The organism is Bradyrhizobium sp. WYCCWR 12699 (assembly GCF_032144035.1).
In the GTDB taxonomy this organism is placed as follows: domain Bacteria; phylum Pseudomonadota; class Alphaproteobacteria; order Rhizobiales; family Xanthobacteraceae; genus Bradyrhizobium.
In genome coordinates this window covers 1,838,563-1,893,493 of sequence record NZ_JAVTJN010000039.1, presented here as the reverse complement: position 1 = coordinate 1,893,493, position 54,931 = coordinate 1,838,563, and the positions used below count along the sequence as shown (strand labels likewise).

Sequence of the window (54,931 nt, the reverse complement as noted above, 5' to 3'; positions counted from 1 at the left end):
GGCGCCAACCGTTCGATTCCCTGCGAGGTCATCGGCTTCTCCGGCAACAATGCTGTCGTGATGCCGTTCGCCGGCCTCGATGGCGTGCGCCGCGGCTGCAAGGCCGTGATCGCCAACGCCGCCAATCTGGTGCGACCCTCGTCCGCCTGGCTCGGCCGCGTCGTCAATGCGCTCGGCGAGCCGATCGACGGCAAGGGCCCGCTGCCGCAAGGCGCGTCCCCGATGCCGTTCCGCAACACGCCGCCGCCGGCGCATTCGCGCAGGCGAGTAGGCAGCCCGCTCGATCTCGGCGTGCGCGCGATGAACACCTTCCTCACCTGTTGCCGCGGCCAGCGCATGGGCATCTTCGCAGGGTCCGGCGTCGGCAAATCGGTGTTGCTGTCGATGCTGGCGCGCAACGTCGATGCCGCGGTCAGCGTCATCGGGCTGATCGGCGAACGCGGCCGCGAGGTGCAGGAATTCCTGCAGGACGACCTCGGCGAGGAGGGTCTCGCACGCTCCGTCGTCGTGGTCGCGACCTCCGACGAGCCGGCGCTGATGCGCCGCCAGGCGGCGTATCTGACGCTCGCGGTCGCCGAATATTTTCGCGACGAGGGCCAGGACGTTCTCTGCCTGATGGATTCGGTGACGCGCTTTGCCATGGCCCAGCGTGAGATCGGCCTGTCCGCCGGCGAGCCGCCGACCGCGAAGGGCTACACGCCGACCGTCTTCACCGAGCTGCCGAAGCTGCTCGAGCGCGCCGGCCCGGGCCTCGGGGAGGGCGCCATCACCGCGATCTTCACGGTGCTGGTCGACGGCGACGACCACAACGAGCCGATCGCGGACGCCGTGCGCGGTATCCTCGACGGCCACATCGTGATGCAGCGCTCGATCGCCGAGCGCGGCCGCTATCCCGCGATCAACATCCTCAAATCCGTCTCCCGGACCATGCCGAAATCGGCCGATCCGGAATTCTGGCCCGTCATCCAGCGGGCGCGCCAGGTGATGGCGACCTATGCCGACATGGAGGAATTGATCCGGCTCGGCGCCTATCGGGCCGGCTCCAGCCCCGAGGTTGACGAGGCGATCCGCCTGCACGAGCCGCTGGAGGCCTTCCTGCGCCAGCGCAAGGACGAAAATGCATCACTGGCGGACGGCTACCGCCAGTTGGCTCACATCCTCGGTAATTTGGAAACGGAACGCTAACTTTGTCCGGTCATCATCCGATCCCACAGAGTAGCAGAACCGGTCTGGGCCCCCATTGGGCCCGTGGGGTGACCGGTATCGTCCCACGTGCAGCGGGGGGACTTCTGGGGAGTATGAGTCGATGAAGTCACGAGATACCCTCATTCGCCTGAAGAAATTTCAGGTCGACGAGAAGCGCCGCCGGGTCACCCAGATCGAGACCATGATTGCCGATTTCCAGCGGATGTCGGTCGATCTCGAGCGCGAGATCCAGACCGAGCAAGAGCGTGCCGGGATCAACGATCCCTCGCACTTCGCCTACCCGACCTACGCCAAGGCGGCGATCCAGCGCCGCGAGAACCTGACCCGCTCGGCCGACGAGCTCAAGGGCCAGCTCGACGAAGCCAAGGCCGCTTTGGCCGAGGCCTTCGAGGAACTGAAGAAGGTCGAGCTGCTCGACGAGCGCGACCAGGCCCGCGAGCGCGCTGAAGAGAACGCCCGCGAGCAGGCCGACCTCGACAGCATCGGCCTGATGCGCGCCCGCATCGGCGCCGTCGCCTAACGGCACCATCCGCCAGATCATCCTGGAATTTGCCAAACCCGGACCCGCAAGGTCCGGGTTTTCGCTTGCGCTGTCCACAGCGTGGCGCCGCGCCCCTTGGTGGTCGGCTTTGTCGCGCGCTATGGTGGTGCGGTGCCCGGGCTTTCGCGGAACGCGACGGGCCGCGTGTCGGGGGGCTGAATGCTGACGCCAGCAGAGCTGGTCGGGTTGATCGAGGCGGTGGCGAAGGGCGATCAGGCCGCGTTCGAGCGCCTTTACGCCGCCACGCGCGCGAAACTCTTTGGCGTCGTGCTCCGTATCTTGCGCCGACAGGATCTCGCAGAGGAGGTCATTCAGGAGACCTACGTCAAGATCTGGAACAGTGCCGGCCGGTTCGATCCGGCGCTGTCGTCGCCGATCACGTGGATGGCCTCGATTGCGCGCAACCGTGCGATCGACATCGTGCGCAAGAAGTCTGAGGTCTCCATCGAGGAAGAGCCTCAGGCGATGGAGGTCGCGGCCGACAGCCCCGACCCGCTGGCGCGCCGGGAGATGACCGAAGAGCTGAAGCGGCTCTTGGAATGCGTCGGCCGGCTCGAGCCGGACCGTCAGCGGCTCGTGCTTCTTGCCTATTACAACGGCTGGAGCCGCGAGCAATTGGCGGAGAAATTCTCAGCCCCGGTCAACACGGTGAAGACGTGGCTGCGGCGCAGCATGTTGGATATTCGCGAATGCCTCGGACTATGAGGGTGTTCATTGTGAGGGTGGTTCTGGACTGCATGTGATGGCCTATTCGGAGGACCATATCGCGCTCGCCGCGGAATATGCGCTCGGCACGCTCGACGCCGACGAGCGCGCGCAGGTCGAGACCATGATGGCGGTGGACGAGGCGTTCGCCGCGATCGTGCAGGCGTGGTCCTATCGGCTCGGCGTCCTCAACCAGATGGTCGGCTCGGTCGAGCCGCGTCCGATCGTATGGGAGAACATCAGGTCCGAGATCGCGCGCACGGCGCCGGCACAGCAGTCGCCGGCGCTTGCGGAGACTTCGCCGCCGCCTCCGCCTGCACTGGAGCTGCCCGCTTCGGAGAGGGCGGAGCCTGCGATCGAGGCCGCTCAGACCCCGGCGGAGCCGCCTGCCGAAGCCGGGCCGCCGGAAATTCCGCGCCCGGAATCCGACGCGCTTGCCGACGTCGCGCCGCAATTCATTCCGCAAGTCCATGCGCCGGATCTCGCATTGGTCCGCGCGCCGCAGGCGCCGGTCGTCGACGATGGCAACGTGATCCGCCTCGAGGGTCGCGTGAAGCGCTGGCGCTCCATCGCATCCGTCGCCGGCGCGCTCGCCGCGGCGTTGCTCGTGACGCTGTCGCTTCAGATCTTCCTGCCCGATGCGCTGCCGGGCGCCCTGCGTCCCGCACCGCGCATCCAGACCGTGGAAGTGAAGACGCCGGGCGCGCCGCTCACAGCGTCGGCGCAATATGTCGCGCTGTTGCAGGGCCAGGCCGGCGGCCCCGCCTTCATTCTCACCGTCGACGGTGCGACCAAGAACTTCACGGTGCGCAAGGTCGGCGCGACGCCGGAGCCCGGCAAGAGCTTCGAGCTCTGGCTGATCTCCGACAAGCTGCCGCGCCCGCGCTCGCTCGGCGTGATCGGCTCCAGCGATTTCACCGCGCGTCCGCTGCTCGCCGCCTATGATGCCGAGGTCGTCAACGGCGCGACCTATGCCGTCACCGTCGAGCAATCAGGCGGCTCGCCCGACGGCCGGCCGACCTCCGCCCCGGTGTTCTCGGGCAAGCTGATCGAGACCGTGCCGCCGTCCCAGCCGCAGGCCCCCGCGAAGAAGTAGGTGCCGTAGCCCGGATGGAGCCTACGGAGCGACAAGCGACCAGGTTCGTCCTGTCGCCACGGTCCATCCCGCCGTCGTATCCCGACAACTCCCCCCGAAACGGTCCCTGATTTGAACCTCACGGCAATTTGCGGCGTCAAATCCCCGGAAATTGCAGTCGGCGCCGCCGATCGTGGAGCCGAAAGAGGGGCTGGAAATCAGATGGATGCAGCGAAAACGCCCGGCATCTTCGTTCACCACTACACCGGTCTGCCGCACGGCCCGGCATTCGAGCATTGGCGCGAGCGGGCCTTCGGCGCCTGCGGCCTCGATATCGGGCCGAGCCAGGGCGACAGCATCGATTGCCGGCTTCAGGTCAGCGTGGTCGACAACATCACGCTCGCCATTCCGGAAGGTGCTTCCGCGCAATATTCCCGCACCCAGAGCCACCTCGCCGACGGCAGCGACGACCTCGTCCTGATCGCCGCCCATGCGGGCCTCGTCCGCGTCGGGCAGAACGGCCACACCGTGGAGCTTGCGCCCGCCCAGATGGTGCTCGTCGACATGAGCATCACCGGTACCGTCGGCCACACCATTGAGGACCGCTTCACCACCATCCGCATGCCGCGCCGTGCGCTGCTCGAGATCAATCCGCGTGCCGAGGACAAGCTCTCGCAGCTGCTCGTCGACGGCGCGGTCGCCGAGACCATCTTTCGCTACCACGCGCTCGCCGCCAATCACGCGCCGCATCTCGACGCGGTGGGCCAGCGTCTCACCGCGCAGCACATGGTCGATCTCGTCGGCCTCCTGCTCGGCACCGATGCCGAGCATGCAAGCCTTGCCCGCGGCCGCGGCCATGCGGCAGCGCGCCTCGACCTCATGCGCGCCGACGTGATGGCCGCGCTCGGCCGCAACGATCTCTGCCTGTCCGAGATCGCGACGCGCTCGGGCCTCAGCCCGCGCCAGGCGCAGCGCCTGTTCGAGCAGGCCGGCACCACCTTCACCGAATTCGTGCTGGAGCAGCGCCTCCTGCAGGCCCGCAAGCTGCTCGGCGATCCCCGGGCCAGGGCGCGCAAGATCAGCGACATCGCGCATTCCTCGGGCTTTTCCGATCTCTCCTATTTCAATCGCGCCTTCCGCAAGCGCTTTGGCGCGACGCCGTCGGAATTGCGCGAGGCGTGAGCTCGCGACTTTGTGCAGCGGCGCGGCGGTGGTGCAGTTGGTCGATGCGGGCTAGTGAGCTATATTCGCCCGCGCGGGCGGACCGCGGGATTGCTTTGGAAAGTGTAGTAGGCGGACATGGCGCGTATCGTCGTGCTCGGCGCCGGCTTTGCAGGCCTGTGGGCAGCCATAGGCGCCGCGCGCAAGCGCGACGAGATCGGCGCGAACGGCGTCATCGAGATCCGTCTCGTCGACCGCAGCCCCTATCACAACATCCGCGTCCGCAACTATGAAGCCGATCTCGATGAGGTCGCGCTGCCGCTGGCGCAACTGCTCGATCCGATCGGTATCAGCCACGGTATCGGCGAGGTCGAGGCTATCGACCCGACCCGGCGAAAAATCTCGCTGGTCACGGCCGGCGGCGAGGAGATGCTGCACTACGACCGCCTCGTGCTGGCGCTCGGCAGTGAGGTGATGCGTCCCGACATTCCCGGTCTTGCCGAGCACGCCTTCGACGTCGACACCTATGCCGCGGCGCTCCGCCTCGACGATCATCTCGTTTCGCTCGGCCGCAGCGCGCCCTCGCCGGGGCGTTCGACGGTGGTGGTGGTCGGCGCCGGCTTCACCGGCATCGAGGTTGCGGCTGAGATGCCCGCGAGGCTCGCGCGTGCCGGCATCAGGGGCAGCCGCCGCATCATCCTGGTCGATCCCAATCCAGCGGTCGGCGCCACCATTGGAGTGCATGCGCAACCCGTCATCGAGACGGCCTTGGCCGCGCTGGAGGTCGAGACGCGGCTCGGGGTGCGCGTGGTGTCGGTCGAGGCCGCGGGCATGCACCTGAGCTCGGGCGAGTTCATTCCGGCGCAAACCGTGATCTGGTGCGCCGGAATGCGTGCGAGCCCCCTGGCGGCGAGCTTCCCGCAGGCGCGCGATCACCTCGGGCGTCTCCTCGTCGATCCGTTCATGCGGGTCGCGGATGTCGGCGGCGTGTTCGCGGCCGGCGATGTCGCCTCGAGCGTGGTCGACGGGTTGCATCCGACCGTGATGTCCTGCCAGTTCGCGCGGCCCATGGGCCGCTTCGCCGGTCACAACGTGGTCGCCGATCTCGCCGGCTTGCCGATGCTGCCGCTGCGGATCGACTGGTACGTCACCGTGCTCGATCTCGGCGGCTGGGGCGCGCTCTATACCGAAGGCTGGGATCGCGAGGTGCGCGCCACCGGCGCGGCCGCGAAGGCGACCAAGCACATCATCAACCGCAAGCGCATCTATCCGCCGCTCACCGGGAGCAAGGAAGAGCTGTTTGCGGCGGCCGCGCCGATCGTGCAGGCACCGCCGCCGAGCTATGGCGCGCGGTAGTCTCGCTGCTCCCCTACCAGCCCTTGCGTTGCCCGACGGGCAAAACACGCGAGCCCCAGGTCAACGCACACCGCAAAAAATATTCCACTTTACCGAAATTCGGAAAGCGCGTATCCATCGCGGCAACCCGGCCCAAGGACAAGGGCGTATCGCGATCGTCACGAACGCGGGCCGGGCGGCGGTGGACGCTGATGATACCGGCGCGACCGGCTTTTGCAGGGCGGGCAACCGTGAGCAGAGCCGTCGCGCACACGACCGGTGCCATCAGCGTACGGCAAAATCGTGTGGTCCTGACGCCCGCAGTCTGGCGTCAAGTCTTGTGGTGATGTGCGGGCCCGACCGGGCCACACATCAGCCATCCGCAAGGCGACGGGGCAATAGTGCAACGCTCCCGAGGAGAGCGCGACATAAGCCGTTCCAACCACTGCGCAGGGAAGGCCGGGATGTCTCCGGTTGCCCTGTTCTCCGCTATGCGCAGCACACGCAGTCTGCTTTTGGCATGGCGGTCCACGGGAGCCAACCGGCTCCCGGCCTTCCCTGCGCCCTTGTTCATTCGAGGGCAAGGCAACGAAGCAAAAGCTCGGGCGAGATGAGCCGCGAGAATGCAAAAGTGTGCCTGCGAGCAATGTGTTTTCAAGCCAAATGCAAGTTGGAAAATGCGCTGCTGCGCCTTGCTCCGTCATTGCGAGGAGCCCTTGTCACGAAGCAATCCAGACTGCCGCTGCGGAGAGATTCTGGATTGCTTCCGCCTTCGCCAAGAGGCTCTAGCGGACAAGTCGCTGCGCTCGCCATGACGATGTCGAACCAGGTGGGCCCACACTCCCCGCTCTCGTGCTCCGGACGCAACGCAGCGTCCCTTCGACGATGCGCTGCAGAGCCGGGGCCCATGTGGCAGCGGAACCGTGCAGCTTCCTAGGCCCGGCTCTGCGCAGCAACGCGAAGGGCGTTGCAGCGCGTCCGGGACACGAGAGTGACGCTCACAATGATGGGGGTTAAGAGGTGCGCAACGGAAACGATCGGCACCCCAGACATGAGAAAGCGCCCGTGGGGGGCGGGCGCTTTCTGTAGTCGACTTGGGGTTGGGGTCGTCTACATATCCACGTGGCGACTTTGGGGGGCTGGTAAAGAGCCGCGTGAATTCAAAAAACTCGTCAGATCTCCTTAGCGAACGAGGGACGCGTTCGAGCTGGTGATAGCGACCGGCTTGCCGGCCTTGATGACGCGGGCTGTCTGGGTCAGACCTTCGTCCGAACTCGTGCGGGCCGTGATGCCGAAGCCTGCCACCGCGATCCCTGCGACGAGGGCCACGACCACGACTTTCAAATGGGTCGAGCGATCTGCGCTGTAAATCGAGTGGTTCATGGAAGGCTCCTGCCGCCATCTACCCGAAGTAGTCGCCTGCGTCGTTGGGCAGGTTCATGCTTCCGGTGCCCAACAACCTAGTATTGGGGGGATTCGTTCCCAAGTGGCCATCACAAGAGCGTGACAGGACGTGAAAGATCGCGATCAGGAAAACCCCTTGATCGTGAATTTCGGCAATTATTTCAGAGCTGTAATGTGCCTTTCGGGCGCCTTGTCTGCGTTTGGTCCACAAGGCGCCTGGAACTCAAAAACCATTTGCCTGTGGCCGAAAAACACACGGCTTCTTAAGGCAAATCAGACGCTTCCGACCGTTTTCAACCTCGCCCTGGGGTGGATCTCAGCCTGCGACAGCACCGTGGTCTGGGCCCGGAACCGTTCCACCAGGGACCGCACGAACGGGCGAATTGCCGCGGAGGTGACCAGCACCGGCGCCTCGCCCTCGCGCGCGGCGCGCTCGAAGGCTTCGCGCACGGCGGTCATGAATTCCGACAGTTTCGAGGGCTGCATCGCAAGGCTGCGCTCCTCGCCCTGGCCGATGATGGATTCGGCGAAGGCCTGCTCCCATTTCGCCGACAGCGCGATCAGCGGCAGGTAGCCGGCATAGGAGGTGTTTTGCGCGCAGATCTGGCGGGCGAGGCGGGCGCGGACGTGCTCGACCATGGTCGCGGGATTGCGCGAGAAGGCCAGCGAGTCGGCGATGCCTTCGAGGATGGTCGAGAGGTCGCGGATCGAGATGCGCTCGGCGAGCAAGAGCTGCAGCACGCGCTGGATGCCGGAGACCGTGACCTGGCCGGGGACGATGTCCTTGACCAGCTCGCTCTGCTCCTTCGGCAGCTCCTTGAGCAGCTTTTGCACCTCGCCATAGGACAACAGGTCCGACATGTTGGCCTTGAGCAGCTCGGTGAGATGGGTCGAGAGCACGGTCGCTGCGTCGACCACGGTGTAGCCCTTGAGCGAGGCCTCCTCCTTGAGGCTGGCATCGACCCAGGTCGCGGGCAGGCCGAAGGTCGGCTCGGTGGTGTGGATGCCGGGCACCTGCACCTGGCTGCCGCCGGGGTCCATGACCATGAATTGGTTCGGCCAGATCTTGCCGGTGCCGGCGTCGACCTCCTTGATCTTGATGATGTAGGTGTTGGCCTCGAGCTGGACGTTGTCGAGGATGCGCACCGCCGGCATCACGAAGCCCATCTCGATCGCCAGCGAGCGGCGCAGCGCCTTGATCTGCTCGGTGAGACGGTCGGTGCCGTCGGGACCGTTGACCAGCGGCAGCAGCGCATAGCCGAGCTCGATCTTGAGGTCGTCGATCTTGAGCGCGGCGGAGATCGGCTCCTCGGTCGCGGCAGCGCCGGGTGCGCCGGGCTGGCCGGCCGCAGGCGCGGCCTTGGCGGCTTCTTCGGCCTTGGCGGTGACGCGGTTGCGGTTGCGGGCGTTCCAGGCCAGCGCGCCGGCGCCGGCGCCGAGCGCCAGGAACGGGAGGGTCGGAATGCCCGGCAGCGCCGCCAGCACCAGCATCACCGCGGAGGACATCGCGAGCGCCTGCGGATAGCCGGAGAACTGCTTCATCAGCGCCTTGTCGGCGGCGCCCGAGACGCCGGCCTTGGAGACGAGCAGGCCGGCCGCGGTCGAGACGATCAGCGCCGGCACCTGGGTGACGAGGCCGTCACCGACCGTGAGCAGCGTGTAGCTGCGCCCCGCGTCGGCGAACGACATGCCCTGCTGCGCTACCCCGATGATCATGCCGCCGACGACGTTGATGAAGACGATCAGAAGGCCGGCGATGGCATCGCCCCGGACGAATTTGGAGGCACCGTCCATGGCGCCGAAGAAGCCGCTTTCGTCCTCCAGCTCCTTGCGGCGGTGCTTGGCGACGTTCTCGTCGATCAGTCCGGCGGACAGGTCGGCGTCGATCGCCATCTGCTTGCCGGGCATGGCGTCGAGGTGGAAGCGGGCGGCGACTTCCGCGATACGGCCCGAACCCTTGGTGATGACGACGAAATTGACGATGATCAGGATGGCGAAGACGATGATGCCGATGACGAAATTGCCGCCCATCACGAAGCTGCCGAAGGCCTCGATGACGTGACCGGCGGCCGCCGTGCCCTCGTGCCCGTGCGACAGGATCAGGCGGGTCGAAGCCATGTTGAGCGACAGCCGCAGCATGGTCGAGATCAGCAGCACGGTTGGGAAGGCCGAGAATTCCAGTGGCGTCTGGATGAACAGCGACGTCATCAGGATCAGGATCGAGAGCGTGATCGAGATCGCCAGGAACAGGTCCAGCACGATCGCGGGCAGCGGCAGGATCAGCACCACCAGGATGGTGAGAATGCCGAGCGCCAGCGCGATATCGCCGCGCCTGAGGATGGTGACGATCTCGTTGAGGGAGGGGATGCCAGGTCTTGCGGTGCCTACGCCCTGTCCCGCGGTGACGTCGACCATGGTAGCTGCCTCCCCGCGCGACTGCCGTCCGCGCGCCCCAAACGTCTGCGCGGCGGCCGATGGGCCGCCGTTTCGAAAGTGAGGCACCGCACTGGCGTCCACGGGGTTCCTCCCGTTCTACGCGGCCGACGACACTCGACTTCACTCGGCAATTCTTGCCGGGTGTATGGTTAGCAAAGGGTTAACGCAGGGGCGGAAGAGGAGCGGACTGGGCCGATTTAGCCCGTCATTGCGGGGCGGCTCGCAGAGCCGAACCCGGAATCCATCGGGCGGCGGAGTTGGTCGATGAATGGATTCCGGGCTCGCGCCAAGCGGCGCGCCCCGGAATGACGATGGAAGCTACTTCGCCCTCTCCATCTTGGTCACCGTATACCCCGATGCCGCCTCCTCGGCCTCGAAGGTCACCTTGTCGCCGACCTTGACCTGCTTGAGCATGGCGGGGTCCTTGACGCGATAGACCATGGTCATGGGGTCATCCATGCCGAGGCTCTTGGCCGGCCCGTGCTTGAGTGTGATCTTGCCGGCGCCCTCGTCGATCTTCTTGACCTCGCCGCTGATCGCAGCAGCCCCGGCTGCCAGGGCCGCGGTGGTAACGCCCAGCGTCAGCGCCAGCGCGGCGGTGATATTGATGATGCGGTTCATGGGAGCTCCTTGTCGTTACTTGACGGTGACGTGGCCGACCATGCCGTTGTCGCGGTGGTCGGGAATGAGGCACGAATATTCGAACGTCCCGGGCTTGCTGAATTTCCAGAGGACCTCGGCCGTCTTGCTCGGGGCGAGGCGCACGCCGTTGGGATCGTCGTGCTCCATGTGCGGATGCTTCTTCATCTCCACCGCATGCGCGAGATTCTCCTTAGGCGTGGCGAGCAGGAATTCGTGGTCCTCCTTGCCGACATTGCGCAGCACGAAGCGGATCTGCTCGCCTCGCTTGACCTCGATCCGGGCGGGTGCGTAGTCCATCTCGTTGAGCAGGATCTCGATCGTGCGCGCGGGCTTGTTGGGATCGCCGGGCTCGCCGGCCGAAAAATTCGCATGAGTGTGCTTGTCGTGCGCAAGGGCCGGCGCAGCGGACAGCGCAAGCAGCGCGAGGCCAAGTTTGATCGTCTTCATCGTCATCTCCAGTTGGTGGTTCATCGAAACGCTCACATCTTGTGTTTCATCGGCGCGCTGCCGGGCCGCTGCCGTGGCGGCTCCGCGGCCGGCGTCGCGACCTCGTAGGCGACGGTGCCTTGCGGGAATTTGTACGAGCCGGGATCGCGGTAATCGTCGCGCGCAAGGTCCTCGCGGATCTTCATCACCGTGAACATGCCGCCCATCTCGATCGGGCCGAACTGGCCGGTGCCCGTCATCATCGGCAGCGTGTTGTCGGGTGCGGGCATCTCCATGTTGCCCATCGCCATGCCGGTCGAGCCCATCGCCATGCCGTCGGGCGCAAGCTTGCCGACGGCCTTGGCGAGATCCTTGCGCGACACGCCGATCAGGTTGCGCACGTCGTGCCCCATCGCGTTCATGGTGTGATGCGACTTGTGGCAGTGGAACGCCCAGTCGCCGGGATTGTCGGCGAGCACATCGAACACCCTGACGGCACCGACCGGCACGTCGGTCGTCGTCTCCGGATATTGCGCGCTCTCCGGCACCCAGCCGCCGTCGGTGCAGGTCACCGCGAAGCTGTGGCCGTGCAGATGGATCGGATGGTTGGTCATGCTGAGATTGCCGATGCGCACGCGCACCTTGTCTCCGAGCCGCACGGCCAGGGGATCGATGCCGGGAAACACCCGTGCGTTCCAGGTCCACATGTTGAAGTCGGTCATCTCGTTGACGTGCGGCAGATAGGTGCCGGGGTCGACGCGATAGGTGCTCATCACGAAGACGAAGTCGCGGTCGACGGGCCGGAAGCTGGGGTCGCGCGGATGCACGACGACCATGCCCATCATGCCCATCGCCATCTGCACCATCTCGTCGGAATGCGGGTGGTACATGAAGGTCCCGCTCTTCCTCATCTCGAACTCGTAGACGAAGGTTTTGCCGGGATCGATGTGCGGCTGGTTCAAGCCGCCGACGCCGTCCATGCCGCTCGGGATGATCATGCCGTGCCAGTGCACGGTGGTGTATTCGGGCAAGCGGTTGGTCACGAAGATGCGGACCTTGTCGCCCTCGACCGCCTCGATCGTCGGGCCCGGCGATTGGCCGTTATAGCCCCACAGATTGACCTTCATTCCCTCGGCGAATTCGCGCACCACGGGCTCGGCGACGAGATGGAATTCCTTCCAGTCGCCGTTCATGCGGAACGGCAGCGACCAGCCGTTCAGCGTGACGACGGGGCGATAGTCGGGCCCGCTGATCGGGTGCAGCGGCGGCTGCATCACCACCTTGTCCATGGTTGGGGCTTCCGGAATCGACGCGGCCTGCACGCGGCCTTGAACCGCGGATGCGCCGACCAGCGCGGCAGTCCCCAAAAATCCTCGGCGGGAAAACATCCTGGTCTCCATCTCAGTGGCCGCCGCCATCGGCAGGTGCTGCCGCGGCGATGGTGGTTGGATTGTCGCCGCCGGCGGCCGGCGCACCGCCGCCGTTGACGGCGGTCTGCAAGTCGGCCTGGGCGAGGAAGAATCGTTGCCTGGCGTCGATCGCACCGCGCAGCGACGCCAGGCGCTGCCGCGCCTCGGTGAGCAGCGCGAAGATGTCGACCTGCATGCTGGAGAAGCGCAGCTGCATCTCCTCGGTGATGATCTTGCGCAAGGGGATGATCTCGCGCTGGTAGTGGCTGGCGATGTCGTAGGTCGAGCGATAGACGCGATAGGCATCGCGCGCCTCGGAGCGCACGTTGACGGCGCGCTCGGTGAGGCGGTTGAAGGCGAGATTGTAGGTCTCCGCCGCCTGCCGCACCCGCACCTCGCCGCCGTCGAAGATCGGGATCTGGAACTGGACGTCGAAGCCGCGCTCGCGGAATGGCGCTCCTTCGGGGTCCTGGGTGCGACGGGAGATGCCGGCGAGATCGAGCAGGGTGACGAAACGCGTTGCCTCGGTGAGGTTCAGCGCTTTCGCCAGCGCGTTCAGCTCGAGCCGCGCGATCTGCAGGTCGACGCGATGGCCGACCGCGTCGGCTTCGATTCCAGGCAAGGCCTGCGGCCGGCGCGGCAGCGGCGGCAATTGGTTGGGCAGACGGAAGTCGAGGCCGCCGTCCCACAGCCCCATCAGGCGCGCCAGCCTTTCGCGTGCGCTCGCCGCCGTCTGTCGCGCGGTGGCGAGGTCGGCGGTGGTCTCGGCGTAGAACACCTGCTCGCGGGCCTGGTCCAGCTTGTTGAGGGAGCCGGTCTCGCCGAGCTTGACGGCGAGCTGTGCGGTCGATTCCGCCGTCGCCTTCGCGTCCGTCAGCAGCGCCACCATCTCGTTGCCTGAGACGGCGCGTACATAGGTGCGGCGGACGTCGGCGGCGAGCCGCAGCGTCGCCAAAGCGGCGCGCAATTGGGCCTGGCGGAAGCGTTCGCGGGCAATGTCGGAGCGGAACGGCAGGGTGGCGAGCGCGAGGATGTCACCGACCACCTGGCGCTCGATCTCGCTGGCGCCATTGCCTGTGATGCGCGAGATCGAAAACACCGGGTTGGGCGGCAGGCTCTGTTCGACCAGATCAGTCTCCGCCAAGGCAAGCTCGTTATAGGCGGCCTGCAGCCCCTTGTTGTTGAGCAGCGCGATCTGCACGGCACTGTCGACGCTCAGCGTGCGCGCCAGCAATTGGTGTACGCGCGCGTCGACCGCGCCGGCGCCCTCCGCCGTTCGCACGAAGGCGACGTCCTTGTTGATGGTCTGGCTCGTCAGCTCAGAGACCGCGTTCATCTCGCTGTCGGGCGAGAAGGCGGCGCAGCCGGAGACGCTGAACGCGGTGAGGACAAGCAGGCCTCGCGCAAGATGGCGTGTCATGGCGCGCTCCTACTTGTCTTGCTTCGGCTGCGGCGCCACCGCGTCGTTGCGGCCGCGCCACGGGGCCGGCGCCGCAGGCCGCAGGCCGGTGTAGGGCGAGATGGTCGACCGATAGCCGACAGGCGCGACCTTCGCCGCGGGATCAGCGGGATCGGCGGCCGCGACCTGCGTGGTCGCCGGCATGCAGCCGGACAGCGCCAGCGCGGTTGCGGCCAGCAGCGGCCAATGGAATCGAAAGTGTCGTCCACGCACAGCAGATGATGCGGCGGACTCCGCCCCGGAAAGCGTAAGCATGATTTATCCCTGATCTGAAAGACCACAGGTCCGCGCGCGCAAACGCGCGCAACGGCCCGAAATCGACGCGTCAGATCAGGCGATGGGAGGGCGGTAGTGCAGGGGCGGCACCGCGCTGTGCAGGCTGGCCACGATCTCGGGCGCGCAGGCGGAGACGGGCAGAAGCGGCTTGGCGACGCTGGGAAGATCGGCCGGCAACGCGCTCACGCACATCATCGCGCAGCAGGGCCCGACGGCTCCCTTGCCGCCGTGATGATGCGAAGCAGGTGCATCCTGCGCGGCGGTCTGCTGCTGGGCGTGTGCATGGTCGTGAATCGCGCCGCCATGCGCGTGAGCCGCCGCCATCTGGTGATGCACCGGCATGGCATCCGCCAGCAAGGATTCATCAAGACACGGCGCCGGGCCGCTGCCCCAGGCAAGGCTTGCCGCCGGCGCGAGCACGCAGAACAGATAGGCGAGGGCGATGATCCGCCCCACCCTGATCCGCATCGATCGTGTCAATCGCAGCAACATTCGGCCGACAAAGTGTTCCGCGCGGCAATGTTGCACACGCTGATTGCAAACTAATGGCAAAAGACGCGCTCGCCAAGAGCTTATTACCGCAGTGCACCGCGCATGCCCAATATCGCGCCACGATGCTTGACCATGCGACATTCTGAGGGTCATGGTCCGCCCCGTGCACGCACCAAATCATTCAGGCCAAACACCTGCGTCCTTCACCCCTGACTCCCGTCAGGCCTGGGTGCGTCTCGTCCTTGCGCTTGTGATCGGCTCGATCGGTGCCGTCGGCATGTGGGCGGTCGTGGTCGTGATTCCCGTGGTGCAGGCCGAATTCGGTGCCACGCGCGGCGCGGTGTCGCTGGCCTTCACGCTGATGATGTTCGGCTTCGGGCTCGGCGGCGTGATCGCCGGCAAGATCACCGATAGGTTCGGCATCGTGCTCGCGATGGCGATCAGCATCGCCTTTCTCGGCATCGCCAATGTGCTCGCAGGCTTGTCGACCCAGCTCTGGCAGTTCGTCGCCGCCTATTTCCTGATCGGCCTCGGCACGTCCGCGACCTTCGCGCCGCTGATGGCGGAAGCCTCGCACTGGTTCGAGCGCTATCGCGGCCTTGCCGTGACCATCGTCGCCAGCGGCAATTATGTCGCCGGGACGATGTGGCCGCCGATCGTGAGCTGGGGGACGGAAACGATCGGCTGGCGCTACACCCATATCGGCATCGGCATCGTCTGCGCCAGCACGATGGCGCTGCTGGTCCTTGTCCTGCGCGCGCAGATGGGCGACGACCATATCCGAGATCACGCCAATGCGCCGCCGCCCCGTGTCGATCTCAAGCTCTCGACCAACACGCTGACCGTTCTGCTCTCGATCGCCAGCATCTCCTGCTGCGTCGCCATGGCGATGCCACAGGTGCATATCGTCGCCTATTGCGGCGATCTCGGCTACGGCGTGGCGCGCGGTGCTGAGATGCTGTCCTTGATGATGGCTTGCGGCATCATCAGCCGGATCGGCTCCGGCTATCTCGCCGACAAGATCGGCGGCATCCGCACGCTGCTGGTCGGATCGCTGGCGCAGGGCTTCGCGCTGGTGTTCTATCTGTTCTTCGACAGCCTCACCTCGCTCTATCTCATCTCCGCGATGTTCGGCCTGTTCCAGGGCGGCATCGTGCCGAGCTATGCCATCATCGTGCGCGAGGCGATGCCGGCGAGCGAGGCGGCGACGCGCGTCGGCATCGTGATCTTCGCCTCCGTGTTCGGCATGTCCTTCGGCGGCTGGGTGTCGGGCGTGATCTTCGATGCCACCGGCTCGTATGCCGCGGCGTTCACCAACGGCGTGGCCTGGAACGCGCTGAACATCGCCATCGTCGTGCTGCTCTTGATCCGCTCACGGATGGGCTCGGTCAGGACCGGTCCGGGTTTCGCGACCTAGACCGCCTGTCCCGCCTTCAGCAGCGAACAGCCGGTGATCTTGTAGCTGCCGTCCGGCTGTTGCTCGAGCGTGTACAGCGCGATCCAGGCTTCGCCATTGGCGTCGATGATATGAACGCGCTGCGCGATCCAGCCGCCCTCGATCTTGCTCTCGCCGAACTCGAAGCTCTTGTGCCGGTAGATCGGCGCGTAGCCGCTTCGCACCATCGACATGAAGACGTCGGGCGCGGAGAAAATCTCCTTGATCGCCGGTGCGGCATGGGAATAGGCCGCGGCCGCATCGTCACGCGCAAGAGCCTGCTCCTGGGCCCGGATGACGCCCTGTGCAGCGGCGACATCGTCGGCGAGGGCTGCGGTGGAGCCGAAGACAAGGCTGATGGCGACGAGCAAGGCGGCAATGCGCATGACAGGCTCCGCGTTGAAATCCCGGCGATGCTGATCCTAGCATGACCTCAGGGAAATACGGCGGCGCTATCGCTTGGGTTTCACTGCGGGTTTGGCGGGCCTGGCGGCGCGCGCCTTGCTGAGCCCTGTCTTGGCCTTGCCCGCCGGCTGCACCCTCAGGCCGTCGACGAACACGTCGAGGAGCCGCAGTGCGGTTGACTGCCAGCCCGGCTGGTCGTGGATGTAGCACATGCCGAAGAACGCGCGCAGCAGGTCCTCGGGACCGATGTCGGCGCGCAACTCGCCGGCCGAAACTGCGCGGTCGAGCAGCGAGCCGGTCGCCTTGGTCAGGCGATCGAACGAGAAGGCGTGCAGTTCGGACCCGCTTTGTACCGCAAGCGCCAGGGCTGCCACCATCCCCTTTTTGGTGGCGACGAATTCGACACCTGAGCGCAGCCAGCGGCGAAGCGCGTCGACCGGGTCCTTGGCGGTTCGCAAATGTTCGGCGAACTCACTGAGCTGTTCGACCTCGCGCCGGTACACCGCCTCGAACAGATCCTCGCGCGTCGGAAAATGCCGATAGAGCGTGCCGATGCCGACGCCGGCGCGTTTGGCGACGGCTTCCAGGCTGGCCTCCGGGCCGCCGGCATTGAACACGTGCTTGGCCGCCTCTAACACGCGCTCGCGATTGCGCACGGCGTCGGCACGGGGCTTTCGAATGGGGTCGGTGTGGTCGTCCATGCGGCCAATGTAGATCACGAATTGGTTAGATTGAACCCTTGTCGGACCCCCGCAGGGCTGCATCGCGTTGTCGGCGCACGGGCTTTTGACGAATTCCAAATATTTTCCGGCGGCCCTTGTTAAGCGGAGGGTGCCTCCGTATCTTCGTCCTGATGTTGGCCGGCTTCCGCCTGGCTGGCGCATATCGACAGCGGCCACGGCGGTGGCGCGCTGCGCGATGACTCATGTCCAAATCTGATCGGAGCCTTGTATGAACCACTCCATCAGCCTCACCGTGAACGGTGCGCGGCGCGACTTCGTCCTCGACGATCCGCGCGTCACGCTGCTCGATCTCCTGCGTGAGCGCCTCCATCTCACCGGAACCAAGAAGGGATGCGACCGCGGCCAGTGCGGCGCCTGCACCATTCTGGTCGACGGCAAGCGCATCAACTCCTGCCTCGCGCTCGCCATCAGCCATGACGGCGCCGACATCCTCACCATCGAAGGCGTCGCACGTGGCGACCAGCTGCACCCGGTGCAGGCCGCCTTCATCGCCCATGACGGCTTTCAATGCGGCTTCTGCACGCCCGGCCAGATCATGAGCGCGATCGGCATGATGCAGGAAGCGCAGGCCGGCAACGACCCCGAGCGCATCCGCGAATGCATGAGCGGCAACCTCTGCCGCTGCGGCGCCTATGCGGGCATCGTCGATGCCGTGCTCGACGCGCAAGGACAAATGGACGAAACCAACCAGAGGCGTTCGGCATGAAACCGTTCGATTATGTCAGGCCCGCCACGGTTGCTGAGGCCGTCGCCGCCGCGTCCCGGCCGGGCGCGGTCTATCTCGCCGCCGGCACCAATCTGCTCGATCTGATGAAGGGCAATATCAGCCGGCCGGATCGCCTCGTCGACGTCACCCATCTCGACGGGCTCGATGCCATCGAGACTCTCGCCGACGGTAGCTTGCGCATCGGCGCGCTGGTGAGCAATGCCGATCTCGCGCATGACCCGGCCTTTGCAAGGACTTATCCCGCCGTCGCCGAGGCGCTGCTCTCCGGTGCGTCCGCGCAATTGCGCAATGCCGCGACGGTCGGCGGCAATCTGCTGCAGCGGACGCGCTGTGCATATTTCTACGACACCGCCAGCCGCTGCAACAAGCGCGAGGCCGGCAGCGGGTGCGACGCCCGCGAGGGCGAGAACCGCGGCCACGCCGTGCTCGGCTGGAGCGAGAGCTGCATCGCCACGCACCCCTCGGATTTCTGCGTGCCGCTGGTCGCGCTCGAGGCCATCGTCGTGATCGAGGGCAAAGGCGGCCGGCGTGAGATCGCGCTCGAGGAGCTGCATCGTTTGCCCGGCGACGCGCCCGCGCGCGAATCCGTGCTCGAGCCCGGCGACCTCATCGTCGCGGTGCGCCTGCCGCCGGCGGCGCGCGGCTTTGCGGCACATGCGCGCTACCTCAAGGTCCGCGAACGCACTTCCTATGCTTTTGCAGTCGTTTCGGCGGCTGCGGCATTGCGGATCGAGAACGGCAAGATCGCGGAGGCGCGGCTTGCGCTCGGCGGGGTTGCCGCAAAGCCCTGGCGCGCCCGCGCCGCGGAAGATGTGCTCAAGGGCGTCGCGCCGACGGCGGATGCCTTTCAGGAAGCTGCCTGGCGCGCGCTCACCGATGCAAAACCGTCCGGCGACAACGCCTTCAAGATCGAGCTCGCGCGCCGCATCGTCGTGCGCGCGCTGCGACTTGCCGCCGCGGGCACGCCCGCGCGCCTGCCGGCGCTGCCGGCCTCTCCCTTTGCCTCGACCTCCGGAGCCATCCATGCCTGAGCTCAATCTCACCAGCGCCCCTGCCCATCTGCGGCACGGCTCGAACGTCGGCCAGCCGCTGACCCGCCGTGACGGCGTCCTCAAGGTCACGGGACAGGCGACCTATGCCGCCGACAATCACCCGCCCGGCATGCTGTACGCGGTGATCGCCGTCTCCAGCATCGCGCGCGGCCGCGTGACCTTCCTCGATGTCGCCGCCGCCAAGCGGCATCCCGGCGTCGTCGATGTCATGACGCCGGACCACAAGCCACAGCTCGCGATCGATCCGGAGATCAAGACCAACCCGTTCGTGTTCCGGATGGAAGCGTTGCACAGCAACGAAGTCCGCTACGCGAACCAGCCCATCGCGGTCGTCATCGCGGAAACGCTGGAAGCGGCGACGGAAGGCGCGGTGCTGCTGGCGCCGCGCTACGAGATGTTGCCGCCGCTGATCGGGCTCGACGCCGGCAAGAGTTTCGTGCCGCCCGTCGTCGGCGTCGGCAACCCCACCGAGAACCACCGCGGCGATGTCGAGGCGGGCCTTGCCTCGGCGGAGAAACAGATCGATGCGACTTACGAGACGCCGCCGCAATATCATAACGCGATGGAGCCGCATGGGATCGTGGTTCAATGGGACGGCGACAGGCTCTCCGTGGACATGCCGACCCAGGGCCTGATGTTGTCGCTCGCCCGTATTGCCGAACTGTTCGGCATCGCGCACGACAAGATCCACATTCGCAGTCCTTTCCTCGGCGGCGGCTTCGGCTCGAAGGGGTTGATGGGCGGTCCGCCGGTGCTCGGCATCATGGCGGCCAAGCTCGTCGGCAGGCCCATCAAGCTGGTGCTGCGCCGCGAGCAGATGTACGGCCCGGTCGGCCATCGCGCGCCGACGCGCCAACGCCTGCGCCTCGGCGCCGATGGCGAGGGGCGCCTGACCGCGCTCGATCACCGTGCGCGCACCGTGTCGAGCACGTTCGACGATTTCTACGAGCCCGCGGCCGATGCCTCGCACACGCTCTATGCGGCGCCGGCCATCCGCACCTCGCATGACGCCGTGCGCGTCAACACGGGAACACCGCTGTTCATGCGCGCGCCCGGCGAGGCGACAGGCTCGATCGCGCTGGAGAGTGCGATCGACGAAATGGCCTGGGCCTGCGGCATGGATCCGCTCGCCTTCCGCCTGAAGAACTACGCCGAGGTCGAGCCGATCAGCGGCAAGCCGTTTTCGTCGAAGGCGTTGCTGGCCTGCTACGAGCAGGGCGCGGCGCGCTTCGGCTGGGCCAAGCGGTCGCTGCAGCCGCGGCAGATGCGCGACGATGCCGGGCTTCTGGTCGGCTGGGGCATGGGCACCGCGACCTTCCCGGCGCTGATGTTCCAGGCCGAAGCCCGCGCGGCGATCCGGCGCGACGGGTCAGGCGTGATGGAGATCGGCGCGCACGACATGGGGCAGGGCGCCTGGACCGCGCTGGCTCAGATCGCAGCCGACGAGCTCGGGCTCGATATCGATCGCGTCGAGTTCAAGGCGGGGACGTCCGATCTGCCCGATGCCGGCATCGCCGGCGGCTCGGCGCACACGGCGACGGCGGGCGCGGCAATCCACAGTGCGGGCGCGGCCGTGATCGCAAAGCTCGCCGATCTCGCCACCGGCGATGAGCGCTCACCGCTGTTCGGGGCCGGCAATGCCGGCGTGATCGCGCGCGACGGCCGGTTGATCCGGCGTGATGACGAGCGTCGCAGCGAGAGCTACGCCGAAATCCTCGCGCGTGCCGGCGTCACCGAAGTCGAGGCGCGCGGCACCGGCGCACCGAACCCGGCGGCGATGGAGGAGTATGCGATGCATGCCCACGGCGCGGTATTCGCGGAGGTGAAGGTCGATCCAGAGCTCGGTCAGGTCCGCGTCAGCCGCATGGTCGGCGCCTTTGCCGCGGGGCGGATCGTCAATCCGAGGATGGTGCAGAGCCAGCTGTTCGGCGGCATGATCTGGGGCCTGTCCTTCGCGCTGCACGAAGAGGCAATTACGGATCGCCGGACCGGCCGCATCATGAACGCCAATCTCGGCGAGTACCACGTCCCCGTGAACGCCGACGTGCCGCCGCTCGACGTCATCACGGTCGAGGAGCACGATCCGCATGTGAATGCGCTCGGCATCAAGGGCGTCGGCGAGATCGGCATCACCGGCAGCGCCGGCGCCGTCGCCAATGCCGTCTGGCATGCGACCGGCGTGCGGGTTCGCAAGTTTCCGATCCGGATCGAGGAATTGCTGACGTCGTCTTGAAGGGCTGAAGTTTGATCGTCGCGACGACGGAGGTGCGCTCCCTCTCCCGCTTGCGGGAGAGGGTTGGGGAGAGGTGTATCCGCATTGGGATCCCCTAGAAAGCCCTCACCCGCGCCTTTGGCGCGACCTCTCCCGTAAGCGGGAGAGGTGGACGACCCGCGGCACCGATTCAGCCAAAAACCATCCGGTTCAGCGGATCGAGCCGGAGAAGTTGTCGATGTCGGCTGAGGGCCGCGCCGGAAACAGCCGTGCCGTCGAGGAGTTGTCGAGCCGTCGCTTGCACTTCGCCTCGTCGTCCTCATCCTTGCCGCTGCGCTTCTTCGCAAAAGCATCGTCGAGGCGGTTGACGATCAGCATGGCGTGGTCGCGCTCCAGCGTGTTAGGATTCTTGCGCTGTTCGTCGGCGCGGAACGTGGCGCCGGCCATCTTGCCGGTCATGTCGTAGTCGCAGCCGGCCTTCCAGTCGCCCTGCTCCCATTTCCAGCCATGCGCGGTCAGCCGGCCGTCCTTGCCGACGGTGATCTCGAGTATCGCGTTGTAGGCAAGCCAGATGCCGGCGAGGCCTGCGCGCTTGTCGTCAAAACCTTCCAGCAGCGCGATCCGCTCACGCTGAAGGGCTCCGACATGATCGCGCGCGCTGGCCGTGAAGTGCATCTCCGAGGTCCGCTTCTCCCAGGCCGGATGGAGAAATTCGGGGAATTCCCCCGTCTGCGTGCGGACCCAGTTGCGCTGGTCCTCCATCAAGGCGCGCCGTGTCGCATCGTCGAGCCGCGGCAGCAGCGCCTTCCAGGCGCGGTTCAAGCGTTGATCGTTCTCGGCGAGATCGGGGTCGGCGCAGATTTCCTCGTCCGTCGCCGTCTCCGGACGCGTGCAGTCGAAGGTCGGCGCGACGAAGGAGGTCTCGACCTTGTCGGCCATATCGGCGCTGCCGCTCGCGAAATAAGTGCCGGTGATCTGCGAGGGATCATCGCATTCGTCACGATCCCCGATCGTATCGTCGCCATCGGTCATGACGACACGCAGGGTTTCGCCCTGGCGACGGAGCTTGATCGTCGGCAGTTTTGCCGGCCTGGCATGCTCCTGGCTTGCGGGTGATGCGGTCTTCGCTGGGCCGGCATCCGGCGGTGGGATCGTCCCGCTCAGCCAGCTGCCGGCCTTGGTCACCGTCGCGCTCAGCTTGCATTGCCGATGCTTGTCACTGCCGTAATAGGCGCTCATGTCGACCGCAATGCGCCGCGCGCCGTTCGCATCCGGTGAGATGGTGAGGTTTCCAAATGCATTGCCCCATTTGCCGGAGAGCCCGTTGCGGCCGAAGCCGCCGGCGATCTCGTCGAGCGCTCCCTTGCGCCGGCGCAGCGTTGCGACGAAGTTGTCGCTGAGCTCGGCCTCATCGACCTCCTGCACGGTCTCGGCGGCCTGCGCGATCATCTCGTTGAACCAGGCCTCGTCGCGCTTGAGGAGCGGCCGGATGTTTGCGGGCGCTTTAGCGAGCGCCGTGTCGAACGATTCGTCGATCGCGGCGACGCGCTTGTCGTAGCCCTTTTCCTTGCAAATGGCTGGCTTGATCCCGGTACCGTTGCCGTTGGTCTCGCCGCATAGCGTGATCGCGGTCGGCGCGCTGCTGGCGGCGCGGAGGTAATCGTCCATGGCGTGGCAGGTGAGGGGAGCGAGCATAACCGTCGCGGTGACGAGCGCGAGGCGAAAGGGGACGAACATTGACGGCCCTTGGCTGGAGCGGAATCGTGCCTGCCCGTTGGTCGTCCGCGGCGTCACTGAGGTTCAGAAAAGGCCGTCGTGCCGGCAGAGTCAGTTCAGCTTCCTGCGAAGCGCCTTCACCGCTTCTTTCTGCAGCTCGATGTACTCGGCGATCGCCTTGCGCAGCTCGCGCGAGTGGAGCTTGTCGGCATCACGCAGAGGTACGCTGGGCACGGCTTCAGCTTGGGCATTGGCTGGGGTGGTCTTCATGCGCGAGCTCCGTCTACGAAGCGGCCCCGGAGAACCTAGGAGTCCGGGGCCATAACCTCAGCACCTCAAAGCCAGGCTGCTCGGCTACGTTTCGCAATATATCGCGCCTGGGCGTTGCGGAAATTGAGATGGCTCAAGCTCCGTAATTTATCGGTGTCTGCGCAGGACATGCGATGGGCGGCCGGTCGCATCAGAACGTCGGTGGCGTGCAGGCTGAGATCACCTCGCAGGGCTTGCCGCCGACGCAGCGGAAGCGGTGCGGGCGGCGGCTCTCGAAATAATAGGCATCGCCGGGGTTGAGGATGCGGCGCTCGTCCTCAACGGTGACTTCGAGCTTGCCCGAGATCACGATACCGCCTTCCTCACCGTCATGGACGAGGTGGACGCGGCCGGTGTCGCTGCCGGGCTCATAGCGCTCCTTCAGGATCTGCAGGCTGCGGCCGAACAGATTGTCGCCGACCTGCCGATAGGAGATCGGCTTCTTGCCGACCTCGGTCAGTTCCTCGGCGCGGTAGAAAATCTTGCGTCGTGACTCCGGTTCAAGCGCGAAGAATTCGGCGAGCCCCATCGGGATGCCGTCGAGGATGCGCTTGAGGGCGCCCACCGACGGGTTCATCTGGTTGGACTCGATCAGCGAGATCGTCGAATTGGTGACGCCGGCGCGCTTGGCCAGCTCGCGCTGTGACAGCTTGTGGCGCGCCCGGATGAATCGCAGCCGTCCACCGATGTCGACGCTCATGCCCAAGTCCCGTGTTGCAGGTGTTGCGGATCGGGCAAATATGGACCGGCGGCCCCAGTTAAATCAATGGGTTGCGGCAGGGTAGAAAAGGACTTGTTGCGCATTCCAAGCCGTGCCTCTGCTATGGGGTCAGCAAAGGAGCGCGGCCGTGACCCTTCATCAGATTCCGAACACTATCAAGACCGACTCGTTCTGGATGCCGTTCACGGCCAACCGGCAGTTCAAGAAGGCGCCGCGCCTGTTCTCCTCGGCCGAGGGCATGCACTACACCACTGTCGACGGCCGCCAGGTGATCGACGGCTCGGCCGGCCTCTGGTGCGTCAATGCCGGCCACGGCCGCAAGCAGATTGCCGCCGCCGTCGAGCGCCAGCTGATGACGCTGGACTTCGCGCCGTCGTTCCAGATGGGCCACCCGCTGGCGTTCGACTTCGCCGAGCGGCTCGCCGAGATCGCGCCTGATGGCCTCGATCGCATCTTCTTCACCAATTCCGGCTCTGAGTCGGTCGACACTGCGCTGAAGATCGCGCTGGCCTATCACCGCGCCAACGGCCAGGCGAGCCGCACCCGCCTGATCGGCCGCGAGCGCGGCTATCATGGCGTCGGCTTCGGCGGCACCTCGGTCGGCGGCATGGTCGCCAACCGCCGCGCCTTCACCACCTTGCTGCCGGGCGTCGACCACATCCGCCACACCCATGATCTCAGCCGCAACGCCTTCGCCAAGGATCAGCCGGAATATGGCGCCGAGCTCGCCGACGATCTCGAGCGTCTGGTTGGCCTGCACGGCGCCGAGACGATCGCCGCCGTCATCGTCGAGCCGGTGCCGGGCTCGACCGCGGTGCTGCCGCCGCCGAAGGGCTATCTGCAGCGCCTGCGCGAGATCTGCGACAAGCACGGCATCCTCCTGATCTTCGACGAGGTCATCACCGGCTTTGGCCGTCTCGGCACGCCGTTCGCCGCCCAGTTCTTCGGCGTCACGCCTGACCTGATGACGACGGCCAAGGGCATCACCAACGGCACCATTCCCTGCGGCGCGGTGTTTGCGAGCCGCAAGGTGCATGACGGCATGATGGTCGGCCCCGAGAACCAGATGGAGCTGTTCCACGGCTACACCTATTCGGCGCATCCGACCGCCTGCGCCGCGGGCATCGCGACGCTCGACATCTACAAGGACGAAGGCCTGCTGACGCGCGGTGCCTCGATCGCCGAATATTGGCGCGATGCGCTGCATTCGCTGAAAGGTCTGCCGAACGTCGTCGACATCCGCAATTGCGGCCTGATGGGCGCGGTCGAGCTGGCGCCGCGCGAGGGTGTTGTCGGCGCGCGCGGCTATGACGTGATGGTCGACTGCTTCAACACCGGCCTTTACCTGCGCATGAGCGGCGACTCCTTCGCGATGTCGCCCCCGCTCATCGTCGAGAAGAGCCACATCGACCAGATGGTCTCGATCCTCGGCGACGCCATCAAGAAGGTGGCCTGATAATTGCTCTCGCCGTTGCGAGTTCGTGTCCTTGCAGCGGCGAGCGTGATGCCGCGGGAGTTTGACGAAGCGTGAAAGTCCTGATCCTCGGCAGCGGTGTCATCGGTGTCACCTCTGCCTACTACCTCGCCCGTGCCGGTCACGAGGTGACGGTCGTCGACCGTCAGCCCGAGCCGGCGCTGGAAACCTCCTTTGCCAATGCCGGCGAAGTCTCGCCCGGCTATTCTTCGCCCTGGGCCGGCCCCGGCGTGCCGGTGAAGGCCGTCAAGTGGCTCCTGATGAAGCACGGCCCGCTGGTGGTCCGGCCGAAGCTCGATCCCGTCATGTGGGTCTGGCTGCTCAAGATGCTGCGCAACTGCACCAGTGCGCGCTACGCGGTCAACAAGAGCCGGATGATTCCGATCGCGGAATACAGCCGCGATTCCTTGCGCGATCTGCGCCGCGACATCGGCATCCAGTATGACGAGCGCTCGCAGGGCACGCTGCAGCTGTTCCGCTACCAGGCGCAGTTCGACGGCACGGCCGAGGACATCGCCGTGCTCAAGCAATATGGCGTGCCCTTCGAAGTGCTGAGCCGCGAGGGCTGCATCGCGGTCGAGCCGGCGCTATCAGGCGTGAAGGAGAAGTTCGTCGGCGGCCTTCGCCTGCCGCAGGACGAGACCGGCGATTGCCACATGTTCACGCAGGCGCTGGCCAAGCATGCCCAGGCGCTCGGCGTGCGCTTCATGTTCAACACCTCGATCGACCGCATCGTCACGGACGGTGCGCGCGTCAGCGGCGTCGTGACCAGCGCCGGCACGTTGCAGGCTGACGCTTACGTGCTCGCGCTCGGCAGCTGGTCGTCGCGGCTCGCAGCGCCGCTCGGCATTTCGCTGCCGGTCTATCCGGTGAAGGGCTATTCGATCACGGTGCCGATCAAGGACGCCTCCGGCGCGCCGGAATCGACCGTGATGGACGAGAGCTACAAGGTCGCGATCACCCGTCTCGGCGATCGCATCCGCGTCGGCGGCACCGCGGAAATCTCCGGCTATTCGGACAAGCTCTACGATGCGCGCCGCGCCACGCTGGATCATTCGCTGACCGATCTGTTCCCGCGCGGCGGCGATCTCGCCAAGGCGACGTTCTGGAGCGGCCTGCGTCCGATGACCCCGGACGGCCCGCCCGTGATCGGCCCGACGCAATATGCCAACCTGCATCTCAACACCGGCCACGGCACGCTCGGGTGGACCATGTCCTGCGGCTCGGGCCGCGTGCTCGCGGATTTGCTGTCGGGCAAGAAGCCGGACATCGATGTCAGTGCGTTGACGGTGGACCGGTATAATCACCGGTTTGGATGATTGACGCTGTCATTCCGGGTTCGATGCTGCGCATCGCCTCGGAATGACGATCAGCTCCCGCCCGTCACGCAATTCACCCAGAGCACCACCGCCTTCGCATCCTGCGCCGGATTGGAAAACCGGTGCGGCCGGCGGCTGGCAAAGCGAAAGCTGTCGCCTGTCTTCAGCGACCAGGTCTCGCTGTCCACCGTCAGCATCATCTCGCCTTCGAGCACGAGGCCGGCCTCTTCGCCGTCATGAGTGTAGAGCTCGTCGCCGGTGGAGCCGCCGGGCTCCAGATGGACCAGGAACAGGTTGAGCTTGTTGTCGGCGCTCGCCGGGCTCAGCAGCTGCTTCGACACGCCGGTGCGCCACAGCTTCAGCTCCGGACGCTGCAAACCACGCGTCACGACTTGATCCGAGGCGCCGTCGGCGCTCGGGCTGGCGCCGAACAATGCGGCGATGCCGACGCCGAGCACGTCGGCGAGTGTGGCCAGCACACGCAGCGAGGGTGACGACAACCCGCGCTCGATCTGGCTGAGAAAGCCGATCGACAGTGAGGTGCGCGCCGCGATCGTCTCCAGCGAGAATCGCCTGATGCGCCGGAGATCACGGATGCGGCGGCCGACCGCGACGTCCATTGCAGGCTCCGCCGCTTTGGTCACGGCCTTGGTCGTCGCCCGCTTCGCCGGCTTTGCGGCGGCCGGTTTGCGCATTCTTTTGCCACCGCTCACGTCAAACCGCTTCCTTCATGTGCATGAAAACCGCTTGCATCGTCCGCGAAAGTGTGACCACATTTTCATATTGGTGAAAATAGGCTGAAACGGCGCGGCCCGCAACGTCTGATCACGACTTGCCCGGAGCGCCGTCATCGGCCGAGCCCAACAGGGGGATGCGATGAAGCGTTTTGGTCTGGCCGCGGTCGCGGCACTCGCAATTGCAGCCGCAGCGCCCGCGTCGGCGCAGCAGGTGCTGAAGGTCGGCTCGACCCCGACGGGCATCCCCTTCACCTTCCTCGACACCAAGACCAACACCATCCAGGGCATCATGGTCGATCTTATCACCGAGGTCGGCAAGGATGCCGGCTTCAACGTGCAGATCGAGCCGATGCAGTTCTCGGCCCTGATCCCCTCGCTGACCTCGAGCAAGATCGACATCATCGCCGCTGCGATGTTCATCACGCCGCCGCGCAAGGAGGTCGTCGACTTCTCCGACCCGATCTACACCTATGGCGAGGGCCTGGTGGTACCGAAGGGCGACACCAAAGCCTATGCCACGCAGGACGATCTGAAGGGTGAAACCGTCGGCGCCCAGGTCGGCACCGCCTTCGTCGACGCACTGAAGAAGACCGGCCTGTTCGCAGACGTGAAGGCCTACGACACCATTCCGGACATCCTGCGCGACGTGAACACCGGCCGCCTCAAGGCCGGCTACGCCGACTATCCAATCCTCGCCTACAATCTGAAGCAGGGCGGCTTCCCCGAGGTGCGTCTCGTCGAGGGCTATAAGCCAGTTACCGTCGGCTCGGTCGGGATCGGCGTGCGCAAGGGCGAGACCGCGCTGCTCGGCAAGATCAATGCCTCGCTCACGAAGCTGAAGGCCAACGGCACCATCGCCAAGATCCTGGATAAATGGGGCCTGAAGGCACAGGGCTAGTTGGATCGATGAAGGCTGTTCGATGAAGGGTTTCTGGCACGACGCCGCCGAGTTCTTCCCGATCCTGATGAACGGCGTCGCGCTGACGATCATCGTCACGATCGGCTCGCTGCTGCTCTCGACGGTGCTCGGCCTGATCTGGGCGATGATGCGGGTCTCCGGCATCAAGGCGCTGTCGATGCTCAGCGCCAGCCTGATCAATGTGATCCGAGGCATTCCGATCATCGTGCTCTTGTTCTACCTCTACTTCGTGATGCCCGATCTCGGCGTCACGCTCAGTGCTTTGCAGGCCGCGATCCTCGGGCTCGGCATCGCCTATTCGGCCTACCAGGCTGAAAACTTCCGCGCCGGCATCGAGGCGATCGACAAGGGCCAGATCGAGGCGGCGCAGTCGATCGGCATGGGCTGGTGGCTGACCATGCGCCGCGTGGTGCTGCCGCAGGCCGTGCGCATCGTGCTGCCGCCCTACGGCAACGTCATGATCATGATGCTGAAGGATTCCTCGCAAGCCTCGACCATCACGGTGGCCGAGCTCGCGCTGCAGGGCAAGCTGATCGCGTCCTCGACCTTCAAGAACACCAACGTGTTCACGATGGTCGCGCTGATGTATCTCACAATGAGCATTCCGCTGATCCTGCTGGTCCGTCACTTCGAGAAGCGGGCCGGCAAGAAATGATCGAGCTGAACGATGTCCACAAGAGCTTTGGCCAGAACGAGGTGCTCAAGGGCATCACGGCCTCCGTGCAGAAGGGCGAGGTCGTCTGCATCGTCGGTCCTTCCGGCTCGGGCAAATCCACCATCCTGCGCTGTATCAACGGGCTGGAAAGCTACGACCGCGGCGAGATCAGCGTCGAGGGCCTCAAGGTCGATCGTGACGCGCCGTCGATCGTGAACATCCGCACCCAGGTCTCGATGGTGTTCCAGCGCTTCAACCTGTTCCCGCATCGCACCGCGCTGGAGAACGTGATCGAAGGGCCGCTCTATGTGAAGAGGGAGCCGCGTGCGCAGGCGGTGGAGCGCGGCCGCGCGCTGCTCGCCCAGGTCGGGCTCGCCGAGAAGGCCGACGCACACCCGCCGCAGCTGTCCGGCGGCCAGCAGCAGCGCGTCGCGATCGCGCGGGCGCTGGCGATGCAGCCCAAGGCGATCCTGTTCGACGAGCCGACCTCGGCGCTCGATCCCGAACTCGTCGGCGATGTGCTCGGCGTGATGCGCAAGCTCGCCGACGACGGCATGACGATGGTCGTCGTCACCCACGAGATGGGCTTTGCCCGCGACGTCGCCGATCGCGTGCTGTTCATCGACGGCGGCGTCATCGTCGAGCAAGGGGCAGCCAAGACCGTCCTCAATCAACCCCAGCATCCCCGGACGCAGGACTTCCTGCGTCGCGTGCTGCATCCGCTCTGACCGGTCTTCGCCATGACGCGCCTGCCGCTGCCGCCCTCGCTCTACGCCGACACCGCCGTCGCGCCGGTTGCCACGCCGCCGCTCGATACGGACAAGACCGTCCCGGTTGCGATCGTCGGTGGCGGCTATACCGGCCTTTCCACCGCGCTGCATCTGGCGGAGCAGGGCGTCGACGCCCTGGTGCTGGAGGCGCAGGAGCCCGGCTGGGGCGCCTCCGGCAACAATGGCGGCCACACCAATCCCGGCTTGAAGCACGACCCCGACCAGATCGAGGCGGACTTCGGTGCCGAACTCGGCCGCCGCATGATCGCGTTCTCCTACGGCACCACGAACTTCACCCACGACCTGATCCGCCGCTACCAGATTCCGTGCGAGGCGCGGCAGAACGGCACGCTGCGTGCGGCCTACAATGAGGCCAGCGCCGCCGCGATCGAGAAGACCGCGCAGCAATGCATCCGCCGCGGCATGCCGGTGTCGTACCTGAACCGCGAGCAGCTCCGCGAGATGACCGGCACCGACCGCTACATCGGGGCCATGCTGGACACCCGCGGCGGCGATCTGCATCCGCTCAGCTACGCCCGCGGCCTCGCGCGCGCCGCGATCTCGGCCGGCGCGAAAGTGTTCGGCGAGACGCCGGCATTGTCGGTCCGGCGCGACGGCTCGCGCTGGCGCATCGAAACGCCGCGGGCGGTGGTTCATGCCGACAAGGTCCTGCTCGCCACCAACGGTTTCACCGATGATCTCTGGCCGGCGCTCCGCCGCACCATCGTGCCGGTGTTCTCCTCGATCGCCGCCACCGCGCCGCTCTCGGACGACGTTGCGCGCGCGATCATGCCGACGCGGCCCGTGCTGTACGAGAGCGGTCACATCACGGTCTATTACCGCATCGATCAGCACAATCGCCTCTTGATGGGCGGCCGCGGGCCGATGCGCTGGATCAAGTCGCCGAACGACGTCGCCTATCTCATGCGCTATGCTGAGCGGCTATGGCCGCAGCTCAAAGGCGTGTCCTGGACTCACGGCTGGAACAGCCGGCTCGCCATCACGAGCGACCACTACCCGCATGTGCATGAGCCCGCCGAGGGCGTCCTGATCTCGCTCGGCTGCAACGGCCGCGGCGTTGCGCTCGCGACCGCGATGGGGGCTCAGCTCGCGCGGCGGCTGATCGGCGGCCCGAAGGCCGAGATCGACATGCCCATCAGGGGCATCAAGCCGATCCCGATGCACGCGTTCTGGCCGGTGGGCGTGACGACCGCCGTGATCGCGGGGCGCGTGCGGGACCGCCTCGGCATATGAGAAGGCACCGCCCGGTGAGGAGCGGCGCCTTGCATCATCGGTCGATATTGGGCGTCAGCAGCGGCCCTGCTTCCACAGGCCGGGCGGACAGCCGTGACCGCGCCAGCCGACCTTGCGACCGCGCGACCATCCAGGCGGCGTGCCGTGGTGATGATGGCCCATCGAATGCCCATGACCATGGCCGTGTCCATGACCGCCGCCATGGCCGCCCTTGGCCAGTGCAGGGCCGGTCAATGTAAAGGCGGCCGCAATGACCAGCGACGCAGCGAGCGCAAGTTTCTTCATCATGTTCTCCACGGGGGTGAGCGCATTTGTCCGTTCAACGAACGAACGGTGCGCAGCTAAGTTCCCTGCGAATGTGGAGGAGTCGTGATGCTCGCTACGATGCGTAGTCGCGCGAACGCTCAACGCGCGCTGGCAGAATCGAAGCAGCGATGCTCGCGACTAACCTTCCGCCACCGCGTCGGCCCAGGGCTGGAAGATCTCGACCGCGCCGGAATTGACGTCGCCCTCACGCATCACCACGCTCGGACAGGCGAATTTTTGCGGCAAGGCCTGCACGCGGGTCTCTTCATAGTCGAAGCGCGCGGCCAGCGCCTTGCGCACGTCCTCCGGCAAACGGGCGTCGCCAATCACCACCGCGCCTTCGCTGGCGTCGATGCGCGGCTGATGGATGGCGGCGTCGAGATCCATGCCGAAATCCATCGCGAATGACACGAGCTGCATCACCGACGGCAGGATGCGGCGGCCGCCCGAGGCGCCGACCGCGAGACGCTTGCCGTCCTTGGTCTCGGCGATCACGGGCGTGTAGTTGCAGAGGCAGCGCTTGCCGGGTGCGAGCGAATTGGTCGTGCCCGGCGTCGGGTCGAACCACATGATGCCGTTGTTCATGGCGATGCCGGTGTGCGGCGTCACATAGCGGGAGCCAAAGGACGAGAGCAGTGTCTGCGTCACCGCGGCGATGTTGCCGTGCCGGTCGACCACGGAGAAATGCGTGGTGCAGGCGGGCGCCAGATATTCGGCACCGAGCGAGCGCTTGCCGTCGGCATCGCCCATGTCCTTCAGCCGCTCGCGGAAGGCTGCCTGCAGCGCGAGTGCATATTCGGCATAGGCGGCCCCGTCCGGCGCGCGTCCGGGCTTGAAGCTCTGCTGCAACAGCCGCAGCGCGTGCGCCATGGTGGGGCCGGCCGTGAGCTCGGGCGTCGCATACACCTTGCCGCCGCGATACGGGATCGCCAAGGGCTCGCGCAGATGCGCGCGGAAGGCGGCGAGGTCCTCGACCGACAGCGAACCGCCATCGGCCTTGACGTCGGAAGCGATGCTTTTGGCGAGGTCGCCCTGGTAGAAGTCGCGCGGCCCGGCCTCGGCGAGATGCGACAGCGTCGCTTTCAGCGTGTCCTGCGGCAGCCGGGTCTCGGCCTTGATGCCCCAGGGCGCGCTCGGTGGCAGGCCGTCCTTCAGGAACGCCGCCGCGCTCGCGGGATAGCGCCTGAGATCGGCGGCCGAGCCCGAGATCGTCACCGTGGTCCACCAATCGACCAGCAGGCCTTCGCCGGCGAGCCTGGCTGCCGGCGCGACCAGATCCTTCCACGGCATTCTGGCGTAGCGGCGATGCGCCTCTTCCATTCCCGCGACGACGCCGGGCACGGCGATCGAACCGGGGCCGTGGATGTTGCGATCGTCCTTCACCCGCGGCCAGGGAAAGAGATCGGACGCGGCGCCTTCGCCGCTGAGCGGATAATCGGCGACGCGCAGGCTTTGCGGCGCGCACATGCCGTAATCGATCACCTCGGTACGATTTTCCTTGGCGCGGTAGAGCACCATCGCGCCGCCGCCGCCGATGCCGCTGTTCCAGGGCTCCAGCACGTTCAGCGCCATGGTCGTTGCCACGATCGCGTCCACGCAGTCGCCGCCCGCCGCCAGCACCTCTGCCCCGACCTCGGCCGCCCGCCGCGATTGCGAGGCGACGATGCCGCCCTTGGACGTGACGGCGGGCTTGCGGACGGTTTGGTTGAGGCTGAACTGATGAGGCATGATGTCGTCTTGTGTGCTGCGTTGACGTCGAGGCCGCGCATTGGCGGAGCGCGCGGACAATGGCACATTGCAGCCAACGAGAACATCCAAAGGGAGGCGCAACATGGCTGGTGTGAAACAGGCGCGGGATGGCGCAGTCGGAATCCTGACGCTCGATGAGCCGGCGAGCCTGAACGCCATGACGCCGGACCTGCTCGGCGCGCTCGCCGCCGCGATCGGCGAGATGTCGCAGGACGAGGATGTTCGCGCGCTGATCCTCACCGGCGCCGGGCGCGGATTTTGCTCAGGACAGAATTTGAAGGCCTCGGAAGCGCTCGGCGAGGACATCGCGGCCGGCGTCATGCGGTTCTACTGGCCGGCCTTCAAGGCCTTGCGCGAATGCCGCGTGCCCGTCGTCGTCGCCGTCAACGGGGTGGCCGCCGGCGGCGGCTTCAGCCTCGCCATGGCCGGCGACATCATCGTCGCGGCGCGGTCGGCGAGCTTCATCCAGGTGTTCAGCCGCATCGCGCTGGTGCCCGATCTCGGCTCGACCTGGCTGCTGCCGCGGCTGATCGGCCGGCAGCGTGCGCTCGAGCTGATGCTGCTGAACGAGCCGCTGACGGCCGAGCGCGCCCAGGAGATCGGCCTGGTGCGGCAGGTCGTCGATGATTCGAAGCTGATGGACGCGGCGCTGACGCTGGCGCGCCGTCTCGCCGAGGGCCCGACGCGCGCTTTGGTGGCAACACGGCTGCTGGTCGAGGAGAGCGAGCACGCCACCTACGAGGCGCAGTTCCGCCGCGAGATCGAGCTCCAGGCGGTGATCCGCAAGGGCGCCGACGCCGTCGAAGGCCGCAACGCCTTCGTCGAGAAGCGCAAGGCAAGGTTCACGGGGAGGTGAGAAGGGGCTCGCTACCTCGCCGTCATGGCCGGGCATAACCGTCCGAAGGACGGCGTCGCTTGCGCTCGCCTATGTCCCGGCCATCCACGTTCTTCAGAGTGGCCCAAAAACGTCGATGCCCGGGACGAGCCCGGGCATGACGAGTGGAGAGACTGCTGGTTGGAAAACAGGGCCGCTCAGAGCGAGCGGTTCAGCCGGCTGGCCTGATACTTGGCGCGCCATTTCGGGCCGGGCCCGCGCATATAGTGAAGCTCGGGACGGTAGGGGTCACCCGCGACCCGGATCAGCGTCTGCCATTTGGTGGCGACGAAGCTCAGTGGCTGGCGGAAGAGGCTCAACATGGCATCACCTCAATGCGGCTTGCCGAGCATGGCGGTGAAGGGGAGATCGAAAATCTCCTCGCCGTCGTCGTCGCTGACATGGATCACCCAGTCGCGCCAGTCTTCGTTGCTGGGCGTCAGGATCATCGAGCGCATGATCTGGGAGGCCCGGTCGCGCGCCTCGGTGAGATTGGACACGGCGGCGCCGTAGCGGTCGATCAGGGTGCCCTCGGTATTCGAGCAGTGAAAATAGACCTGGACCATATGCGCCTCCTGATGGAGCAACTGGGATGGCAAATCGATACCACCCGGAGCCTTCGCGAAACATTCGGGTCGAACCCGGTAAGGGAATGTACGGATATTGGTCGGCACGAAGATCGTTACAGGTTTAATCACAGGCGAGTGATGTTCGACTGGACTGCGTTCGGACGGCATGGAAGACGTTTTGGCCGGAAGTCCGGGGGGCCGCCGTGAGCTACTTCACATCCGGGCGCGAGGGCGGAAGGCTGCGCGCATATGCGGGCGGCCTGGCGGGCGTTTTGGCGGCCCTGCTTGGGTTTGTCTCGGTGGCGTCATCGGAGCCGCTTCGCCGCAGCGGCTATGCCATCGGCGCGGACACCTGCGGCCACGGCGATCTCGCTTTTCCCAGGATCCAGATCGACATGAAGGCCGGATTTTGCGCCGGGCTCGTCGCCAGCGAGGAGGATCGCCTCAAATTCCCGCGGTCGATCGTCCAGTTGCCGGGCCAGGGCCTGTTCGTGGTGGCCGACATGGGCGGCTGGGGCCACGCGGACGGCCGGCTGTTGCTGCTCGATCCGCGCGCGCCGCAAGGGCAGCGGCTCAAGGAGCTGGTTACGGGGCTCGAATATCCCTTTGGCCTCGCGATCGGCCCGGACAGGAAGCTCTACGCCTCGACCGCCGAGACGATCTTCCGGTTCGATCCGCTCGCCGACAATCCGCACGGCACGGTCGAAACCGTCATCCGTCACATGCCCGGCCGCCGCGTCAATTTGCCCGACGGCACAAGGGTCGAGGAGAGCGCGCACCCGCTCAAGCAGTTCGTGTTCGACAGGAACGGGCGCCTGTTCGTCAATGTCGGCTCGCACAGCGACGACTGCATCACGCCGGCCCCGATCACGAAGCCTTGCGCGGCGGCGGAGGGCGCTTCCGCCATGGCCTCGATCTGGCTGTTCACCCCGCCTGCGGGCGGCGTCTTCCCGGTGCTGAAGCCCGGCGATCCCGATCCGCCGCACACCGTCTATGCGCGCGGCCTGCGCAACTCGATGGCGCTGGCGCTGCATCCGAATTTCCCCGAGGCCGGCTACGCCTTCCTGCAGGCCGAGAACGCCCGCGACTTGCCCGACATCTTCAAGCCGAACGAGGAGATCAACGCGATCGAGCAGGGCAGGCACTACGGCTGGCCTTATTGCTACGATTTGTCGACGCCGAGCCCCGAATTCAGGGGCGTGCTGCAATCCGGAGCCTACAAATCGTTCTGCACGGCAGGCGCGCTCTACAAGCCGCCGCTCTCGCTGCTGCCGCCGCACGGGGCGCCGCTTGGGATGCTCTATTATCACGGCGGCAAATTCCCGGAGCTGGAGGGCAAGCTGCTGGTCGGCCTGCACGGCTATCGCCCGACCGGCAGCCGGCTGCTCGTCTACGACGTCGATGACCACGGTTTCCCCAAGCCGAGCCCGGCGCCGGTGCGCTATCACGTCAGCTGCGCGGCCGACCCGACCCGCAGCTTTCAGACCGACGCCGGTGAAGTCGCCGCCGCGCCGTTCGAGGAGCTGATCGCAGGCTGGCACCGCGTCAACGGCGCGCGGTCGCAAGGCGCGCCCGTCGGCATGACGGTCGCCGAGGACGGCGCGATCTGGCTGGTCGAGGACAAGAACCAGAGCGTGATCCGCATCGATCGGGCCGCGGGCGAAGCCCCGCCGCCGCTGCCCTGCGACACGCGCAGCCAGGCGATGATCGACCAGCTCGCGGCCTTCGTCGCCCGGGACGCGCCGAACAGCGCCCGGCTGACCAATCTGCGCAAGGGCCTCGTCGAGCGGCACTGTGTCGGCTGTCATTCGGATTTCGGTTTGAAGAGCGGTCAATCGGAGGCCGAGAAGGACAGGGCGGTGCTCGGCTTCATGCTGGCGCAGGACGGTTGGATCTATCCGGGCGATCCCGCGTCCGGCAAGCTGCGCACGCGCCTGCGCGGCATCGGCGCGGAGAAGCTGATGCCGCCGGGCGGCGAGAGCCTGCCGAAGACCGAGCCCGGTTATGCGCGCCTGCTCGACACAATGGACCTGCTCGTTGCCAAAATGGTTCCGGGCACGCGGATGCGCATCAAGCCCGGTCCGCCGCAGCGCAAGTTCTTTGGCAAGACCAACAAGGAATGCGGCGAAATACCGGCTGGGAAGGTCGTCGTCGTGACACAAAGCAGCGCTGTAGACAAACCCGGCTTCAGCCGATTCTTCCGGCCGGCCGATCCCTATTTGAATGGCGAGTGCAGCGACGGCGATGGCTATTACATCCGGCAGGAATTTCTGGTGCCTGTGCAGTAGCGTCCTGTTCGTCGTTGCGACGACGTCCGCGCAAGCGGAGACGAAGCTGTTCGAAAGCGCGCAGGTGACGCCCGCCGGCGAGTACACCTTCGGCATCGAGGGCCCGGCAGCCGACCTCGATGGCAATCTGTTCGTGGTCAATCTCGGCAAGCCGGGCACCATCGGCCGGCTGCCTGCGGGCGGTGCGGCGTCGGAGCCGTTCACGGCACTGCCCGAGGGCAGTGTCGGCAACGCCATCCGCTTCGACCGCAGCGGCACCATGTTCATCGCCGACTACAAGAAGCACAACATCTTCGCGATCCCGAAGGGGACGACGGAGCCGGGCATCTGGTTTCACTCCGACGAGATGAACCAGCCCAACGACATCACGGTCGCGCACGACGGCACGATCTATGCGAGCGATCCGAACTGGAAGGGCAGGGAAGGCTATATCTGGCGGATTGCGAAAGCCGCCGACGGCACGGTGCAGGGACAAGTGATGGCGTCACCGCGCGCGATGGGCACCACCAACGGCATCGATCTCAGCCCAGACGGCAAGACGCTCTATGTCGGGGAATCCAGCAGCGGCCAGATCTGGTCCTATGCGATCAACGGCAACGAGCTGACGGCGGCTAAGCTCGTCAAGACATTCCAGCCCGACACCGTCGATGGCTTGCGCACCGACGTTGCCGGCCGCCTCTATGTCGCGCGCATTCTCAAGGGCACGGTTGCGCTGATGAAGCCCAATGGCGCGGTCGAGCGCGAGATCGCGCTCAAGGCCAAGGAGCCGACCAACCTCGCCTTCGGCGGCAGCGACGGCAAGACCGTCTTCGTCACCCAGCGTCAGGGCGGCTTCATCGAGTCCTTCCGCACCGATCAGCAGGGCCGCGAGCACTGTCTGCAGCGCGGGCGCTGCTGAGCCCTGGGGCGCTCTGCTTCCGGCGCAGGGCGGTCGAGACGGCATTGTTCTTGCTTGCATCTGGCCGCCACGGGGATCAAGACATCTGCTGCCCCTGAAGCGCATGCGAGCACGGAGTGTTTGAGTGAAAGCCGTCCATACCGAACTGCACCGCAGCCATGATCCGCAATTCTTCCTGGTCCGCGGTGTCGTCAAGCGCACCACCGAGCAGCCGGAACGCGCCGACCGCCTGCTCAAGGGATTGAAGGACGGCAAGCACCAGCTGGTCGAGCCGACCGCATTCGGGCAGGGACCTCGCGCACGCATCCACAGCCCGGAATATCTGTCGTTCCTGAGCGAGGCCTGGGACGCATGGACCGCGCTCGGCGATTCCGGCCCGGAGATGATCGGCAACATCCACCCGGTGCGGCATGCCGCGACCTACCCGACCCACATCGTCGGCAAGCTCGGCTGGCACACCGCCGACACCGCCGCGCCGATCGGTCCGGGCACCTGGGCCGCGGCCTGTGCCGCAACCGACGTCGCGGTCACCGCCGCGCAGATGGTGATGGACGGCGAGGGCGCGGTCTATGCGCTGTGCCGTCCGCCCGGGCATCACGCCTATCGCGACATGGCCGGCGGCTTCTGCTTCCTCAACAACAGCGCGATCGCGGCGGCGCATCTGCGGCAGAGGCACGAGCGCGTCGTGATCCTCGACGTCGACGTCCATCATGGCAATGGCACGCAAGGCATCTTCTACGCCCGGCCCGACGTCTACACGATCTCGATCCATGCCGATCCCGTTGCGTACTATCCCTATGTATGGGGCTATGGCCATGAGCGCGGCGAAGGGCCGGGCCTCGGCACCAATCTCAACATTCCGCTTCCGATCGGCACTGGCGATGACGGCTACATGCAGTCGCTGGACGTCGCGCGCAAGGCGATCGAATCCTTTGCCCCCGGCGCGCTCGTCGTCGCGCTCGGCCTCGATGCCTCCGAACACGATCCGCTCAAGGGCCTCGCCGTCACCACGCCCGGCTTCCGCCGGATCGGCCAGGCCATCGCCAGGATGGGCCTGCCGACAGTGCTCGTGCAGGAGGGCGGCTATCTCTCGGATATTCTGGGCGCGAACCTGACCTCGGTGCTGGCGGGATTCGAAGAGGCGAGGTGAGACCCGCCTCCGCGCGCGTCACTCGGCCGCTTGCTGCAGCGGCCAGGCATTGCGGCTGATGGGAAGGCCGCCGTTCGCGCGGGAGCCGTCGGCGATCGCGAGGCGATGCGATGGCGACGGCGAGCACAGCGAGAAGCGCCAGCCGTCGGGATCGTCGGCGATGTCGGGCTTGAAGCTGATCTCGATGGCCTCGCGCGACACCTGCATCGCGAAGGCGTCGAGCGGCAGATTGAGGCCAAAACCCCTGGCCTTCAGATAGGCTTCCTTGAGCGTCCAGTAATCGAAGAAGCGCTCGATCGCGGCGGGCTCCGGCAGTCCGCGCAGCGTCTCGACCTCCTCCGGCGCAAAGAAGCGATGCGCGGTGGACAGCGGCGCCACCCGCCGCGACACGGTCTCGACGTCGACGCCGACGGTCTCATGCCGCGACACGACACAGGCGACGCAGCCGTCGGCATGAGACAGGCTGAAATGCAGCGCGGTCGAGGTTGCAGGCGCTGCGACAAACGGCCGCCCGTAGCGGCCGGCCCCGAAGGACCAGTCGGACGGCGCGACGTTGGTGGCGACCTGCGACAGTGCCAGGCGCAGCATGGCATGCGCGAAAATATACTGCCGTCGATGCCGCTCGAACATGAAGCGATCGGCCCGGATCCGTTCGTCGACCGAGAGCAGCCGCCGGCACGTCTCGACCGCGCCCGGCGCGTCAATGGACTCGATCAGTCCGACGAAGAGTTCAATTCTGTCGTTCGCCATCAATTGGGCCTTTTGCGTCAGGCAGGGCAAATCCCTCGTCCTGACGGAAGAAACAACTGAGCAAGAATCAACCAAGCAGCCGCTTCTAACGGCCCACCCGGGCGAATTCTTGTCGATTTGCAGGCCGGTTTACAGGCGCAAGCTTGTGCGAGACCCCAACTCGACACGCAAGCAACCGATCTTCCGAAAAGTGAGGCCTGAGGATTCGTACGGCGTCCCGGCCGATGAATCCTACTTCTTCCTGGTTCCCAGCGGCTTCTGGAGAGCCTCGCGGTCCTTGTCGCCCGACGAGGTACCCTTGGTAAATTTGCTCAAACCCATAACACTCCCCCCTTGAAAAAAATCGTCCAAATCAAAACGTGCGAATATCTTGCGCGGTGACGTCGAATAATCAAGCCGCAACTTGATCATTCACAGCTTTGGCGGGTGAACCCGTAGTCATCCGTGATCTGACCCGCAGTCCGTCCTCGACGACTGCGTCGCCGATTGGTGGCAATCCACCGCCGACCTCGCCGCTGCGCTTCCGCGGCATCGGCGCGGACCTGGACCTGGACTTGGACCTGCCGCCGGGTCGCTAACACTTCGTTTCATTTTACCTTGATTCCGTTTGTGAGTTTCCCCCGTCTCCCGGCGGGGCTATGAGTGCGGCCTGATTGCCATCCGAGCGCGCGCCATGCATTCCGTTGCCCTGCTGACTGCCAGCTATGCCAAGGATATCGAGCGCTTTTCGCTGCTCAGCGAGAGCATCGACACCTGGCTGACGGGATACACCCGGCATTATGTTCTCGTTAACGATGAGGACGTGCCGCTGTTCGAGCGCTTCGCCTCCGACAAGCGCGTGATCATTCCGGCCTCGCGCTACCTGCCGAAATGGCTGTTCGCCCTGCCGCCGGCACTTCAGTTCATCAGCAAGCGGCGCGTCTGGCTGTCGCTGCTGTCCTCGCCGGTGCACGGCTGGCACATCCAGCAGATCCTGAAGATTGCCGGCGTCCTCAACGCGCCCGAGCAGCGCGTCTGCATCCTGGATTCGGACAATCTGTTCTTCCGCGAATTCGACGTCGGCCAATATGCCGGGGCCGAGAAGACGCCGCTGTTCGTCACGCCGGAGGACATCGGCGCTGATCATCCGCTGCATGGGTTGTGGCTGCGCACCGTCGATCAGCTGCTCGGCATCAAGGATCGCTCCTTCCCCGCCGACGATTACGTCGGCAACGCGCTGGTCTGGGACAAGGACACCGCGCGCGCCATGACCGACGCCATCAAATCGGCGACGGGATTGAACTGGGTCCTGGCGCTGTGCCGGAAGAAGAAGTTCTCGGAATATCTGATGTACGGCCATTTCGTCGCGAACTCACCCGCGCACCTGGCCACCCACCGGGTCACGGAAGACAGCATCGCCGTCTCGCATTGGGATGACACCCCGCTCGACCGGCCGGCCATCGAAGCAATGATGCGCGCCGCGTTGCCCGGGCAGGTCGCGCTCTGCATCCAGTCCTATTCCTCGACCTCGGTCGACGACATCCGCGACGTGTTCCGCCTCTCTTCGCGCGATCGCCGGGCTCCGAGCCTCGCACCCGACCACATGGACGATGCGGTCGAATTCGTCGTGCCGAAGGCGCGCTGAGATCCGGCGCCGTCAGGCGTCCTTAGTGAACTTGCTGATCACGTCCATGAACGGCTTCGGCTTGAACTCGCCGTCGAGCGGCAGCGGGCGGTTCGGCTGCTTGTCGGCGCGCGCAAAGACGCCGTTGATCCAGCTATAGCGATCCGAGAGTCCCCAGGTCAGGATCGAGCGCACCGGTCCGCTGGTCGAGATCGCGGTGAGGAGATCGTCGACGCGCTTGGCGACGATGGCGTCGCGCTGTGCCGGATTTCCCGTCAGCTTCTGATCGTCGACGTCGAGCTCGGTGACCAGCACCTCGAGCCCCCAGGAGCGCAGCTCGGTGACGAATTCGGCGAGGCCATGGGTGTCGATCTCGAGCTCGGCATGCAGATGCGATTGCAGTCCGACGGCGTGCAGCGGAACGCCCTGGTCGAGCAGGTCCATGATCAGGTTGCGATACGCCGCGCGCTTGGCAATGAACGAGTCCTTGGCCGACTCGATGTCATATTCGTTGATCGCGAGCTTGACGAAGGGATCGGCCGCGGCCGCCGTGCGGAACGCCAGCGGGATCCAGCCCTGGCCCAGATGCTGGGTCCAGAACGTGTCGCGACGATCCTTGGGGCTGCGCGGATTGTCCGGGATTGGCTCGTTGACGACGTCCCACGAGGTCAGCTTGTCCTTGTAGTAGGAGACGACGGTGCCGATATGGTCGACATAGGCGCGCTCGACGCCGCGCGTGTTCTTGATCTCTTTGGTCCAGTCCGGAATGTCGTGATACCAGGCGAGGGCGTGGCCGCGCATCGTCAAATCATTGTCCCGCGCGAAATCCAGGATTGCGTCGGCGCGCTCGAAATTGAACGTGTGCGCGTTCGGCCGCAGCATTGGCCATTTCAGCTCGAGCACCGGCACGACCTGCGTGCAATAGGTGCTGATGGCTTCGCCGAGCCTGGGATCGGCCTGCAGGTCCCAGAGCGTGGCGGCCGCGCCAAAGCCGGGGCGGCGCTGCGAAAGCTTTGATGCTGGTGCCGCCGACGCAGAAGCGCCCGCCGCGAGGGCTGCGGCGCCGCCGAGAAGAAATTCGCGTCTATCGAGCCTGGTCACGGCAGTCCTTCTTGAACCAACGCAGCATCGTACCAAGCGGTGCCCTGCAACGCCCGGGTTTCGCCTTGTTGGGTTAACCTCCGCCGTCTGCACGTCATGGTTTCCTTCCATGATCGCGCCTCGCCGTTCCCGGAAGGGCAAATTTAACGCTAACGCGTGAAAGCGGCTGCAGAGCTTCATTTGCCGCCCGATCTGCAGACTTATGTGACACTCTTGCGCGATGCTGCGGCGCAGTTCGTTCGCCCCGCCAAGGTCCCATTGATTAACGACCGTCATATTCGCAAGACCGCTGCCGGTCCCGTGCTCGCATGCTGAACCGCCATTTCTCGATTTATCTCGTCGCCTACATCCTGCCCGCGGCGGTGGGTTTCTTCGCCGTCACGGCCTATACGCGGCTGCTGACGCCGGCGGAGTACGGCGTCTATGTCGTCGGCCTCAGCCTCGCCGGCATTCTGGGCGCGATCTTCTTTGCCTGGATCAAGCTGTCGGTGTCGCGCTATCAGGCGATGTCGGCGGAGGTGGATTTCCGCGGCACGGCGATGGTCGCCTTCGGACTCACGGTCGCGGTGCTCTGCGCCACGACGCCGTTGGTCTTCCTGTTCCGCAGCGACGTCAGCGTCGAGCTGCTGCTTGCCAGCATGTTCGTCGCGATCATGGTCAATGCCGTCGATGTCGGTCAGGAGTTCGAACGCGCGAAATTGCGTCCCTACCGGTTCGCCGCGATCTCGATCGTGCGCAGCGTGTCGAGCGTCGGATTTGGCCTCGTCGCTATCTGGTTCGGCTGGGGCGGATTGGGGCTGCTCGCGGCGTTCGGCCTGGGCTCGCTCACCGGCATCATTCTCAATCTCGTCGGCGACCGCAGCAAAATCGCGCGCTTTCAGCGCAGCCAGTTCATGCAGCTGGCGCGCTACGGCCTGCCGCTGACGCTGGCCGGACTCTCCGTTGCGGTCTATTCGGCCTGCGACCGGCTCATCGTCGCCTATCTGCTCGGCAAGGACGCCGCCGGCATCTTCGGCGTCGCCGCCGATTTGCCGCGCCAGTTCATGGTCATGATCGCCTCCAGCGTCGCCGCGGCGACCGTGCCCTTGGTGTTTCGTTCCCTGTCCGAGAACAACAGGGAGACGACGCGGGAGCGGCTGAACGAAAGCCTCGAACTCCTGCTCGTCGTGGTCGCGCCCGTCGCAGTCTGGCTCGCGCTTGCGGCGGATCAGGTTGCCGGCACGCTCGTCGGCGTCGACTTCCGCGCCGGCGTGTCGGCATTGTTGCCGATCCTGGTGCTTGCCCGCTTCTTCGGGATCGCCAATCAGTTCTACGTGCAGATCAGCTTCCAACTCGCCGAGCGCCCCTTCATGCTGGCGGCGCAATCCTTTCTCACGCTGGCTGTCAGCGTGGTGCTGATGGTCGCGCTGGTCGCCGGTTACGGCATCTACGGCGCGGCGTGGGCAACGCTCGCGACCGAGGCGATCGGTTTCCTCGTTGCCGTCGTCCTGATGCATCGCGCCCACCCGGTCCCGTTCGATCTCAACCGGCTCGCCGGGGTCGCGGTGTCGGCCGCGGCGATGGCCGCCGCCATCCTCGTGGCGCGTTCGCAAGCGGGGGGCACCGGCCTTGTGGCGCTGATCGTCGTGAGCCTTGCAGGCGGTTTCGCTTACGCCGCTGCAGCGTGGCTTCTCAATGTCGCCCAGGTGCAGACGCTGTCATTGCGCGTCTTGCGGGCGTCCAACCGGAACGCGCTGGGGGTGTAGCCAAGATGGGGGCGGCCCGGTTCGAGGAGAGAACCTTCGCCCGAGCGAGCAATATTGACCAGAAACAGGCGGGGGCAGCGGTCTATGCTGGCATCATCACCGCCCCATATCGGCGATCTATCGGTGATTGAGAGTGCTGTAACGCTCTCGCCGGATCCCGCGGTGCGTCGCATGTATTTGCACTATTCCCAGGCATTCAGTCCCTCACCTGCATCAGGTGAAGGGCCGCGTTGTCGTTGGTGCGGCGAATGCATGGGCTTGGTGAGGATCCCGGGCTTAGCAGCATTGGAGATCGGAACGTTCGCGTGCGCCGGGTGCCACCAAGGTTCCGCCGCCGCAATCGAACGCGATCCAATGACAGCCACGGTCGTCTGGCTCGACAGTCATGACCTGCGGCCACCGACTTGAGCGAGCTGGAAGAGTTCATCCACCGCGAAAACATCAGAATCTTCAAACGGGACTTCGAGCTGGAAAAAGACGCCGTCCGGCGGCAATGGCTCCTGAAGCGTCTGGCCGAGGAAGAGGCGAAAGGCCGGGTCACGAGCCAATAGGCGAGCGCCGGGGACCTTCAAAGAGGCGTCAATGGGAGATGCGTGGTGAGCGGATACATACTCAATAATAGGGGCATCCGCGCCGGCGTTGTGAACGGCGCATCGATTTTCGATCTCACGGGCAAGAAAGTTTACGATCTTCGGGGGAACAATATCTACCGTCTCTCGGGCGAGCTGGTCGGTCATATGCTCGACGCGTCGGGCTCCGACAAGCGCCTGGACCGCGGCAGCGAAGCGCTGCTTTCCGTCGGGGAAGCGCCGGAGCTTGACGAGCCTGAGAACCGTCCTGCACCGCAAAGGCAGCCATCCGCCACTTTTACGGAAGCAATCCGGCTGCGCCGAATTATCTCCGCCCCGGCCGATCGTCCTAAAAAAGGGTGATCGTGCACTCCCGTGGTTTTCACGAACAACTCGCGCAGCGGCAGGCGACGATGCCCGATGCGGAACCCGATCAATTGGAAAATCTATTGCAGCGGCGACCGCACCCTCGTCTCGGCATCGTAGACCAGGATTTGCAGCATCGGGAACCTGCGGAGCAGCTCGGCGCCGGCTGCCCGGGCAGCCGTCTCGCTTTCGTAACGGGTCTTGAAGTGGCCATCAACGATTAGCGAGAAGCCATCGGCTGGCGCCACGTCAGCCCTTTGAATCGTTCTCGGCTCGATCTCTTCGACTTGCACGGTCGGCTTCTTCATGGGGTACCTTCGATCGTTGCAGGAGAGGGCTTGGGGCGCGCTTGCTTCCAACCTCTCAGTCGTCCCTCGCGATCTCAGGCTTGTCGTACAAGACCGCGTTCAGGAGGGAAGTGTGAACCTCGATCTTACCGTTGTAGGTGATAAAGCCGAGTTTGCGGAATTTGTTCATGAAAAAGCTGACGCGGGATCGGGTTGTCCCGATCATCTCCGCAAGCGTCTCCTGACTAACCTGCGCCGAGATGGGCTGAGTGGCGCCGTCCTTGCCGAAATTGGCCAACAGCAGCAGAAGACGCGCAAGCCGCTTCTCGCTCGAATTAAACAACTGGTCGATCAGGTCTTCTTCTATGCGGCTATTTCGGCTGAGCAGATACTCCATGAACAACTCGGAGAACTTCGGTTCGGCCTTGAGTGCGACGAGCATCGCTGGTTTCTTGATGGACGTGATCACGCTTTGCTCCATCGTCACTGTCGTCGAAATCCGCAAGGGATGGCCGTTCAGGCAGCCCTCACCGAAGAATTGTCCGGGCTCCATAATTCCGACCACCGCCTCCTTGCCTTGCTCCGAGACGACGAGAACCTTGATCCTCCCCTTTTGGATGTAAAAAACGGTATCCGCGGCGTCACCTTGCGAGAACACCACTTGGTTCTTGTCGAACTTCAATATGGTTTTGCCCTCGCCGACCTTGGCGAGGAAGAGTTTTGGATCGAACGCGCTTTTCGGCGCTTTTGGCATGACGTCGCACAACCTGATGGAGAGAGTTTCAGTCTAGCAAGACCTGGCCGGGCACGTTAGGCAAATCTTGCTTCGTCTCCGGTCTGTGAGTCGGAGCTGACAACTGCCTGCGGCTTCGGACAGGCTCGTTGAGCGGATCGCCGAGCTCAATGCCGTACGATCGTCTGATGCCGATCCTTCATGAGTGCGGCGTCCAGCTCCGTCTGGCTGATCGCGTAGGACTGGGTCCGCGATTGGGAGGCAAACCTCGCGGGCGTTTGCAACTGCGTCGCCACACGCCGATAGGCGATCCTCGACAACCCTTCGATCCGCTCGTCGTCGGTGAGGACGACATATTCGCCGGCGGGCTGAGCGCCCTCCAGCCCCCGAAGGACGAAGGGATTGGCGAACGATACGATGGTCCGCGTTGTTCTGATGGTCAAGATGACATCTCCTGGTCGAACCTGCAGGGCGCCGGCCGCGCCATTTGCCGACGCGGCTCATCGCGCCGGTCGCGGGAGGGCCATTCGAGACTCTAACGGTTGGCTCTCCGGGCTGCAGAGCAGAATTGCTCAGCCTTGAAGGAATGGTTCGCAATTAATGGTGAACCCGCGCCGATCATACGACCGCTATTTGAGCAATTTTGCGCATCATTCGCTCCTGCTCAGGTCTAACCTGACCGTCGGGCGGAATGCTGCATGGTTGTCCGACGAAGCAGCTGGGGCGGCGTTTGGCGCAAGCGCTGGTAGCCGCGTCGTTTAGGATATGCCTGGAACGAACGTCGTCGGGGTGACTTGGTGATGACGACCGGATGTGATGCCCACTCATCATATCTGATGAAGGGCGGTCCTGGTTCGCACACCCGTGCCAGGACCGCTTTCTTGCGCGCGCTCCTTCAGCTGCTATTCGGTTGGTCTCAGCGATCGGCGAAGGATTTATGGACGTTCCCGCACTTGGAGCATTCGAAAATGCGCAGATCGGGGCCGTCGCGACTTGCCCCGACGTGAATCAGCATCATGCGGCTCTGGCAGGCCGTGCAGTGGGGTCGTGGTATCGGGATCAACGTCGGTTCTGGACGACCATAGACCTCGGACATATGAAGCTACTCCTCATATGGCGGGGTATGTCGGACCCGAAGCCGCCGCCGATGACAGCCGATTCGCTGGCCGCGTAACGGTGAGCATGCCGCGTCTGTCCTTCAGCCACTGTTCAATATTGCTCACATTGCGGGAATCGCCGGCCGCGAACGCGTCTACTCTAGCCTTTCCGCTCCCGATCCGTTGCGGCGCGCCTGGTGTGAGCAATATTGCTCAGCAGGAAATCCAGGCCAGGATCAGTATGAGCGCGTGCGGGGCACGACTTCCGGACCGCTGCCGAAGGCGTCCGGGCGGTCGCAATACTTTTTTGGAGCAGGCGGGAAATGCCGCAAGGAATGCCGGAGATGCGCGCGTCCGCGCAGTTGCTCGTTCGCTATCGCGAGCCCGACAGTTTACGCGGTGTTCTCGAATTGGCGATCACGGCGGTTCCGCTCTGCTTCATCTGGGCGCTGATCTGGGCCGCTCTTGACCGGGGCTATTGGTTCGCCGTGCTGTTCGAGGTCCCTGCTGCGGGCTTGCTGGTCCGTCTGTTCATGATCCAGCATGATTGCGGACATGGCTCCTTCTTCCGCGGGCGGGCGGTGAACGATTGGGTCGGCCGAGCCATCGGTGTGGTGACCCTGACACCATACGATTATTGGCGGCATAACCATGCCCGCCATCATGCGAATTCCGGCAATCTCGATCACCGGGGGTTGGGCGACATTGATACGTTGACCGTTCGCGAGTTTCGCGACCAGCCGCGATGGCGTCGGGTGCTATATCGGCTGTATCGGCATCCCATTGTGATGTTTGGCGTCGGCCCCACCTATTTGTTCATCTTGAAGCATCGAGTACCGATCGGATTGATGCGCGGCGGCTGGACCCCTTGGCTGAGTACGATGGGCACGAACGCCGCGATCGCGATTCTGGTCGCCGCGATGATTTGGCTGGTCGGCTATGGGCCATTCCTTGTGGTACACGTGCCGATCGTCGTTCTGGCGGCGTCCATCGGTGTCTGGCTGTTCTACGTCCAGCACCAGTTCGAGCGCACCTACTGGTCACACGACGAGACCTGGAATTTTCACGATGCCGCACTGCACGGCAGCTCGCATTACCAATTGCCGAGTGTCTTGCGGTGGTTCACGGCAAATATCGGCGTCCACCACATCCACCATTTGTGCAGTCGAATTCCCTCCTATCGCCTGCCGGACGTGTTGCGGGACCATCCACAGCTCGCCGCCGTCGGACGGATTACACTGGTCCAGAGCTTGCGAACCGTGCGGCTGACCTTGTGGGACGAGGAGCGGCTGAAACTCGTCTCTTTTGGAGAGGCATCCTTGACCTCAGCCGCCTCGCCGATGCCGGCACGCCTGCGACCAAGCCGCTGAAGGCGTGAATGTCCGCACCGCGGTTGCAGTGATTGCCGAGGTTCGGCCGGAAGGTGCTGGCGACCTCCTAAAGCGCTGTCCGTCCAAAGGACATATGCGTTCTTGCCAGAACGCGTGATCCGGATCGTGATCGCTGGGGCTTTCCATTCCCGGTGAGGTCAAGAACCGGCGGATCCGACCCTCCAGGCGGACGTTTCGCCGCAGCGAGAGACCCCAGCCTCGGACCAGCCTCAGGCTCGAGCCACCCTTCCGCCTTCGCAAGCCGTCGTATATGAGAGATTTGTTGCTGAAGCGGGCCGAATATCGCCACAGACGGAACGTATGGCGGCTGCAATTTCTTAATCCAAAGATCGCAATCTGACACGTAATCGACATGAGCGCGGACTGGCATTCCGACCGGGGCATGGCATGAGAGACCGACTGACGACGGCGCAATTCACCCGGGCAATGCGGCGTTGGGGCCCTCCCGGAATTGCGACATTGGCGGCGGTGGTCGCGTTTGCCGCCTTGACCCCAGCCGAGGCGGCCAAGCAGGCGCGCCAGCCGGCCGAGGCGGTGGCGCAGCGGCAGGCCGGCGAGCCGATCATGGCGATCGTGTCGATCAAGAGCCAGCAGGTCACGTTCTACGATGCCGACGGCTGGATCCTGCGCGCGCCGGTCTCGACGGGCACCACGGGACGCGAGACCCCGGCGGGCGTCTTCGCCATCGTCGAGAAGGACAAGGACCACCGCTCGACCATGTACGACGATGCCTGGATGCCGAACATGCAGCGCATCACCTGGAACGGCATCGCGCTGCATGGCGGACCGCTGCCCGGCTATGCCGCATCGCACGGCTGCGTGCGCATGCCGTTCGGCTTCGCCGAGAACCTGTTCGACAAGACCTATATCGGGATGCGTGTGATCATCGCGCCGTATGACTCGGTTCCGACCGAGATCTCTCATCCTTCGCTATTCGTGCCGAAGCCGGAAGCGATTGCGGCCGTGCCGAGGCAGGCTGACAAGCTCTCCCTCGAGGCCGAGGAGGCGACGAGGGCTGCCGACGAGGCCAAGAAGGCTGCGACCACCGCCGCAAAGGAAGCTGCCTCGCTCCCTGCAGCCCTCCGCAAGCTGGAGCAGCAGAAGGCTCGCGCCGATGCCGAGCTCGCTTTCGCCGACAAGACCCTCGCGAACGCCAAGACTGATCAGGCCCGCGCCAAGGCGGAGGAGTTGAAGCAGAAGGCGGCGACCAAGGCCGCCGACGCGGCGACGCAGCTCGATGCCGCCAAGGCCGCCGCGCAGCCGAAGCGCGATGCCGTGGCCGTGACGAAGGACGCCGCGAAGGCCGCTGCGGCCAGAAAGGCCGAGGCCGTCAAGGCCGCGACCGACGCTAAACTCGCGGGCGAGCCTGTCTCGGTCTACATCAGCCGCTCGACGCAGAAGCTCTATGTGCGGCGAAACACCCACAAGCCGGCGCCCGACGGCGGCGGCGAGGTGTTCGACACCAGCATCGAGGTCCCCGTCACGATCCGCAATCCCGAGCAGCCGCTCGGCACCCACATCTTCACGGCGATGGCCAAGACCGATACGGGCCTGCGCTGGAGCGTGGTCACGATCGAAAACGGCGACGAGGCCCGCAATGCACTCGACCGCATCACCATCCCGCAGGACGTGTGGGATCGAATCGGGCCGACCGCGTTGCCGCGCTCCTCGATCATCATCTCGGACGAGCCGCTGAGCGCCGAGACCAATTACCGAACCGAGTTCGTCGCGGTGCTGAGCGACCAGCCGCAAGGCGGCTTCATCACGCGCAAGCCGACCGCGCCTGCCATGATCGCCAGCGACGACGGCTGGGACAACGGCGGCAACGGTTTTGGTTTCTTCTACCAGCGCGATCCCTACGTGCAGCCGGCCAATCCGCGCCGGCAGCGCGGCCAGTACCAGTACTATCAGTCGACGCAGCCGATGCAACGAAGCTGGTGGTAGCGCGCGGGGCGCAACCTCTCCCGCGAGCGGGAGAGGTGAACGAGCCCCGGCGCTTCCGCTCCAGCACCTACAGTCGCGCTTCGATCACGATAGCCTGAATCTTGCCTTCGACCGGTCCGGAGCCGTGACGCGTGCGGATCGTCTCGGCGACGATGTCGGTTGCGGCCTGCAGCTTGCCGGCGTCCCTTGCCTCGATCTCGCTGCGCAGCGGCGTGCCCTGGCAGAGCGCGAGCGCGACGTATTCGGGCGACGGCGCCCGGCTGATTTCAGATCGCGTCTCGATCGTGATGTCGCGGAAGCCGGCACGTTCGAGGTCGGTTCTGATGACGGCCTTGTCGTAATAGCCGTGCGGCGTGCGGACCATGAAGCGCGGCGGGTCGTCGGGAAACACTTTTGCGAGCGCGATCGTCGCCTCGTGCGTCAGCACATTGTCCTCGATGCGATCCCAGACGTTGAACACGAACGTGCCATCGCCTTTCAAGACTCGTTTCACCTCGCCGTAAGCCTTGACCCGGTCCGGAAAGAACATCGCGCCGAACTGGCAGCAGACGACGTCGAACCCGGCATCGCCAAAGGGCAGGGCCATTGCGTCCGCCTGCTGCCAGCTGATGCGATCGTCGTCCGCCTGACGCTGCGCGGCGACGCCAAGCATCGGTTCGTTGAGATCGGTCGCAACGTAACGGATGCCAGAGGGCAGCGCCGCCGCCACGGCGCGCGTCACGGCGCCGGTGCCCGCGGCGATCTCGAGCAGCACGGACGGCGAGCGCGCGGCGACGCGTCTTGCGATGTCCTCCGCGTAGACGGAGAAGATCATCGGGACGAGATACTCGTCGTAGATTTTCGGAATCGAGCCGGCGAAAACCTTGTCAGTGTCGGACATGTCTGCCTCGCTGCAGGTTCGGATGCGGGGTGCATGTTACACGGATTGTCGGCAATCGCGCCAGCGGCGAGGGCTCCTACGGCTTCGTGACGACCTCACGGATCGGCCGCGTGCCGTCCCAGGTCAGAGCCGCCTGCCGGACCTTCTCGAAGAACGGACCCTTGGTGCCGCTGATGTCCGAAATCTCGATCACCGTGCCCGGATGGGCCTGCGTGTCGAAATAGGCAAAGCGCCCCTTCTCGCCGCCGATCTGACCCTCATGGCCGATCCGGTAGCCGAGCCCGATCGCCTTGTCGTAGAGCGCCTGGTAGTCGTGGCTCCAGTAGGACATGTGCTGGAGGCCTTCGTGGCCGGCGTTCAAGAACTCCCTGTACAGCGAAGGCGCGTCGTTGCGCTGCTGGATCAGCTCGATCTGGAGGTCGCCGGAATTGGCGAGCGCAATGCTCATCTCGACGGCAGAATCCTGGCCGCGATGGCGAAACCAGTCGGTCTTGACGCGGTCCATGTAGTACCAGGGACCGACGCCCATCACCTCGATCCAGTGCTTCATCGCGGCGTGGATGTCCCGCACCACATATCCGTTCTGGCGCACCGCGCCGAAGATGCGGCTCATGCCCGCGCTCCTGTTCTCTGCCCATTCGCCGCGAGACGGGACCTCATCCTGAGGGCCCGCCGCAGGCGGGCGTGTCGAAGGATGGCCGCGCCCGAGCTGCCACTTCCTCACTTCACCTCGATGCCGGCGTCCTTGGCAACCTGCTTCCAGGCCGCGATGTCGTGGGCGTTGATGTCGCGCTGCTCCTCGCCGGGCACGAATTGCGGCGTGATGCCGAGTGCGAGCAGCTTTCCCTTCACCAGATCATCGCCGAGCGCCTCCTTCAGCGCCGCCGACAGCCTCTGCGCGATCGGCGCAGCGAGGCCCGCGGGCGCATACATCGCCCAGGACAGGCTGCGGTCGAACGGCACGCCCTGCTCCTTGTAGCTGGCGACATCAGGCAGGCTCGGCGAGCGCTCGCCGCAGGCGGCCAGCGCCTTGATCGAGCCGTCCTTGACGAGCGGCGTCGCGGTCGCGACATCGAGCGTCGCGAGCGAGATGTGGCCGCCGAGCAGGTCGCCGGCCAGCTTTGCGATGCCGTTGAACGGCACGTGGTCCATCTTGATGCCGGTCTGCTGCATCAGGATCTCGGCGCAGAATTGCCCGGTCGAGCCGACACCCCAACTGCCGTACTGGATCGGCTCGCCCTTCTTGGCCAGCGCGACCAACTCCTTGATGTCGTTGGCGGCAAAGTTCCTGGTCGCGACCAGCATGATCGAGGACGTCCCGACGCGGCCGATGATGGTGAAATCCTTGATCGGATCGTAGGGCAGCTTTGGATAGATCGCGGGGGCCAGCACATGCGTGGTCATGCCGCCGACGGTGATGGTGTAGCCGTCATTTGGCGATGTCGCGACCATCTGCGTGCCGAGCGTGCCGGCCGCACCGGTGTGGTTCTCGATATAGATGCTCTGTCCGAGCGTCTTGCCCATCCTGTCCGCGAGCAGCCGGCCGACCACGTCGCCGCCGCCGCCGGCCGCATAGGGCAGCAGCATCCGGATCTTGTGCGTGGGATAGGCGGCGGGATCCTCGGCGTATGCGGGCATCCCCGCAGACGCGATCAGCAGTGAGGATGCGACGAAGCGAAGCGTCATGGTGATTTGCCACGCGGGCAAAAAGCGGGCGAGGCGTGCCATGGCGTTGTCTCCCAATTGCTCTCCGCTTATCTTGAATGCCACCCGCTCATGCAGCGCCGTCGCTGCATCGCGGCCGAGGATCGTCGCATACGACATGAAAGACGAACGATCGTTCGTACGGTTGACTAGCGAACGATCGTTCGTTAGTCAAGCCATCATGGCTGTCCACACCTCCAACGCGGCGGAAGCGGCCGCGCCCACGACGCGGGAGCGCATCCTCACCGAGGCGCTCAATCTGTTCGCGCAGAGCGGCTATGGCGGCGCCTCGATGCGCGAGCTGGCGCGCCGCGTCGGCATCCGCGAGAGCAGCCTCTACAACCACTTTCCCGGCAAGGCCGCGATCCTGGAAGCGATCGTCAGCGAACATGGCCCGGCGAGTTCGGCGAGCCGGCTGGAGGAGCCGCGCTACAGGCAGCTCGCGCGCCAGCCCGCCGCGTTCTGCCGGCAGTTCGCACTCGACCTCGTCGAGCAATGGTCCGATCCGCGCGAGCACCAGTTCCAGAAGGTCATCACCGCCGAGCGCAACCGCGTCCCCGGCATCCGCGCCAAATTCGCCGATCATTTCTATGCGCGCGAGCAGAGCCTGATGACCGACTATTTCCGCGGCTTCGCGCTCGCCGGCCTCGTGTCGACGCCGGATCCGCGCGAGACCGCGCGGCTGTTCGCGGCAGGGCTGATCTATATCCGTCTCGAGCATTACGTGATGGGCGCGGCGCCTTCGCCGCGGGCCAAGGTGATCGAGGCGATCGACCGCTATCTCGCCTTCTTCCTGTCGCTGATCGCGGCAGGCAATGACACCGACAACAAGAAGCGAAAGCCAAAGGGAGAGACGCGTGGCAAGGCTGCCCCTGATTGATCCGGAGACGACGAGCGGCGACATCCGCGCCTCGTTCGACCGCATGCCGGTCAAGCTCAACATCTTCCGCATGATGGCCCATGCCGAGGCCAACATGATCCCGGCGATGCGGCTCGGCAATTCGATCCTGCACAAGCAGAAGCTCTCTGCCGTCAACCGCGAGCTGCTGATCCTGCAAGCCGCCCAGCTGGAGGGCGGCGCCTATGAGTGGCGCCAGCACGTGCCGATCGCGCTCGGCGTTGGCTGCACGCAGGCGCAGGTCGATGCGGTGGAGCGCGGCGACTACAATGCTGCCGCGCTGAATGAGGCGGAGCGCGCGCTGCTGACATTCGGCCGCGAGGTCGTCGAGAACGTCCGCGTCCCCGAGGCCATCTTTGCTGCCGCCCGAAAACACTTCAGCGACCAGGAGATCGTGGAGTCCATCGTCGCGCTCGGCTTCTACATGATGATGGCGCGCGTCACCGAGGCAACCGAAACCGATCTCGATCCGGCAGCCGGCATGAAGGTCTATGACGGCGGCAAGAAATCAGGCGGTTGAGATGGCTGACACCGAGAGCAAGCCGGAGCGCTATGTTCGCCCTCCGAGCGCCGAGTCATCAGGCGACGCGCCGGGCAGGGGGCGACTGAAGGGGCGCCGTATCCTCGTCGTCGGCGGCGGCCAGCGCGTGTTCGATGCCGCCACCGATCCGATCGGCAATGGCCGCGCCATGAGCATTCTGTGTGCACGCGAGGGTGCGAAGGTCGCGGTCGCCGACCTCAATCGCACTTCGGCGGAAGAGACGGTGAAGCGCATCACCGACGAAGGCGGCGAGGCCTTTGCCATTGCCGCCGATGTCACGTCGGAAGCGGATGTCGTCCGCATGATCGAAGAAGCTCACCGCGCCATGGGCAGCCTCGACGGTATGGTGCTGAACATCGGCACCTTCGGCAAGACCGGCCTCGATGCCGTCAGCCCCGAGGAGTGGAACAGGATCTACGACGTCAATGTCCGCGGCCCCATGTTGTGCTGCCGCGCCGGCTTGCCGAAATTCG

Annotated in this window: 55 protein-coding genes (2 of these 55 running past the window's edge); 29 read left to right on the top strand and 26 right to left on the bottom strand. The window is 65.4% G+C overall.

Annotation, left to right across the window (positions count from 1 at the left end; genetic code table 11):
• The 6 genes from fliI to RPS27_RS39495 all read left to right on the top strand — a co-directional run.
• Nucleotides 1-1,185, top strand: the 3' portion of a protein-coding gene (fliI, locus tag RPS27_RS39520) for a flagellar protein export ATPase FliI (protein ID WP_212068771.1). Its footprint begins 141 nt before the window's first position; only the last 1,185 of its 1,326 coding nucleotides appear in the window; its start codon lies beyond the left edge, outside the window; it ends in the stop codon at nt 1,183-1,185.
• A 121-nt stretch (nt 1,186-1,306) separates the two neighbouring features.
• The gene (gene fliJ / locus RPS27_RS39515; RefSeq protein WP_011084990.1) at nt 1,307-1,726 is read left to right on the top strand and encodes a flagellar export protein FliJ; all 420 of its coding nucleotides are present in this window, start codon (nt 1,307-1,309) and stop codon (nt 1,724-1,726) included.
• 180 nt (nt 1,727-1,906) lie between these two features.
• Nucleotides 1,907-2,452, top strand: a complete 546-nt coding sequence (locus RPS27_RS39510; RefSeq protein WP_194406295.1) for a sigma-70 family RNA polymerase sigma factor — start codon at nt 1,907-1,909, stop codon at nt 2,450-2,452.
• 37 nt (nt 2,453-2,489) lie between these two features.
• Nucleotides 2,490-3,548, top strand: a complete 1,059-nt coding sequence (locus RPS27_RS39505; protein ID WP_212068772.1) for an anti-sigma factor domain-containing protein — start codon at nt 2,490-2,492, stop codon at nt 3,546-3,548.
• A 201-nt stretch (nt 3,549-3,749) separates the two neighbouring features.
• Nucleotides 3,750-4,709 (top strand): AraC family transcriptional regulator, encoded by a 960-nt coding sequence (locus tag RPS27_RS39500; RefSeq protein ID WP_212068773.1) that lies wholly within the window; start codon nt 3,750-3,752, stop codon nt 4,707-4,709.
• A 117-nt stretch (nt 4,710-4,826) separates the two neighbouring features.
• Entirely contained in the window at nt 4,827-6,044 is a 1,218-nt protein-coding gene (locus RPS27_RS39495; protein WP_212068774.1) for an NAD(P)/FAD-dependent oxidoreductase, read from the top strand.
• A 1,161-nt stretch (nt 6,045-7,205) separates the two neighbouring features.
• On the opposite strand, the gene RPS27_RS39490 is transcribed toward RPS27_RS39495, so the two are convergent.
• The 8 genes from RPS27_RS39490 to RPS27_RS39455 all read right to left on the bottom strand — a co-directional run bounded on the left by RPS27_RS39490 (nt 7,206) and on the right by RPS27_RS39455 (nt 14,543).
• Entirely contained in the window at nt 7,206-7,406 is a 201-nt protein-coding gene (locus tag RPS27_RS39490; protein ID WP_212068775.1) for a hypothetical protein, read from the bottom strand.
• A gap of 294 nt (nt 7,407-7,700) precedes the next feature.
• Nucleotides 7,701-9,842: a flagellar biosynthesis protein FlhA gene (gene flhA / locus RPS27_RS39485; protein WP_212068776.1), complete on the bottom strand. Its 2,142-nt coding sequence runs from the start codon at nt 9,840-9,842 to the stop codon at nt 7,701-7,703.
• Between the two features lie 339 nt (nt 9,843-10,181).
• Entirely contained in the window at nt 10,182-10,484 is a 303-nt protein-coding gene (locus tag RPS27_RS39480) for a copper-binding protein (RefSeq protein ID WP_212068777.1), read from the bottom strand.
• A 15-nt stretch (nt 10,485-10,499) separates the two neighbouring features.
• The gene (locus tag RPS27_RS39475) at nt 10,500-10,952 is read right to left on the bottom strand and encodes a plastocyanin/azurin family copper-binding protein (RefSeq protein WP_212068778.1); all 453 of its coding nucleotides are present in this window, start codon (nt 10,950-10,952) and stop codon (nt 10,500-10,502) included.
• 32 nt (nt 10,953-10,984) lie between these two features.
• Complete coding sequence (locus tag RPS27_RS39470) at nt 10,985-12,319, bottom strand: multicopper oxidase family protein (protein WP_212068779.1); 1,335 nt, start codon at nt 12,317-12,319, stop codon at nt 10,985-10,987.
• A gap of 13 nt (nt 12,320-12,332) precedes the next feature.
• The gene (locus tag RPS27_RS39465; RefSeq protein ID WP_212068780.1) at nt 12,333-13,760 is read right to left on the bottom strand and encodes a TolC family protein; all 1,428 of its coding nucleotides are present in this window, start codon (nt 13,758-13,760) and stop codon (nt 12,333-12,335) included.
• A 9-nt stretch (nt 13,761-13,769) separates the two neighbouring features.
• Nucleotides 13,770-14,054: a hypothetical protein gene (locus RPS27_RS39460; RefSeq protein WP_211419699.1), complete on the bottom strand. Its 285-nt coding sequence runs from the start codon at nt 14,052-14,054 to the stop codon at nt 13,770-13,772.
• Nucleotides 14,055-14,129: 75 nt separating this feature from the next.
• Nucleotides 14,130-14,543, bottom strand: coding sequence for a hypothetical protein (locus RPS27_RS39455; RefSeq protein WP_249132355.1), 414 nt, complete (start codon nt 14,541-14,543; stop codon nt 14,130-14,132).
• Between the two features lie 175 nt (nt 14,544-14,718).
• On the opposite strand from RPS27_RS39455, the gene RPS27_RS39450 reads away from it, so the two are divergent.
• A complete protein-coding gene (locus RPS27_RS39450; RefSeq protein WP_212068782.1) occupies nt 14,719-15,984 on the top strand; it encodes an MFS transporter in 1,266 nt (421 codons plus the stop codon).
• On the opposite strand, the gene RPS27_RS39445 is transcribed toward RPS27_RS39450, so the two are convergent.
• Nucleotides 15,981-16,388: a DUF4864 domain-containing protein gene (locus RPS27_RS39445; protein WP_212068783.1), complete on the bottom strand. Its 408-nt coding sequence runs from the start codon at nt 16,386-16,388 to the stop codon at nt 15,981-15,983. The two genes, RPS27_RS39450 and RPS27_RS39445, sit on opposite strands and share 4 nt — an antisense overlap.
• Nucleotides 16,389-16,454: 66 nt before the next feature.
• Nucleotides 16,455-17,108, bottom strand: a complete 654-nt coding sequence (locus RPS27_RS39440) for a TetR/AcrR family transcriptional regulator (RefSeq protein WP_212068905.1) — start codon at nt 17,106-17,108, stop codon at nt 16,455-16,457.
• Nucleotides 17,109-17,358: 250 nt separating this feature from the next.
• Between RPS27_RS39440 and RPS27_RS39435 the strand changes: the two genes are divergently transcribed.
• From RPS27_RS39435 to RPS27_RS39425, 3 genes are read left to right on the top strand one after another with little or no spacing between them, the layout of a single operon-like run.
• Nucleotides 17,359-17,856 (top strand): (2Fe-2S)-binding protein, encoded by a 498-nt coding sequence (locus tag RPS27_RS39435; protein WP_063196892.1) that lies wholly within the window; start codon nt 17,359-17,361, stop codon nt 17,854-17,856.
• A complete protein-coding gene (locus tag RPS27_RS39430) occupies nt 17,853-18,908 on the top strand; it encodes a xanthine dehydrogenase family protein subunit M (protein WP_212068784.1) in 1,056 nt (351 codons plus the stop codon). Before RPS27_RS39435 ends, RPS27_RS39430 begins: the two co-directional genes overlap by 4 nt.
• Complete coding sequence (locus RPS27_RS39425; RefSeq protein ID WP_212068785.1) at nt 18,901-21,162, top strand: xanthine dehydrogenase family protein molybdopterin-binding subunit; 2,262 nt, start codon at nt 18,901-18,903, stop codon at nt 21,160-21,162. The genes RPS27_RS39430 and RPS27_RS39425 overlap by 8 nt, the downstream gene beginning before the upstream one ends.
• A gap of 189 nt (nt 21,163-21,351) precedes the next feature.
• Here the strand turns inward: RPS27_RS39425 and RPS27_RS39420 are convergent, their stop codons facing one another.
• From RPS27_RS39420 to RPS27_RS39410, 3 genes are all read right to left on the bottom strand, one after another.
• Nucleotides 21,352-22,878: a lysozyme inhibitor LprI family protein gene (locus RPS27_RS39420; RefSeq protein ID WP_212068786.1), complete on the bottom strand. Its 1,527-nt coding sequence runs from the start codon at nt 22,876-22,878 to the stop codon at nt 21,352-21,354.
• Nucleotides 22,879-22,968: 90 nt separating this feature from the next.
• Nucleotides 22,969-23,127 carry a hypothetical protein gene (locus RPS27_RS39415; protein WP_212068787.1) on the bottom strand — a complete coding sequence of 53 codons (159 nt, stop codon included), beginning with the start codon at nt 23,125-23,127 and terminating at the stop codon, nt 22,969-22,971.
• Nucleotides 23,128-23,317: 190 nt separating this feature from the next.
• Nucleotides 23,318-23,866, bottom strand: a complete 549-nt coding sequence (locus RPS27_RS39410) for a cupin domain-containing protein (RefSeq protein WP_018646206.1) — start codon at nt 23,864-23,866, stop codon at nt 23,318-23,320.
• Nucleotides 23,867-24,014: 148 nt separating this feature from the next.
• Between RPS27_RS39410 and RPS27_RS39405 the strand changes: the two genes are divergently transcribed.
• Both RPS27_RS39405 and RPS27_RS39400 read left to right on the top strand, forming a co-directional pair.
• Complete coding sequence (locus RPS27_RS39405) at nt 24,015-25,343, top strand: aspartate aminotransferase family protein (RefSeq protein ID WP_212068788.1); 1,329 nt, start codon at nt 24,015-24,017, stop codon at nt 25,341-25,343.
• A gap of 71 nt (nt 25,344-25,414) precedes the next feature.
• Nucleotides 25,415-26,680 (top strand): D-amino acid dehydrogenase, encoded by a 1,266-nt coding sequence (locus tag RPS27_RS39400; RefSeq protein WP_212068789.1) that lies wholly within the window; start codon nt 25,415-25,417, stop codon nt 26,678-26,680.
• A 50-nt stretch (nt 26,681-26,730) separates the two neighbouring features.
• On the opposite strand, the gene RPS27_RS39395 is transcribed toward RPS27_RS39400, so the two are convergent.
• On the bottom strand, nt 26,731-27,375 hold the full coding sequence (locus RPS27_RS39395) for a helix-turn-helix domain-containing protein (protein ID WP_212068790.1): 645 nt from the start codon (nt 27,373-27,375) through the stop codon (nt 26,731-26,733).
• Nucleotides 27,376-27,556: 181 nt separating this feature from the next.
• Here RPS27_RS39395 and RPS27_RS39390 point away from each other — a divergent pair, with 181 nt between their 5' ends.
• From RPS27_RS39390 to RPS27_RS39375, 4 genes are read left to right on the top strand one after another with little or no spacing between them, the layout of a single operon-like run.
• On the top strand, nt 27,557-28,315 hold the full coding sequence (locus RPS27_RS39390) for an ABC transporter substrate-binding protein (protein ID WP_194406316.1): 759 nt from the start codon (nt 27,557-27,559) through the stop codon (nt 28,313-28,315).
• Nucleotides 28,316-28,337: 22 nt separating this feature from the next.
• Nucleotides 28,338-28,991: an amino acid ABC transporter permease gene (locus RPS27_RS39385; RefSeq protein ID WP_212068791.1), complete on the top strand. Its 654-nt coding sequence runs from the start codon at nt 28,338-28,340 to the stop codon at nt 28,989-28,991.
• The gene (locus RPS27_RS39380; RefSeq protein ID WP_212068792.1) at nt 28,988-29,719 is read left to right on the top strand and encodes an amino acid ABC transporter ATP-binding protein; all 732 of its coding nucleotides are present in this window, start codon (nt 28,988-28,990) and stop codon (nt 29,717-29,719) included. The genes RPS27_RS39385 and RPS27_RS39380 overlap by 4 nt, the downstream gene beginning before the upstream one ends.
• A 12-nt stretch (nt 29,720-29,731) precedes the next feature.
• A complete protein-coding gene (locus tag RPS27_RS39375; protein ID WP_212068793.1) occupies nt 29,732-31,015 on the top strand; it encodes an NAD(P)/FAD-dependent oxidoreductase in 1,284 nt (427 codons plus the stop codon).
• 54 nt (nt 31,016-31,069) lie between these two features.
• Here the strand turns inward: RPS27_RS39375 and RPS27_RS39370 are convergent, their stop codons facing one another.
• On the bottom strand, nt 31,070-31,300 hold the full coding sequence (locus tag RPS27_RS39370) for a hypothetical protein (protein ID WP_313755090.1): 231 nt from the start codon (nt 31,298-31,300) through the stop codon (nt 31,070-31,072).
• Nucleotides 31,301-31,459: 159 nt separating this feature from the next.
• Nucleotides 31,460-33,049, bottom strand: coding sequence for a gamma-glutamyltransferase family protein (locus RPS27_RS39365; RefSeq protein WP_212068795.1), 1,590 nt, complete (start codon nt 33,047-33,049; stop codon nt 31,460-31,462).
• 103 nt (nt 33,050-33,152) lie between these two features.
• Here RPS27_RS39365 and RPS27_RS39360 point away from each other — a divergent pair, with 103 nt between their 5' ends.
• Nucleotides 33,153-33,926: an enoyl-CoA hydratase-related protein gene (locus RPS27_RS39360; protein WP_212068796.1), complete on the top strand. Its 774-nt coding sequence runs from the start codon at nt 33,153-33,155 to the stop codon at nt 33,924-33,926.
• Between the two features lie 176 nt (nt 33,927-34,102).
• On the opposite strand, the gene RPS27_RS39355 is transcribed toward RPS27_RS39360, so the two are convergent.
• Both RPS27_RS39355 and RPS27_RS39350 read right to left on the bottom strand, forming a co-directional pair.
• Nucleotides 34,103-34,267 (bottom strand): hypothetical protein, encoded by a 165-nt coding sequence (locus RPS27_RS39355; protein ID WP_212068797.1) that lies wholly within the window; start codon nt 34,265-34,267, stop codon nt 34,103-34,105.
• A 9-nt stretch (nt 34,268-34,276) separates the two neighbouring features.
• Nucleotides 34,277-34,510, bottom strand: a complete 234-nt coding sequence (locus RPS27_RS39350) for a DUF6894 family protein (protein WP_094973683.1) — start codon at nt 34,508-34,510, stop codon at nt 34,277-34,279.
• A 206-nt stretch (nt 34,511-34,716) separates the two neighbouring features.
• Between RPS27_RS39350 and RPS27_RS39345 the strand changes: the two genes are divergently transcribed.
• The 3 genes from RPS27_RS39345 (at nt 34,717) to RPS27_RS39335 (ending at nt 38,849) form a co-directional block, all read left to right on the top strand.
• Nucleotides 34,717-36,801, top strand: a complete 2,085-nt coding sequence (locus RPS27_RS39345) for a PQQ-dependent sugar dehydrogenase (protein WP_212068798.1) — start codon at nt 34,717-34,719, stop codon at nt 36,799-36,801.
• Nucleotides 36,758-37,699, top strand: a complete 942-nt coding sequence (locus RPS27_RS39340; RefSeq protein WP_211419680.1) for an SMP-30/gluconolactonase/LRE family protein — start codon at nt 36,758-36,760, stop codon at nt 37,697-37,699. The genes RPS27_RS39345 and RPS27_RS39340 overlap by 44 nt, the downstream gene beginning before the upstream one ends.
• A gap of 124 nt (nt 37,700-37,823) precedes the next feature.
• The gene (locus tag RPS27_RS39335) at nt 37,824-38,849 is read left to right on the top strand and encodes a histone deacetylase family protein (protein ID WP_212068799.1); all 1,026 of its coding nucleotides are present in this window, start codon (nt 37,824-37,826) and stop codon (nt 38,847-38,849) included.
• An 18-nt stretch (nt 38,850-38,867) separates the two neighbouring features.
• On the opposite strand, the gene RPS27_RS39330 is transcribed toward RPS27_RS39335, so the two are convergent.
• Nucleotides 38,868-39,599, bottom strand: a complete 732-nt coding sequence (locus RPS27_RS39330; protein ID WP_212068800.1) for a 4'-phosphopantetheinyl transferase superfamily protein — start codon at nt 39,597-39,599, stop codon at nt 38,868-38,870.
• A 673-nt stretch (nt 39,600-40,272) separates the two neighbouring features.
• Between RPS27_RS39330 and RPS27_RS39325 the strand changes: the two genes are divergently transcribed.
• Entirely contained in the window at nt 40,273-41,223 is a 951-nt protein-coding gene (locus RPS27_RS39325) for a DUF6492 family protein (protein ID WP_212068801.1), read from the top strand.
• Between the two features lie 12 nt (nt 41,224-41,235).
• Here the strand turns inward: RPS27_RS39325 and RPS27_RS39320 are convergent, their stop codons facing one another.
• Nucleotides 41,236-42,303 carry an endo-1,4-beta-xylanase gene (locus tag RPS27_RS39320; RefSeq protein ID WP_212068802.1) on the bottom strand — a complete coding sequence of 356 codons (1,068 nt, stop codon included), beginning with the start codon at nt 42,301-42,303 and terminating at the stop codon, nt 41,236-41,238.
• Between the two features lie 308 nt (nt 42,304-42,611).
• Here RPS27_RS39320 and RPS27_RS39315 point away from each other — a divergent pair, with 308 nt between their 5' ends.
• The 3 genes from RPS27_RS39315 to RPS27_RS39305 all read left to right on the top strand — a co-directional run bounded on the left by RPS27_RS39315 (nt 42,612) and on the right by RPS27_RS39305 (nt 44,980).
• The gene (locus tag RPS27_RS39315) at nt 42,612-44,048 is read left to right on the top strand and encodes an oligosaccharide flippase family protein (protein ID WP_212068803.1); all 1,437 of its coding nucleotides are present in this window, start codon (nt 42,612-42,614) and stop codon (nt 44,046-44,048) included.
• Between the two features lie 404 nt (nt 44,049-44,452).
• A complete protein-coding gene (locus RPS27_RS39310; RefSeq protein ID WP_212068916.1) occupies nt 44,453-44,599 on the top strand; it encodes a hypothetical protein in 147 nt (48 codons plus the stop codon).
• 45 nt (nt 44,600-44,644) lie between these two features.
• Nucleotides 44,645-44,980: a hypothetical protein gene (locus RPS27_RS39305; protein ID WP_212068804.1), complete on the top strand. Its 336-nt coding sequence runs from the start codon at nt 44,645-44,647 to the stop codon at nt 44,978-44,980.
• Between the two features lie 83 nt (nt 44,981-45,063).
• Here the strand turns inward: RPS27_RS39305 and RPS27_RS39300 are convergent, their stop codons facing one another.
• The 3 genes from RPS27_RS39300 to RPS27_RS39290 form a co-directional block, all read right to left on the bottom strand.
• Nucleotides 45,064-45,291, bottom strand: coding sequence for a hypothetical protein (locus RPS27_RS39300; RefSeq protein ID WP_212068805.1), 228 nt, complete (start codon nt 45,289-45,291; stop codon nt 45,064-45,066).
• A 55-nt stretch (nt 45,292-45,346) separates the two neighbouring features.
• Complete coding sequence (locus RPS27_RS39295) at nt 45,347-46,024, bottom strand: Crp/Fnr family transcriptional regulator (protein ID WP_212068806.1); 678 nt, start codon at nt 46,022-46,024, stop codon at nt 45,347-45,349.
• Between the two features lie 146 nt (nt 46,025-46,170).
• The gene (locus RPS27_RS39290) at nt 46,171-46,446 is read right to left on the bottom strand and encodes a hypothetical protein (protein WP_212068807.1); all 276 of its coding nucleotides are present in this window, start codon (nt 46,444-46,446) and stop codon (nt 46,171-46,173) included.
• A 977-nt stretch (nt 46,447-47,423) separates the two neighbouring features.
• Between RPS27_RS39290 and RPS27_RS39285 the strand changes: the two genes are divergently transcribed.
• Both RPS27_RS39285 and RPS27_RS39280 read left to right on the top strand, forming a co-directional pair.
• Nucleotides 47,424-48,470 carry a fatty acid desaturase gene (locus RPS27_RS39285; protein WP_212068808.1) on the top strand — a complete coding sequence of 349 codons (1,047 nt, stop codon included), beginning with the start codon at nt 47,424-47,426 and terminating at the stop codon, nt 48,468-48,470.
• A gap of 408 nt (nt 48,471-48,878) precedes the next feature.
• A complete protein-coding gene (locus tag RPS27_RS39280; RefSeq protein WP_212068809.1) occupies nt 48,879-50,435 on the top strand; it encodes a L,D-transpeptidase in 1,557 nt (518 codons plus the stop codon).
• Between the two features lie 67 nt (nt 50,436-50,502).
• On the opposite strand, the gene RPS27_RS39275 is transcribed toward RPS27_RS39280, so the two are convergent.
• The 3 genes from RPS27_RS39275 to RPS27_RS39265 all read right to left on the bottom strand — a co-directional run bounded on the left by RPS27_RS39275 (nt 50,503) and on the right by RPS27_RS39265 (nt 53,043).
• On the bottom strand, nt 50,503-51,315 hold the full coding sequence (locus RPS27_RS39275) for a class I SAM-dependent methyltransferase (RefSeq protein ID WP_212068810.1): 813 nt from the start codon (nt 51,313-51,315) through the stop codon (nt 50,503-50,505).
• Nucleotides 51,316-51,391: 76 nt separating this feature from the next.
• Nucleotides 51,392-51,928: a VOC family protein gene (locus RPS27_RS39270; protein WP_194406333.1), complete on the bottom strand. Its 537-nt coding sequence runs from the start codon at nt 51,926-51,928 to the stop codon at nt 51,392-51,394.
• 107 nt (nt 51,929-52,035) lie between these two features.
• Nucleotides 52,036-53,043, bottom strand: coding sequence for a tripartite tricarboxylate transporter substrate binding protein (locus RPS27_RS39265; RefSeq protein WP_249132358.1), 1,008 nt, complete (start codon nt 53,041-53,043; stop codon nt 52,036-52,038).
• Between the two features lie 157 nt (nt 53,044-53,200).
• Between RPS27_RS39265 and RPS27_RS39260 the strand changes: the two genes are divergently transcribed.
• The 3 genes in view from RPS27_RS39260 to RPS27_RS39250 are tightly spaced (at most 1 nt apart) and all read left to right on the top strand, a layout consistent with a single transcriptional unit that may run on beyond the window.
• Nucleotides 53,201-53,899 carry a TetR/AcrR family transcriptional regulator gene (locus tag RPS27_RS39260; protein ID WP_212068811.1) on the top strand — a complete coding sequence of 233 codons (699 nt, stop codon included), beginning with the start codon at nt 53,201-53,203 and terminating at the stop codon, nt 53,897-53,899.
• Nucleotides 53,877-54,437 (top strand): carboxymuconolactone decarboxylase family protein, encoded by a 561-nt coding sequence (locus RPS27_RS39255; RefSeq protein ID WP_194406335.1) that lies wholly within the window; start codon nt 53,877-53,879, stop codon nt 54,435-54,437. The genes RPS27_RS39260 and RPS27_RS39255 overlap by 23 nt, the downstream gene beginning before the upstream one ends.
• 1 nt (nt 54,438) lies before the next feature.
• Nucleotides 54,439-54,931: the 5' portion of an SDR family NAD(P)-dependent oxidoreductase gene (locus RPS27_RS39250; protein ID WP_212068812.1), read on the top strand. The gene runs 353 nt beyond the window's last position; 493 of the gene's 846 nt are visible here — the first part of the coding sequence; its start codon is at nt 54,439-54,441; its stop codon lies off the right edge, out of view.

What these genes read in the sequence shown, in the direction of transcription:
- RPS27_RS39355 (WP_212068797.1), bottom strand. Translation starts at nt 34,267, where the DNA reads ATGTTGAGCCTCTTCCGCCAGCCACTGAGCTTCGTCGCCACCAAATGG.
- RPS27_RS39380 (WP_212068792.1), top strand. Translation starts at nt 28,988, where the DNA reads ATGATCGAGCTGAACGATGTCCACAAGAGCTTTGGCCAGAACGAGGTG.
- RPS27_RS39460 (WP_211419699.1), bottom strand. Translation starts at nt 14,054, where the DNA reads ATGCTTACGCTTTCCGGGGCGGAGTCCGCCGCATCATCTGCTGTGCGT.
- RPS27_RS39330 (WP_212068800.1), bottom strand. Translation starts at nt 39,599, where the DNA reads ATGGCGAACGACAGAATTGAACTCTTCGTCGGACTGATCGAGTCCATT.
- RPS27_RS39440 (WP_212068905.1), bottom strand. Translation starts at nt 17,108, where the DNA reads ATGGACGACCACACCGACCCCATTCGAAAGCCCCGTGCCGACGCCGTG.
- RPS27_RS39395 (WP_212068790.1), bottom strand. Translation starts at nt 27,375, where the DNA reads ATGCGCAAACCGGCCGCCGCAAAGCCGGCGAAGCGGGCGACGACCAAG.
- RPS27_RS39315 (WP_212068803.1), top strand. Translation starts at nt 42,612, where the DNA reads ATGCTGAACCGCCATTTCTCGATTTATCTCGTCGCCTACATCCTGCCC.
- RPS27_RS39505 (WP_212068772.1), top strand. Translation starts at nt 2,490, where the DNA reads ATGGCCTATTCGGAGGACCATATCGCGCTCGCCGCGGAATATGCGCTC.
- RPS27_RS39390 (WP_194406316.1), top strand. Translation starts at nt 27,557, where the DNA reads ATGAAGCGTTTTGGTCTGGCCGCGGTCGCGGCACTCGCAATTGCAGCC.
- RPS27_RS39500 (WP_212068773.1), top strand. Translation starts at nt 3,750, where the DNA reads ATGGATGCAGCGAAAACGCCCGGCATCTTCGTTCACCACTACACCGGT.
- RPS27_RS39470 (WP_212068779.1), bottom strand. Translation starts at nt 12,319, where the DNA reads ATGTTTTCCCGCCGAGGATTTTTGGGGACTGCCGCGCTGGTCGGCGCA.
- RPS27_RS39415 (WP_212068787.1), bottom strand. Translation starts at nt 23,127, where the DNA reads ATGAAGACCACCCCAGCCAATGCCCAAGCTGAAGCCGTGCCCAGCGTA.
- RPS27_RS39480 (WP_212068777.1), bottom strand. Translation starts at nt 10,484, where the DNA reads ATGAACCGCATCATCAATATCACCGCCGCGCTGGCGCTGACGCTGGGC.
- RPS27_RS39430 (WP_212068784.1), top strand. Translation starts at nt 17,853, where the DNA reads ATGAAACCGTTCGATTATGTCAGGCCCGCCACGGTTGCTGAGGCCGTC.
- RPS27_RS39455 (WP_249132355.1), bottom strand. Translation starts at nt 14,543, where the DNA reads ATGCGGATCAGGGTGGGGCGGATCATCGCCCTCGCCTATCTGTTCTGC.
- RPS27_RS39340 (WP_211419680.1), top strand. Translation starts at nt 36,758, where the DNA reads ATGGCTATTACATCCGGCAGGAATTTCTGGTGCCTGTGCAGTAGCGTC.
- RPS27_RS39425 (WP_212068785.1), top strand. Translation starts at nt 18,901, where the DNA reads ATGCCTGAGCTCAATCTCACCAGCGCCCCTGCCCATCTGCGGCACGGC.
- RPS27_RS39435 (WP_063196892.1), top strand. Translation starts at nt 17,359, where the DNA reads ATGAACCACTCCATCAGCCTCACCGTGAACGGTGCGCGGCGCGACTTC.
- RPS27_RS39350 (WP_094973683.1), bottom strand. Translation starts at nt 34,510, where the DNA reads ATGGTCCAGGTCTATTTTCACTGCTCGAATACCGAGGGCACCCTGATC.
- RPS27_RS39510 (WP_194406295.1), top strand. Translation starts at nt 1,907, where the DNA reads ATGCTGACGCCAGCAGAGCTGGTCGGGTTGATCGAGGCGGTGGCGAAG.
- RPS27_RS39285 (WP_212068808.1), top strand. Translation starts at nt 47,424, where the DNA reads ATGCCGCAAGGAATGCCGGAGATGCGCGCGTCCGCGCAGTTGCTCGTT.
- RPS27_RS39375 (WP_212068793.1), top strand. Translation starts at nt 29,732, where the DNA reads ATGACGCGCCTGCCGCTGCCGCCCTCGCTCTACGCCGACACCGCCGTC.
- RPS27_RS39300 (WP_212068805.1), bottom strand. Translation starts at nt 45,291, where the DNA reads ATGAAGAAGCCGACCGTGCAAGTCGAAGAGATCGAGCCGAGAACGATT.
- RPS27_RS39445 (WP_212068783.1), bottom strand. Translation starts at nt 16,388, where the DNA reads ATGCGCATTGCCGCCTTGCTCGTCGCCATCAGCCTTGTCTTCGGCTCC.
- RPS27_RS39365 (WP_212068795.1), bottom strand. Translation starts at nt 33,049, where the DNA reads ATGCCTCATCAGTTCAGCCTCAACCAAACCGTCCGCAAGCCCGCCGTC.
- flhA (WP_212068776.1), bottom strand. Translation starts at nt 9,842, where the DNA reads ATGGTCGACGTCACCGCGGGACAGGGCGTAGGCACCGCAAGACCTGGC.
- RPS27_RS39465 (WP_212068780.1), bottom strand. Translation starts at nt 13,760, where the DNA reads ATGACACGCCATCTTGCGCGAGGCCTGCTTGTCCTCACCGCGTTCAGC.
- RPS27_RS39280 (WP_212068809.1), top strand. Translation starts at nt 48,879, where the DNA reads ATGAGAGACCGACTGACGACGGCGCAATTCACCCGGGCAATGCGGCGT.
- RPS27_RS39420 (WP_212068786.1), bottom strand. Translation starts at nt 22,878, where the DNA reads ATGTTCGTCCCCTTTCGCCTCGCGCTCGTCACCGCGACGGTTATGCTC.
- RPS27_RS39385 (WP_212068791.1), top strand. Translation starts at nt 28,338, where the DNA reads ATGAAGGGTTTCTGGCACGACGCCGCCGAGTTCTTCCCGATCCTGATG.
- RPS27_RS39410 (WP_018646206.1), bottom strand. Translation starts at nt 23,866, where the DNA reads ATGAGCGTCGACATCGGTGGACGGCTGCGATTCATCCGGGCGCGCCAC.
- RPS27_RS39360 (WP_212068796.1), top strand. Translation starts at nt 33,153, where the DNA reads ATGGCTGGTGTGAAACAGGCGCGGGATGGCGCAGTCGGAATCCTGACG.
- RPS27_RS39265 (WP_249132358.1), bottom strand. Translation starts at nt 53,043, where the DNA reads ATGGCACGCCTCGCCCGCTTTTTGCCCGCGTGGCAAATCACCATGACG.
- RPS27_RS39495 (WP_212068774.1), top strand. Translation starts at nt 4,827, where the DNA reads ATGGCGCGTATCGTCGTGCTCGGCGCCGGCTTTGCAGGCCTGTGGGCA.
- fliJ (WP_011084990.1), top strand. Translation starts at nt 1,307, where the DNA reads ATGAAGTCACGAGATACCCTCATTCGCCTGAAGAAATTTCAGGTCGAC.
- RPS27_RS39450 (WP_212068782.1), top strand. Translation starts at nt 14,719, where the DNA reads ATGGTCCGCCCCGTGCACGCACCAAATCATTCAGGCCAAACACCTGCG.
- RPS27_RS39325 (WP_212068801.1), top strand. Translation starts at nt 40,273, where the DNA reads ATGCATTCCGTTGCCCTGCTGACTGCCAGCTATGCCAAGGATATCGAG.
- RPS27_RS39370 (WP_313755090.1), bottom strand. Translation starts at nt 31,300, where the DNA reads ATGAAGAAACTTGCGCTCGCTGCGTCGCTGGTCATTGCGGCCGCCTTT.
- RPS27_RS39475 (WP_212068778.1), bottom strand. Translation starts at nt 10,952, where the DNA reads ATGAAGACGATCAAACTTGGCCTCGCGCTGCTTGCGCTGTCCGCTGCG.
- RPS27_RS39260 (WP_212068811.1), top strand. Translation starts at nt 53,201, where the DNA reads ATGGCTGTCCACACCTCCAACGCGGCGGAAGCGGCCGCGCCCACGACG.
- RPS27_RS39270 (WP_194406333.1), bottom strand. Translation starts at nt 51,928, where the DNA reads ATGAGCCGCATCTTCGGCGCGGTGCGCCAGAACGGATATGTGGTGCGG.
- RPS27_RS39275 (WP_212068810.1), bottom strand. Translation starts at nt 51,315, where the DNA reads ATGTCCGACACTGACAAGGTTTTCGCCGGCTCGATTCCGAAAATCTAC.
- RPS27_RS39295 (WP_212068806.1), bottom strand. Translation starts at nt 46,024, where the DNA reads ATGCCAAAAGCGCCGAAAAGCGCGTTCGATCCAAAACTCTTCCTCGCC.
- RPS27_RS39490 (WP_212068775.1), bottom strand. Translation starts at nt 7,406, where the DNA reads ATGAACCACTCGATTTACAGCGCAGATCGCTCGACCCATTTGAAAGTC.